The 54,449-nt window shown below is 52.5% G+C and carries 64 protein-coding genes and 1 pseudogene (1 of these 65 running past the window's edge); 21 read left to right on the top strand and 44 right to left on the bottom strand.

What is annotated here, in order from left to right; all coding sequences use genetic code 11:
• Both ACTG3Z_RS08655 and sciP read right to left on the bottom strand, forming a co-directional pair.
• The coding region (locus ACTG3Z_RS08655) for a response regulator (RefSeq protein WP_439142580.1) at nt 1-463 on the bottom strand (463 nt) is incomplete at its 3' end.
• 95 nt (nt 464-558) lie between these two features.
• Complete coding sequence (sciP, locus tag ACTG3Z_RS08660) at nt 559-837, bottom strand: CtrA inhibitor SciP (RefSeq protein WP_439142582.1); 279 nt, start codon at nt 835-837, stop codon at nt 559-561.
• Nucleotides 838-961: 124 nt separating this feature from the next.
• On the opposite strand from sciP, the gene mnmA reads away from it, so the two are divergent.
• The 6 genes from mnmA to ACTG3Z_RS08690 all read left to right on the top strand — a co-directional run bounded on the left by mnmA (nt 962) and on the right by ACTG3Z_RS08690 (nt 7,309).
• A complete protein-coding gene (mnmA, locus tag ACTG3Z_RS08665; protein ID WP_439142584.1) occupies nt 962-2,107 on the top strand; it encodes a tRNA 2-thiouridine(34) synthase MnmA in 1,146 nt (381 codons plus the stop codon).
• Between the two features lies 1 nt (nt 2,108).
• Nucleotides 2,109-3,095, top strand: a complete 987-nt coding sequence (locus ACTG3Z_RS08670; protein WP_439142782.1) for an LLM class flavin-dependent oxidoreductase — start codon at nt 2,109-2,111, stop codon at nt 3,093-3,095.
• A 144-nt stretch (nt 3,096-3,239) separates the two neighbouring features.
• On the top strand, nt 3,240-3,542 hold the full coding sequence (locus ACTG3Z_RS08675) for an FtsB family cell division protein (RefSeq protein WP_439142585.1): 303 nt from the start codon (nt 3,240-3,242) through the stop codon (nt 3,540-3,542).
• 104 nt (nt 3,543-3,646) lie between these two features.
• Nucleotides 3,647-4,648: a pyruvate dehydrogenase (acetyl-transferring) E1 component subunit alpha gene (pdhA, locus tag ACTG3Z_RS08680; protein ID WP_439142587.1), complete on the top strand. Its 1,002-nt coding sequence runs from the start codon at nt 3,647-3,649 to the stop codon at nt 4,646-4,648.
• A gap of 3 nt (nt 4,649-4,651) precedes the next feature.
• Entirely contained in the window at nt 4,652-6,016 is a 1,365-nt protein-coding gene (locus ACTG3Z_RS08685) for a pyruvate dehydrogenase complex E1 component subunit beta (RefSeq protein ID WP_439142589.1), read from the top strand.
• Between the two features lie 12 nt (nt 6,017-6,028).
• Nucleotides 6,029-7,309 carry a pyruvate dehydrogenase complex dihydrolipoamide acetyltransferase gene (locus tag ACTG3Z_RS08690; RefSeq protein ID WP_439142591.1) on the top strand — a complete coding sequence of 427 codons (1,281 nt, stop codon included), beginning with the start codon at nt 6,029-6,031 and terminating at the stop codon, nt 7,307-7,309.
• Between the two features lie 113 nt (nt 7,310-7,422).
• Here ACTG3Z_RS08690 and cysE read toward each other — a convergent pair whose 3' ends face one another.
• From cysE to ACTG3Z_RS08805, 23 genes and pseudogenes are all read right to left on the bottom strand, one after another.
• Nucleotides 7,423-8,235: a serine O-acetyltransferase gene (gene cysE / locus ACTG3Z_RS08695; RefSeq protein ID WP_439142784.1), complete on the bottom strand. Its 813-nt coding sequence runs from the start codon at nt 8,233-8,235 to the stop codon at nt 7,423-7,425.
• 103 nt (nt 8,236-8,338) lie between these two features.
• Nucleotides 8,339-8,635: a DUF7742 family protein gene (locus tag ACTG3Z_RS08700; RefSeq protein ID WP_439142593.1), complete on the bottom strand. Its 297-nt coding sequence runs from the start codon at nt 8,633-8,635 to the stop codon at nt 8,339-8,341.
• Nucleotides 8,632-12,648: pseudogene (locus tag ACTG3Z_RS08705) on the bottom strand (baseplate multidomain protein megatron). Before ACTG3Z_RS08705 ends, ACTG3Z_RS08700 begins: the two are co-directional and overlap by 4 nt.
• 2 nt (nt 12,649-12,650) lie before the next feature.
• Nucleotides 12,651-13,100: an NlpC/P60 family protein gene (locus tag ACTG3Z_RS08710; RefSeq protein WP_439142594.1), complete on the bottom strand. Its 450-nt coding sequence runs from the start codon at nt 13,098-13,100 to the stop codon at nt 12,651-12,653.
• On the bottom strand, nt 13,097-13,984 hold the full coding sequence (locus ACTG3Z_RS08715) for a DUF2163 domain-containing protein (RefSeq protein WP_439142595.1): 888 nt from the start codon (nt 13,982-13,984) through the stop codon (nt 13,097-13,099). The genes ACTG3Z_RS08710 and ACTG3Z_RS08715 overlap by 4 nt, the downstream gene beginning before the upstream one ends.
• Nucleotides 13,981-14,613: a phage distal tail protein, Rcc01695 family gene (locus ACTG3Z_RS08720; protein WP_439142786.1), complete on the bottom strand. Its 633-nt coding sequence runs from the start codon at nt 14,611-14,613 to the stop codon at nt 13,981-13,983. The genes ACTG3Z_RS08715 and ACTG3Z_RS08720 overlap by 4 nt, the downstream gene beginning before the upstream one ends.
• A 23-nt stretch (nt 14,614-14,636) precedes the next feature.
• Nucleotides 14,637-15,302 (bottom strand): phage tail tape measure protein, encoded by a 666-nt coding sequence (locus ACTG3Z_RS08725; protein ID WP_439142597.1) that lies wholly within the window; start codon nt 15,300-15,302, stop codon nt 14,637-14,639.
• Nucleotides 15,299-15,514, bottom strand: a complete 216-nt coding sequence (locus ACTG3Z_RS08730) for a rcc01693 family protein (protein WP_439142599.1) — start codon at nt 15,512-15,514, stop codon at nt 15,299-15,301. The genes ACTG3Z_RS08725 and ACTG3Z_RS08730 overlap by 4 nt, the downstream gene beginning before the upstream one ends.
• Nucleotides 15,511-15,837, bottom strand: coding sequence for a gene transfer agent family protein (locus ACTG3Z_RS08735; RefSeq protein ID WP_439142600.1), 327 nt, complete (start codon nt 15,835-15,837; stop codon nt 15,511-15,513). The genes ACTG3Z_RS08730 and ACTG3Z_RS08735 overlap by 4 nt, the downstream gene beginning before the upstream one ends.
• Entirely contained in the window at nt 15,837-16,253 is a 417-nt protein-coding gene (locus ACTG3Z_RS08740; protein ID WP_439142601.1) for a phage major tail protein, TP901-1 family, read from the bottom strand. Before ACTG3Z_RS08740 ends, ACTG3Z_RS08735 begins: the two co-directional genes overlap by 1 nt.
• A 42-nt stretch (nt 16,254-16,295) precedes the next feature.
• The gene (locus ACTG3Z_RS08745; RefSeq protein ID WP_439142602.1) at nt 16,296-16,700 is read right to left on the bottom strand and encodes a DUF3168 domain-containing protein; all 405 of its coding nucleotides are present in this window, start codon (nt 16,698-16,700) and stop codon (nt 16,296-16,298) included.
• Nucleotides 16,697-17,035 carry a head-tail adaptor protein gene (locus ACTG3Z_RS08750; RefSeq protein ID WP_439142603.1) on the bottom strand — a complete coding sequence of 113 codons (339 nt, stop codon included), beginning with the start codon at nt 17,033-17,035 and terminating at the stop codon, nt 16,697-16,699. Before ACTG3Z_RS08750 ends, ACTG3Z_RS08745 begins: the two co-directional genes overlap by 4 nt.
• Entirely contained in the window at nt 17,032-17,631 is a 600-nt protein-coding gene (locus ACTG3Z_RS08755) for a head-tail connector protein (protein ID WP_439142788.1), read from the bottom strand. Before ACTG3Z_RS08755 ends, ACTG3Z_RS08750 begins: the two co-directional genes overlap by 4 nt.
• 169 nt (nt 17,632-17,800) lie before the next feature.
• Nucleotides 17,801-18,994: a phage major capsid protein gene (locus tag ACTG3Z_RS08760; RefSeq protein WP_439142605.1), complete on the bottom strand. Its 1,194-nt coding sequence runs from the start codon at nt 18,992-18,994 to the stop codon at nt 17,801-17,803.
• 27 nt (nt 18,995-19,021) lie between these two features.
• Nucleotides 19,022-19,600, bottom strand: a complete 579-nt coding sequence (locus ACTG3Z_RS08765; protein WP_439142606.1) for an HK97 family phage prohead protease — start codon at nt 19,598-19,600, stop codon at nt 19,022-19,024.
• Between the two features lie 11 nt (nt 19,601-19,611).
• Nucleotides 19,612-19,833 (bottom strand): GTA head formation protein, RCAP_rcc01685 family, encoded by a 222-nt coding sequence (locus ACTG3Z_RS08770; RefSeq protein WP_439142607.1) that lies wholly within the window; start codon nt 19,831-19,833, stop codon nt 19,612-19,614.
• Nucleotides 19,830-21,017 carry a phage portal protein gene (locus tag ACTG3Z_RS08775; RefSeq protein ID WP_439142608.1) on the bottom strand — a complete coding sequence of 396 codons (1,188 nt, stop codon included), beginning with the start codon at nt 21,015-21,017 and terminating at the stop codon, nt 19,830-19,832. The genes ACTG3Z_RS08770 and ACTG3Z_RS08775 overlap by 4 nt, the downstream gene beginning before the upstream one ends.
• An 87-nt stretch (nt 21,018-21,104) precedes the next feature.
• On the bottom strand, nt 21,105-22,481 hold the full coding sequence (locus ACTG3Z_RS08780; RefSeq protein ID WP_439142790.1) for a DNA-packaging protein: 1,377 nt from the start codon (nt 22,479-22,481) through the stop codon (nt 21,105-21,107).
• 460 nt (nt 22,482-22,941) lie between these two features.
• On the bottom strand, nt 22,942-24,096 hold the full coding sequence (gene mltG, locus ACTG3Z_RS08785; RefSeq protein ID WP_439142610.1) for an endolytic transglycosylase MltG: 1,155 nt from the start codon (nt 24,094-24,096) through the stop codon (nt 22,942-22,944).
• Nucleotides 24,097-25,356, bottom strand: coding sequence for a beta-ketoacyl-ACP synthase II (fabF, locus tag ACTG3Z_RS08790; protein ID WP_439142612.1), 1,260 nt, complete (start codon nt 25,354-25,356; stop codon nt 24,097-24,099).
• Nucleotides 25,357-25,572: 216 nt separating this feature from the next.
• A complete protein-coding gene (locus ACTG3Z_RS08795; protein WP_293447849.1) occupies nt 25,573-25,806 on the bottom strand; it encodes an acyl carrier protein in 234 nt (77 codons plus the stop codon).
• Nucleotides 25,807-25,954: 148 nt separating this feature from the next.
• Nucleotides 25,955-26,692: a 3-oxoacyl-[acyl-carrier-protein] reductase gene (gene fabG, locus ACTG3Z_RS08800; RefSeq protein WP_439142614.1), complete on the bottom strand. Its 738-nt coding sequence runs from the start codon at nt 26,690-26,692 to the stop codon at nt 25,955-25,957.
• Between the two features lie 46 nt (nt 26,693-26,738).
• The gene (locus ACTG3Z_RS08805) at nt 26,739-27,350 is read right to left on the bottom strand and encodes a hypothetical protein (RefSeq protein ID WP_439142616.1); all 612 of its coding nucleotides are present in this window, start codon (nt 27,348-27,350) and stop codon (nt 26,739-26,741) included.
• A gap of 289 nt (nt 27,351-27,639) precedes the next feature.
• Here ACTG3Z_RS08805 and ACTG3Z_RS08810 point away from each other — a divergent pair, with 289 nt between their 5' ends.
• Complete coding sequence (locus ACTG3Z_RS08810; protein WP_439142617.1) at nt 27,640-28,602, top strand: hypothetical protein; 963 nt, start codon at nt 27,640-27,642, stop codon at nt 28,600-28,602.
• A gap of 13 nt (nt 28,603-28,615) precedes the next feature.
• Here ACTG3Z_RS08810 and fabD read toward each other — a convergent pair whose 3' ends face one another.
• The gene (gene fabD / locus ACTG3Z_RS08815; protein WP_439142619.1) at nt 28,616-29,545 is read right to left on the bottom strand and encodes an ACP S-malonyltransferase; all 930 of its coding nucleotides are present in this window, start codon (nt 29,543-29,545) and stop codon (nt 28,616-28,618) included.
• 187 nt (nt 29,546-29,732) lie between these two features.
• On the opposite strand from fabD, the gene ACTG3Z_RS08820 reads away from it, so the two are divergent.
• Nucleotides 29,733-30,929, top strand: coding sequence for a cytochrome b/b6 domain-containing protein (locus ACTG3Z_RS08820; protein WP_439142621.1), 1,197 nt, complete (start codon nt 29,733-29,735; stop codon nt 30,927-30,929).
• Nucleotides 30,930-31,007: 78 nt separating this feature from the next.
• Here ACTG3Z_RS08820 and ACTG3Z_RS08825 read toward each other — a convergent pair whose 3' ends face one another.
• Both ACTG3Z_RS08825 and ACTG3Z_RS08830 read right to left on the bottom strand, forming a co-directional pair.
• A complete protein-coding gene (locus ACTG3Z_RS08825) occupies nt 31,008-31,580 on the bottom strand; it encodes a YceI family protein (protein ID WP_439142623.1) in 573 nt (190 codons plus the stop codon).
• 122 nt (nt 31,581-31,702) lie between these two features.
• A complete protein-coding gene (locus tag ACTG3Z_RS08830) occupies nt 31,703-31,954 on the bottom strand; it encodes a hypothetical protein (RefSeq protein WP_439142624.1) in 252 nt (83 codons plus the stop codon).
• A gap of 242 nt (nt 31,955-32,196) precedes the next feature.
• Between ACTG3Z_RS08830 and rpsF the strand changes: the two genes are divergently transcribed.
• The 6 genes from rpsF to ACTG3Z_RS08860 all read left to right on the top strand — a co-directional run bounded on the left by rpsF (nt 32,197) and on the right by ACTG3Z_RS08860 (nt 35,814).
• Nucleotides 32,197-32,550: a 30S ribosomal protein S6 gene (rpsF, locus tag ACTG3Z_RS08835; protein WP_439142625.1), complete on the top strand. Its 354-nt coding sequence runs from the start codon at nt 32,197-32,199 to the stop codon at nt 32,548-32,550.
• 27 nt (nt 32,551-32,577) lie between these two features.
• Nucleotides 32,578-32,805: a 30S ribosomal protein S18 gene (rpsR, locus tag ACTG3Z_RS08840; RefSeq protein ID WP_005608650.1), complete on the top strand. Its 228-nt coding sequence runs from the start codon at nt 32,578-32,580 to the stop codon at nt 32,803-32,805.
• 13 nt (nt 32,806-32,818) lie between these two features.
• Nucleotides 32,819-33,442: a 50S ribosomal protein L9 gene (gene rplI / locus ACTG3Z_RS08845; protein ID WP_439142626.1), complete on the top strand. Its 624-nt coding sequence runs from the start codon at nt 32,819-32,821 to the stop codon at nt 33,440-33,442.
• A 248-nt stretch (nt 33,443-33,690) separates the two neighbouring features.
• Nucleotides 33,691-34,092 carry a helix-turn-helix domain-containing protein gene (locus tag ACTG3Z_RS08850; protein ID WP_439142627.1) on the top strand — a complete coding sequence of 134 codons (402 nt, stop codon included), beginning with the start codon at nt 33,691-33,693 and terminating at the stop codon, nt 34,090-34,092.
• A 79-nt stretch (nt 34,093-34,171) separates the two neighbouring features.
• Nucleotides 34,172-34,885 (top strand): autoinducer binding domain-containing protein, encoded by a 714-nt coding sequence (locus ACTG3Z_RS08855; RefSeq protein ID WP_439142629.1) that lies wholly within the window; start codon nt 34,172-34,174, stop codon nt 34,883-34,885.
• 149 nt (nt 34,886-35,034) lie between these two features.
• Nucleotides 35,035-35,814: an acyl-homoserine-lactone synthase gene (locus ACTG3Z_RS08860; RefSeq protein ID WP_439142631.1), complete on the top strand. Its 780-nt coding sequence runs from the start codon at nt 35,035-35,037 to the stop codon at nt 35,812-35,814.
• A gap of 99 nt (nt 35,815-35,913) precedes the next feature.
• Here ACTG3Z_RS08860 and ACTG3Z_RS08865 read toward each other — a convergent pair whose 3' ends face one another.
• Nucleotides 35,914-36,123: a helix-turn-helix domain-containing protein gene (locus ACTG3Z_RS08865; protein WP_439142632.1), complete on the bottom strand. Its 210-nt coding sequence runs from the start codon at nt 36,121-36,123 to the stop codon at nt 35,914-35,916.
• Nucleotides 36,124-36,159: 36 nt separating this feature from the next.
• The gene (locus tag ACTG3Z_RS08870; protein ID WP_439142633.1) at nt 36,160-36,717 is read right to left on the bottom strand and encodes a DUF2975 domain-containing protein; all 558 of its coding nucleotides are present in this window, start codon (nt 36,715-36,717) and stop codon (nt 36,160-36,162) included.
• 119 nt (nt 36,718-36,836) lie between these two features.
• On the opposite strand from ACTG3Z_RS08870, the gene ACTG3Z_RS08875 reads away from it, so the two are divergent.
• Nucleotides 36,837-37,445, top strand: coding sequence for an outer membrane beta-barrel protein (locus ACTG3Z_RS08875; protein WP_439142635.1), 609 nt, complete (start codon nt 36,837-36,839; stop codon nt 37,443-37,445).
• A 13-nt stretch (nt 37,446-37,458) separates the two neighbouring features.
• Nucleotides 37,459-38,034 carry a hypothetical protein gene (locus ACTG3Z_RS08880; protein ID WP_439142637.1) on the top strand — a complete coding sequence of 192 codons (576 nt, stop codon included), beginning with the start codon at nt 37,459-37,461 and terminating at the stop codon, nt 38,032-38,034.
• A gap of 60 nt (nt 38,035-38,094) precedes the next feature.
• Here the strand turns inward: ACTG3Z_RS08880 and tig are convergent, their stop codons facing one another.
• On the bottom strand, nt 38,095-39,435 hold the full coding sequence (gene tig / locus ACTG3Z_RS08885; RefSeq protein WP_439142791.1) for a trigger factor: 1,341 nt from the start codon (nt 39,433-39,435) through the stop codon (nt 38,095-38,097).
• A 219-nt stretch (nt 39,436-39,654) separates the two neighbouring features.
• Here tig and ACTG3Z_RS08890 point away from each other — a divergent pair, with 219 nt between their 5' ends.
• Together ACTG3Z_RS08890 and ACTG3Z_RS08895 are read left to right on the top strand one after the other, a co-directional pair.
• Nucleotides 39,655-40,569: an MBL fold metallo-hydrolase gene (locus ACTG3Z_RS08890; protein WP_439142638.1), complete on the top strand. Its 915-nt coding sequence runs from the start codon at nt 39,655-39,657 to the stop codon at nt 40,567-40,569.
• Nucleotides 40,569-41,516: an MBL fold metallo-hydrolase gene (locus ACTG3Z_RS08895; protein WP_439142640.1), complete on the top strand. Its 948-nt coding sequence runs from the start codon at nt 40,569-40,571 to the stop codon at nt 41,514-41,516. Before ACTG3Z_RS08890 ends, ACTG3Z_RS08895 begins: the two co-directional genes overlap by 1 nt.
• Nucleotides 41,517-41,523: 7 nt before the next feature.
• On the opposite strand, the gene ACTG3Z_RS08900 is transcribed toward ACTG3Z_RS08895, so the two are convergent.
• From ACTG3Z_RS08900 to ACTG3Z_RS08960, 13 genes are all read right to left on the bottom strand, one after another.
• Nucleotides 41,524-42,567: a YeeE/YedE family protein gene (locus tag ACTG3Z_RS08900; protein WP_439142642.1), complete on the bottom strand. Its 1,044-nt coding sequence runs from the start codon at nt 42,565-42,567 to the stop codon at nt 41,524-41,526.
• A 210-nt stretch (nt 42,568-42,777) separates the two neighbouring features.
• Complete coding sequence (locus ACTG3Z_RS08905; RefSeq protein ID WP_439142792.1) at nt 42,778-43,185, bottom strand: DUF302 domain-containing protein; 408 nt, start codon at nt 43,183-43,185, stop codon at nt 42,778-42,780.
• Nucleotides 43,186-43,265: 80 nt separating this feature from the next.
• Entirely contained in the window at nt 43,266-44,531 is a 1,266-nt protein-coding gene (locus ACTG3Z_RS08910) for an NAD(P)/FAD-dependent oxidoreductase (protein ID WP_439142644.1), read from the bottom strand.
• Between the two features lie 25 nt (nt 44,532-44,556).
• Complete coding sequence (locus ACTG3Z_RS08915; protein WP_439142645.1) at nt 44,557-45,270, bottom strand: c-type cytochrome; 714 nt, start codon at nt 45,268-45,270, stop codon at nt 44,557-44,559.
• The gene (locus ACTG3Z_RS08920) at nt 45,267-46,580 is read right to left on the bottom strand and encodes a c-type cytochrome (protein WP_439142647.1); all 1,314 of its coding nucleotides are present in this window, start codon (nt 46,578-46,580) and stop codon (nt 45,267-45,269) included. Before ACTG3Z_RS08920 ends, ACTG3Z_RS08915 begins: the two co-directional genes overlap by 4 nt.
• A complete protein-coding gene (soxC, locus tag ACTG3Z_RS08925) occupies nt 46,564-47,835 on the bottom strand; it encodes a sulfite dehydrogenase (RefSeq protein WP_439142649.1) in 1,272 nt (423 codons plus the stop codon). Before soxC ends, ACTG3Z_RS08920 begins: the two co-directional genes overlap by 17 nt.
• A 27-nt stretch (nt 47,836-47,862) precedes the next feature.
• A complete protein-coding gene (gene soxB / locus ACTG3Z_RS08930; RefSeq protein ID WP_439142650.1) occupies nt 47,863-49,560 on the bottom strand; it encodes a thiosulfohydrolase SoxB in 1,698 nt (565 codons plus the stop codon).
• A 90-nt stretch (nt 49,561-49,650) separates the two neighbouring features.
• Nucleotides 49,651-50,508, bottom strand: a complete 858-nt coding sequence (soxA, locus tag ACTG3Z_RS08935; protein WP_375267102.1) for a sulfur oxidation c-type cytochrome SoxA — start codon at nt 50,506-50,508, stop codon at nt 49,651-49,653.
• 23 nt (nt 50,509-50,531) lie between these two features.
• Nucleotides 50,532-50,861: a thiosulfate oxidation carrier complex protein SoxZ gene (soxZ, locus tag ACTG3Z_RS08940; RefSeq protein WP_375267101.1), complete on the bottom strand. Its 330-nt coding sequence runs from the start codon at nt 50,859-50,861 to the stop codon at nt 50,532-50,534.
• Nucleotides 50,862-50,884: 23 nt separating this feature from the next.
• Nucleotides 50,885-51,307 (bottom strand): thiosulfate oxidation carrier protein SoxY, encoded by a 423-nt coding sequence (gene soxY, locus ACTG3Z_RS08945; protein WP_375267100.1) that lies wholly within the window; start codon nt 51,305-51,307, stop codon nt 50,885-50,887.
• Nucleotides 51,308-51,332: 25 nt separating this feature from the next.
• Complete coding sequence (gene soxX / locus ACTG3Z_RS08950) at nt 51,333-51,803, bottom strand: sulfur oxidation c-type cytochrome SoxX (RefSeq protein WP_375267099.1); 471 nt, start codon at nt 51,801-51,803, stop codon at nt 51,333-51,335.
• 111 nt (nt 51,804-51,914) lie between these two features.
• Complete coding sequence (locus tag ACTG3Z_RS08955; protein WP_439142651.1) at nt 51,915-52,475, bottom strand: SoxW family protein; 561 nt, start codon at nt 52,473-52,475, stop codon at nt 51,915-51,917.
• A 15-nt stretch (nt 52,476-52,490) separates the two neighbouring features.
• A complete protein-coding gene (locus ACTG3Z_RS08960; protein ID WP_439142652.1) occupies nt 52,491-53,231 on the bottom strand; it encodes a cytochrome c biogenesis CcdA family protein in 741 nt (246 codons plus the stop codon).
• Nucleotides 53,232-53,346: 115 nt separating this feature from the next.
• On the opposite strand from ACTG3Z_RS08960, the gene ACTG3Z_RS08965 reads away from it, so the two are divergent.
• The 3 genes in view from ACTG3Z_RS08965 to ACTG3Z_RS08975 are tightly spaced (at most 39 nt apart) and all read left to right on the top strand, a layout consistent with a single transcriptional unit that may run on beyond the window.
• Complete coding sequence (locus ACTG3Z_RS08965) at nt 53,347-53,676, top strand: hypothetical protein (protein WP_439142653.1); 330 nt, start codon at nt 53,347-53,349, stop codon at nt 53,674-53,676.
• 18 nt (nt 53,677-53,694) lie between these two features.
• Nucleotides 53,695-54,060, top strand: a complete 366-nt coding sequence (locus ACTG3Z_RS08970) for an ArsR/SmtB family transcription factor (RefSeq protein ID WP_375265831.1) — start codon at nt 53,695-53,697, stop codon at nt 54,058-54,060.
• A 39-nt stretch (nt 54,061-54,099) separates the two neighbouring features.
• A protein-coding gene (locus tag ACTG3Z_RS08975; RefSeq protein WP_375265830.1) for a YeeE/YedE family protein crosses the window boundary here: on the top strand, nt 54,100-54,449 show its start. The gene runs 703 nt beyond the window's last position; 350 of the gene's 1,053 nt are visible here — the first part of the coding sequence; it begins with the start codon at nt 54,100-54,102; the stop codon falls past the right edge of the window.

Here is a 54,449-nt window from a genome sequence, read left to right on the forward strand (position 1 = left end):
AAGTACCGTGGCTGTAGGCTAAATCCGTCTGGGGTAAGGGGGAGATCGGCCTCAGACCGATTTGTGCAACAAAGCCTGTGTGAATAATTGACTGAGAGTGGCCTTTGGAGCGTCGAATAATCGCGTGAATGCGCGCAATAAGCTCATCACGGTGAAATGGTTTGGTGAGATAGTCATCCGCGCCAAAACCGAAGCCTTTGATCTTGCTCTCTGTGTCATCAGAGCCGGACAGTATCAAAATTGGGGTGTCAATACGCGCAAGTCGCAATTGGCGGAGCACTTCATGCCCGTTCATATCCGGCAAATTTAAATCCAAAAGGATCAAATCGTAATCATAGAGTTTTGCCAGATCTATCCCTTCTTCACCAAAGGACGTTGTATATACGTTCAGGTTTGCATGGGTCAGCATCATATCGATGCTTTTGGAAGTTGTAGGATCGTCCTCGACCAAGAGTACGCGCATTGGGTTCACTCCGTTTAGCTTCTCGTCAAATGCAAATTGGGCGAAAATAGTTAACCTATCGTTACTCAAGTTAATGTTTTTATATCACAATCAACCTAAAGTTGTCTATACACCTGGGTATTCGTGGTCTTAAGTGCTTTTTCCCCATGCTTTGCAACGGCTTTGACCCATTGCGCGAATTCTTCCTCGCTCAATGAATACCGCTCCAGCGCTTCGTCTTGCGTGATCAATCCGTAACTTACGCCGCGCACCACCGCCGCTTTGCGGGAGGCCACCCACCGCCGCGTTGTTTCGGCGGGAAGGTCAGCGCGGCTCATCACATCGCCGTTTGGAAGGGTAACCGCACGCGGCCCATCGATTTTCTTGAGATACATTTGATCGCCTCTTCTCTACTTCTGGCCTTTCTGCCCCCAATCTCTTAAAGCGACGTGAACCCGCCTCTTGAGAATAGATAGGATTTGCCTATCTTTCCTTAGATTTTGGTAAGGAGTTGCCGTCATGGCGCTGGACACGTCTGAAAAATTGAACAGCCTTGGTTTCGCAAAGCCGCCCTCAGAAACGCGGGTTGTTGTGGCGATGTCCGGTGGTGTCGACAGTTCTGTTGTCGCCGCGCAGCTGGCTTCTGAGGGCTATGATGTCGTTGGCGTGACCCTACAGCTTTATGACCATGGTGCTGCTTTGGCCAAAAAAGGGGCCTGTTGTGCCGGGCTTGATATCCACGATGCACGCAGGGTTGCGGAAGAGATGGGGTTTCCGCATTACGTCCTTGATTATGAAAACGTGTTTAAAGATGCGGTGATTGATGAGTTCGCAGACAGCTATTTAGCAGGTGCAACACCAGTACCGTGCATTCGTTGCAATGAACGTGTGAAATTCAAAGACCTGTTGGAAACTGCTAAGGATCTTGAGGCTGATTGCATGGCCACCGGACATTATATCCAGCGCAAAATGGGTCCGCAAAAAGCAGAGTTGCATGCCGCCGCAGATGGCGCGCGCGATCAGAGCTATTTTCTGTTCTCGACCAAACAAGATCAGCTTGATTTTCTGCGCTTTCCGCTGGGCCACCTGCCCTCAAAAGATGCGACGCGTGAATTGGCGAGCAAATTCGGGCTAAGCGTGGCTGACAAGCCCGACAGTCAGGACATTTGTTTTGTGCCAAATGGCAACTACGCAGCTGTGATCGAAAAATTGCGCCCCGGTGCTGCGGAGCCCGGTGAGATTGTCGATGTCGAGGGCACTGTGTTGGGTCAGCACAACGGTGTTATTCACTATACCATAGGGCAACGTCGCGGACTTGGTATCGGTGGATTGGCCGATCCGCTTTACGTTGTGCGCCTTGATGTGGACACCAAACAGGTGATCGTTGGTCCCAAAGAGCTATTGAGCACGCGAACTATTCCGGTACGTGAAATCAATTGGCTTGGGGATGCGCCGCTGATGTCACAAGAAGAATGGCATGTTCTGGTACGTGTGCGCTCCACCCGCCCGCCAAAGCCAGCGATTATTCGCCCAATGTCCGAAACGGAAGCGAGCGTTGAACTGCTCACACCCGAAGATGGTGTGTCCCCCGGTCAAGCCTGTGTGTTTTATGACACCGACAGCACCCGCATCTTTGGTGGTGGCTGGATTTGGCGTGGGTACTAAAATGCCGACCTATTCGCTGCTAGACCTTTCCCCCATTCCACAAGGCCAGACTGCGCGCGATGCGATAGAAAATACCGTAGCGCTTGCAAAAGCCGCTGAAAAAGCGGGCTACCATCGATATTGGCTTGCTGAACATCACAACATGCCAGGCATCGCAAGCGCTGCGACGTCCATCGTTATTGCACAAGTTGCAGCGGCTACAGAAACGATGCGTGTGGGCGCTGGCGGCATTATGCTGCCCAATCACGCGCCTTTGGTCATTGCAGAACAATTTGGCACGCTCGCGACACTCTACCCTGATCGCATTGATCTTGGCCTTGGACGCGCGCCGGGCAGTGATATGGCGACGGCCCGTGCGTTACGCCGTCACATGGCACCCGAAGACAGCTTTCCCCAAGATGTGCAGGAGTTGATCGCTTATCTCTCAGTAGATGGTGGCGGATTGTCTGTGCGCGCAGTTCCGGGCGTTGGCACACAAGTCCCAGTCTGGATCTTGGGGTCTAGCCTGTATGGCGCGCAACTGGCGGCCTATCTGGGCTTGCCATATGCGTTTGCGTCCCACTTTGCACCCGATGCGCTAGAACAGGCCTTGCACATATATCGTACGACATTTCAGCCATCTGAACATCTTGAGAAACCACATGCTACGCTTGCCGCTGGGGTCTGCGTCGCGCAAAGCGATGAAGAAGCAAAGATCTTGCGATCATCGCAAATACTCGCCTTTGCGCGCTTGCGAACGGGAGCCCCCGGTCCGCTGCCCCTGCCCGTTGAGCGTGTCGAAGATCATGTGGCACCAACGGTATTGAATCAGGTTAATCATGCATTGTCTTGCTCAGCGACAGGATCGCCAGACACAGTGCGCCAGAAACTCCAAGAAATTATTGCGCGTTATCAACCAGATGAGATCATACTGACGGGTGCCATTCATGATAACAGCGCGCGCATTCGCTCGTTTGAGATGGCCGCAGACGTGCTTAACTCTCTTTAGATAGCGCCCTCAGCGGCAATTGTGCCTTCAAGCACACACCTTCCTTACCAGTTTCCCCACTAAGGGGAAAAAAGGCTGACCCGCATCAAAACTTCATGGCACTAAGTCCCCACAGTGACCGTAAGAGTCGCTACCGAGGGCAGTATGAAACCAAAAACCGCAAAACCAGCGCTTGGCGCTTTGATCTATTTCGCGACGGCGTTCAGCCTTGCGACGTATTTCACATTTGCGGCTGTGCAAGGTGACTATGGCGTGTTTCGGCGCGCGGAAATCACGGTTGCTGCAAAAGATCTCGAGGTTCAACTGAGCCAACTCAAAGGCGAAGTAAAAGAGATGGAAAACCTCACCAAGCGTTTGTCGGACACTTACCTGGACCTTGATCTATTGGATCAACAAGCCCGTGATGTCTTGGGCCTTCTGCGCTCGGATGAGATTGTTGTACGTTAACCAATTCGTTACCAACATTATTGCACTCTGGTCAGCATCGCTTTCCTGCGCTAGACTATTGTTTAACGCTAAACCACTGTTGTTTCTGGGAGGACACACCTCATATGGCCGCGCGAAAATCGACCGCAAAATCGAATGTTTCTGCTGACGAATTGCTGAAACATTACAAAGACATGCTTCTCATCAGACGCTTTGAAGAAAAAGCCGGACAGCTTTATGGCATGGGCCTGATTGGCGGGTTTTGCCATCTCTACATCGGACAAGAAGCCGTCGTCGTCGGCCTCGAGGCAGCGGCAGAAGAAGGCGATAAGCGTATCACCTCCTATCGTGACCATGGGCATATGCTTGCTTGCGGGATGGATCCAAACGGCGTCATGGCTGAGCTGACAGGTCGTATCGACGGCTATTCCAAAGGCAAAGGCGGCTCGATGCATATGTTTAGCAAAGAGAAGCATTTCTATGGTGGTCACGGCATTGTCGCAGCGCAAGTTCCGCTTGGTGCAGGACTGGCTTTTGCGGATAAATACCAAGACAATGGACGCGTGACCTTTACTTATTTTGGTGATGGTGCCGCAAACCAAGGTCAAGTTTACGAGACCTTCAATATGGCCGCGATTTGGGACCTCCCTTGCATTTTTGTAATCGAAAACAATCAGTATGCGATGGGCACCTCTCAGAACCGCTCCACCTCCACGCCTGATCTGCATACACGCGGTGAAGCCTTTGGCATTCCTGGTGAAATTGTAGATGGCATGGATGTGATGGCCGTTAAGGAAGCTGGTGAGAGGGCCGTTAAACACTGCCGCTCTGGCAAAGGCCCCTATATTTTGGAAATCAAAACCTATCGCTATCGTGGCCACTCCATGTCGGACCCTGCGAAGTACCGCACCCGCGAAGAAGTGCAGAAAATGCGCGACGAACGTGACCCGATCGAACAAGTACGCGAGGTGTTGCTGACAGGCAAACACGCGAGCGAGGACGATCTTAAAGCGATCGACAAAGAGATCAAAAAAGTGGTGAACGCATCCGCAGAATTTGCCAAAGACAGCCCGCTTCCAGATGTGTCGGAACTCTGGACAGACATTTATGCAGAAGTGGAGGCTTAAATCATGGCTATTGAAATCCTAATGCCCGCACTTTCGCCAACGATGGAAGAAGGCACACTTGCCAAGTGGATGGTCAAAGAAGGCGACACAGTTTCGTCGGGCGACATCATTGCTGAAATCGAGACAGACAAAGCGACAATGGAGTTTGAAGCTGTCGACGAAGGTGTCATTGGCTCGATCCTCGTTCCAGAGGGCAGTGCAGGTGTTGCCGTAAACACCGCGATTGCGTTGCTGTTGGAAGACGGTGAGAGCGCGGATGATGTGGCGGCACCTGCCCCAGTCGCCGCGAGCGCGCCCAGCGTTCCAGCCGCGCCTGTTCAACACAATGACATTGACGACGAACCGCAATGGAGCGCACCTCAGCCTGATTGGCCTGAAGGCACTCAGATGAAGCAGCAAACCGTGCGCGAAGCCTTGCGTGACGCCATGTCCGAAGAAATGCGCAGCGACGACAGCGTATTTTTGATGGGTGAAGAAGTTGGCGAATACCAAGGTGCTTACAAGATATCGCAAGGTATGTTGGATGAATTTGGCACAAAGCGTATCATTGATACTCCAATCACAGAGCATGGTTTTGCAGGCATTGCTGTTGGTGCTGCCTTTGGCGGCTTGAAGCCAATCGTCGAGTTCATGACATTTAACTTCGCCATGCAAGCCATTGATCACATTATTAATTCTGCCGCAAAAACACTATACATGTCGGGCGGACAGATGGGTGCCCCTATGGTGTTCCGCGGCCCCAATGGCGCGGCTGCGCGTGTCGGCGCTCAGCATTCGCAAGACTATGCGGCGTGGTATGCACATATTCCCGGCCTAAAGGTCGTCATGCCCTACACTGCAGCGGATGCGAAAGGCTTGATGAAGTCAGCGATCCGCGATCCTAACCCAGTGATATTTTTAGAGAATGAAATTCTATATGGGCGCAGTTTTGACGTGCCTGTGCTCGATGACTTCACCGTGCCAATCGGCAAAGCACGCATTGCACGCGAGGGCGCCGATGTAACCCTTGTGAGCTTCGGGATTGGCATGAGCTACGCAATGGAAGCCGCTGAAAAACTTTCTGAAAGCGGGATTGATGCAGAGGTGATAGATCTACGATCTTTGCGGCCTATGGACACCCAAACAGTCATCGAAAGCGTCAAGAAAACCAACCGATGTGTCACAGTCGAAGAAGGGTTTCCAGTCGGAGCGATCGGCAATCACATCTCAGCAGTTTTGATGCAAGAAGCGTTCGATTATCTCGATGCCCCCGTGATCAACTGCACAGGCAAAGATGTTCCGATGCCCTACGCCGCCAATCTAGAAAAACTCGCGCTGACCACGACACAAGAAGTGATCGATGCAGTGAAAAAAGTAACATATCGTTAAGGGAGATCTAAAATGGCAATAGAAATTCTCATGCCCGCGCTGTCCCCCACGATGGAAGACGGCACACTCGCGAAATGGTTGGTGAAAGAGGGCGATACCATATCCTCAGGTGACCTTCTTGCTGAAATCGAAACCGACAAAGCCACGATGGAGTTTGAAGCCGTTGATGAAGGTGTAATCGGCAAGATCTTAGTCGAAGAAGGCACTGCAGGCGTGTTGGTGAACAGCCCTATCGCGGTGTTGCTCGAAGATGGTGAAGATGCAGCCGATGCAACGCCGTCGGCCTCCGCGCCCGCGGCAGCGCAAACACCCTCTGAACCTGCGCCGGTTGATGAGCCTGCACCTGTGCAAGCGACCAAGCATACGTCAGGTGGTAACCGCGTCTTTGCTTCACCGCTCGCTCGTCGTATCGCGGCAGATAAAGGGATTGATCTGAACACCATCGACGGAAGCGGTCCGAAAGGCCGTATCGTCAAAGCAGACGTCGAAAACGTATCTTCTGTTCCAGTTCAGAAAGCCGCATCATCAGATGCGACACCAGCACCTAAAGTTGAAACAGCAGACGTGAACCCAAGCCAGGTTGCGAAGATGTATGAAGGGCGCGAATTTACCGAAGTCCCTCTCGACGGCATGCGCAAAACGATTGCGGCACGGCTTACTGAAGCAAAACAAACGATCCCACATTTCTATCTACGACGGGATATCCATCTTGACGCCCTACTCAAGTTCCGCAGTCAGCTTAACGGCCAACTCTCTGAACGCGGCGTCAAGCTCTCCGTCAATGACTTCATCATCAAAGCATGCGCGCTTGCCCTACAAGACGTGCCAGCAGCCAACGCCGTCTGGGCTGGCGATCGCGTGTTGCAAATGAAAGCCTCTGACGTTGCTGTTGCGGTCGCGATTGAGGGTGGTCTCTTTACACCTGTCTTGCAAGATGCTGATACGAAAACACTTTCCGCTTTGTCAGCGCAGATGAAAGATCTCGCAAGCCGCGCGCGTGACCGCAAGCTGGCACCGCATGAATACATGGGCGGAAGTTTTGCAGTATCAAACCTTGGTATGATGGGTATTGAAAACTTTGATGCCGTCATCAACCCGCCACACGGTGCAATTCTTGCTGTGGGCGCTGGCGCCAAGAAACCTGTTGTGAATGCAGAGGGTGAGCTCGACGTTGCGACAGTGATGTCTGTCACACTTTCTGTGGATCACAGGGTTATTGATGGCGCGCTTGGTGCGCAATTACTCGCTGCAATCAAAGATAACCTGGAGAACCCAATTGCAATGCTCGCTTAAGCGCTCAGCATCGCATTTCATTTTTCCTATAAACTCCCGCCGCAGGCTCCGTCTGACCCTAAGAGTCAGGCGGGGTAACCCGTCATATTAACAACAAGCCTAAATCCTAAAAATTAGTTAGGCGCTGAATTTATCAATTGATGCATGGAGACGGACGGTTGATCACAGCCAGCCTCGCCAACGATCTTAGCAGGGACACCCGCGACCGTTTTACATGGCGGTACTTCCGCAAGAACTACCGATCCTGCCGCAACGCGGCTGCAGTGACCGATCTTGATGTTCCCCAGCACTTTTGCGCCAGCACCGATGAGGACGCCATCGCCAATCTTCGGATGACGATCTTCCTCTTCCTTACCCGTTCCGCCAAGCGTTACGGAATGAAGCATAGAGACGTTGTCACCAACAACGGCCGTCTCACCAATGACAATCGAATGTGCGTGGTCAATCATGATCCCTTTGCCGATACCCGCAGCAGGATGAATATCCACACCAAATATCTCAGACACACGCATTTGCACAAAATAAGCCAAGTCTTTGCGGCCTGTCCGCCACAGCCAATTCGCAATTCTGTAAGCTTGAATAGCCTGAAAGCCTTTGAAAAACACCAAAGGCTGTAGCAAGCGGTGGCACGCGGGATCACGATCAAAAATTGCCATCAAATCAGCGCGCGCAGATTCGACGATTTTTGGATCCTTGGCATAAGCTTCGTCTGCAACATCGCGCAAAATGATCTGGCTCATTTCGTTCGAATGAAGCTTCGCTGAGAAGCGATAGGACAATGCTTTTTCAAGGCTGCTATGATGCAAAACACAAGCATGCAACAACCCACCCATAAGCGGCTCATTTTGTACCGCTGTCTGAGCTTCGTGCGAAATGCGATCCCAGACCGGATCAATACTGCGAAGGGGGCCGTCAACTTGCGCCATCATGAACGCTCCTCTTAATTTGCACTATCTCTACATCAACAAACCCTCATGTCACAAATGCAAATAGGTGATACTTCACAAACATATGAGTGATAGTTTGGCGCTATGGGGTCTCTTGGCGCGCTTCCAAAAGCCCCTGAACGGCGATGCCCGCGGCAGATAACACATTGTTATCAAGATAATAGGGTATTTTTATTGCCCTGTGCCTTAAGAGCAAACTGGACATAGACCCGTCTCCATAAAACGGGTGCGCTTTGCCCGTAATCTCTACAAAGCACGCAGCGTCATAAACGCATCTTAACGCCAAGCGACACTTTTTCGCACGTTCCTTAGGTTCAAATCCAGCGCAATACTGCGCGAGATTGATCAGATCTTGAACTGTCGGTGTCAACGATTTCACCCGTTCACAGACAAGCGTGCAAACAATCCTGGACCAAAGCGTTCAGACACTTGCGCCACGCGAATTTCAAAACCGCCTATCACACCATCTTCGCTCCGCTGACTTAAAGAATAGGAGTAGCTCGCATTCTCCACCAATTCAGTACTTAAGATGCTTCCGTTGGCAACAACCTGCACCACATATTGCTCGTGCTCTTCCCCCAAAGGCACATCGCCCCAACTCCAGTCATCGCCTTCAATTCGTGTACGCCTGACCCAAGTAAAATGCATGTCTGGACCATCATCAACAACTTTCAAATGAACTGGCGCAAAGGGCCGCAATCCCACCCCTTGAAAGCTCTCGACGCGATGTTCGTAAGCTGGGTCATCATAGCCACGCGTTGCAGGGCCGATACGGTAATGCCGCTCAACACCTCGGTCAGAACGACGCAAACCGATCTGGTTTGGCATCCCATTTAACAACACGAAAACCGATCCAGTTGGCCAAGCATCCGGCACTAAACCATCCGTACCAAATTGCCCTCTTAACCGCAGGCTCAGCTCGTACGTATCTGAAGCTACCAACTCCGCTTTTTGAAACTGAAACACTTCCCAATTTCCAGCAGACCCGTCTCCAATCGCAGCCAGGTTCCCACCTGCCAGCATCGTTTCACGCGCAATACTCTCCAATTGATCGCTCGCCAGTTTTACCCGCAGCGGTGCACCACGATCCACAACTCCAAACCCACCCGAATTCAGAGGCGTCAGAGTTTCACCAATGACAGACCGTCCTTGAGTATAGGTATTGAACCCGTAATCCGCATCAACTGACGCATCATATAGAGCCACGGCAACCGGCCAAGGCGTCGCCGTTGCAGCCACATGCGGAGCATGCGCAATTTCATTCCCCGTGATGAGCGGCAAATCAAGAAAATACGCAAGTACCGGCACAGCGGGCACAAAGGGTCGAGTCGCGACAATGTCGTCAGCAAAGGGCGATGGGCGATAGATATTTGGCTCAATGCGAACAGCTTCGAGCAGTTGGCTTTCGCCTTGCTCCACACGATCAACGCGGAACTGGGTATCGCCCTGCCCGCCTTTAAGACGAACTACATCACCCGCTTTGATCGCTAGCTTGGAAGGCGGCAACGCAAAGCGGATCGCCTCTCTTGAAACACGCGCCTCACTTAACCAACGCTCTAACATCTGCCGCGCTTCTGGCCGCGTCATTGCCAATGGTAGATCAGTTGACGAAATCGCATGATTATCATCATGTGGCAACACGGTCTCTTCTACGACCACATCAAAATCTGCATCTGCCTGCACAAAACTCGCCCGCAGGCGTCCTGCAAGATCGGCACCAGAGCCGCGCACAACCTCATAGTCGCCTTTGATTTCTGAATGATTGACCAAATCACTTTCATTGATTTCAACATCGCTTTGCCTGTCACGCATTACAAAATGCAAAACACCTTCACGCTCAATCGCGTCAAACCCAAAGCGCAGCATCAACGGCTGCAGCGCACTTCTCGCTTCCAATACATCTGCAATCTGGTACCCGCGCACAACGCCGTAAAGCTTACTGGCGTCAAAACGCACCTCACCAACCCGCGCACAAATCTCCGCGACAACAGACGCAAGTGAACGCGCGCTTGTACGTCCGTTTAACCAATGCCCGCGCGTATAGTTCTCCCCATCCGACCAAAGGTCCAAACGGTTCGGAAAATGTGGATAAGGACGCGTATCCCAAGCCCATGCAAACGCACGACCCATGTCAATCATCGCACCACCATAGACTTTAGAAACCGGATTATGGGTATTGTCCTCCCAGTATTCGGTTAGCGCATGCACATATTGCATCTGCATCAACTCATCGCGCTGACCGTTGGAATAATACGGCAAGTCAGACTCAGATGACTTGGGATCAAGAAACTTATTCGGTTGATTGGTGCCTTTATCGACAGAAGCACAACCGTATTCAGTAAACCAAATTGGTTTGGACTCTGGTACCCAAGGACTTGCTACGCTTTGACGTACGCCGGCGATCCGGTCGAAGTGCGGTTTGCTCCACCAGCTCTTCAAATCTTTATAACGAAATAACCAAGGCTCATCATGTGCCCCGTCCGTTATCGGTGTTCGTATCTGCGCCGCACGCGCCTCGTCCGAATGATAATACCAATCAAACCCTTCACCGCCTTCGATATTGCTCTTGAGATAATCCAATGCATAGATTGACCCCCAAGGCGCATCCAAATGCTCTTCCCCATCGCGCCAATCCGAAAGGGGCGTGTAGTTATCTATCCCAATGAAATCGATGTTCTCGTCCGCCCAAAGCGGATCAAGATTGAAATAATGATGGCCTTTGCCATCTTGCGGCGCATAGCCGAAATACTCCGACCAATCTGCAGCGTAGCCGATCTTACAATCAGGCCCCAAAATCGTGCGAACCTCTCTTGCCAAAGAAATCAACTCAAATACAGCAGGAAAGCTGTGTGCAGTGCCTCGAATTTGCGTCAATCCGCGCATTTCAGAACCAATGCAAAACGACTCTACCCCCCCAGCGGCGGCACAAAGCGCTGCATTGTGTAAAATAAACCGCCGCAAGCGCCACTCATCTGGTCCAGAATAGCTCACGGATCCGTTTGAAACATTAAAATCACTCGCGCTTGCTGAACCAAAAAATGCGGCGACCTGCCCGCTCGCAGTTGCGCTTTCATCAGGTGAACCGTGTCGCAGCGGAGCTACAGATATAGTGATCCTTCCACGCCAAGGCAGTTTTGGCTGACTATTTGCATCACTCCACGGATCTGCCAGGCCATTACCAGCCAACTGATCCATCAACACAAACGGATAAAACATTACCGCCTGACCGCGCGATTTCAGCTCTGCAATCGCCTCAAGTACCGAATTATCTGACGGCGTTCCCCCGTAAACTGGCCGCTCATCCGCCGTCGGAACCGCCTCCGCTGAAGAACGATCAAGCCCCGCGACAGACCATTGCTGCCGATCCCCTTCTAGCGCCTTTTGCTCAACTTTCGGCCTAATTTCACAAAAATTACAGCGCAGATCATTGCCGAACCAACTTACCACAAGCGACGCCGCTTTGCAGTTCGGCAACTCCTCTTCGAGCATCTTCAAAGACGTCGCAATATCGCTGCCATAGCTTGGTGAATTCACATTAACGCTTTGCTTCTTACCCAAGCCAAGATCGTAGTAAACCGGCGTCGTCGCCAACGCAAACTCGCCCGACCCGGGCATAAGCGCGACAGCTTTGATGTCTTGTGTCATATCACTTGCGCGCACGTCCGGCACTGCTTCTCCACCGCAAACAACTTCAAAAGTGAACTGGGGAACGCGGTTTCCAAAATCAGCCAACTGTAGGTTTTCAAAAACCACATAAGCAGTGCCGCGATAGGCAGGCGTTTGGCCGCTTCCCTCCACAGCTTCAATTTTAGGATCAGGTTGTTGGGTCTTTGAGCCCGTATAAACGCGCATGTTTAAATCTACTGAACTGATCTCCACGCCATCGGCCCAAACACGTCCAATCGAAGTGATCTCACCCTCACACAATGCCACAGCAATAGAAATTATGTAGGCATAGCTCTGGGTGACAGTCGTATCGCGCATCGTCGTTGTGACAGATCCAACCTCGGCTCGCGCCCCGCCTTTAGTCCCCGATTGTTACGCCGCTTGCGTTTGGGTGCTCACCTGTGTGCCCGTCGAGGTGTAGATCCGTTCTTCAAATTCACTTGACCAAATGACTTGGCCCGCAACCCGCATGCGCCCGAAAATTTGCCCAATAGGACGTCCTTCGCCTGCCCCTGTAAGCCGGAAACGGTTCATTTGCCCTGTCTGCACGGTCTCAGAACCACCGCCAATAATGTGTTGATCCGTGCGTACTGTACGTCGGTCAATCGCGCTTCCAACCATAGCCCCTGCGAACCGCCCAATCGCAGACATAGACAGACCAAGGATAGAGCCACCAATAGAAGACCCAAGCGACGCGCCGGCCGCAGACAAAAGAATTGTAGCCATGGTTAAACTCCCAAAGGAAATGCAAAACGCGCCGCAATGCGGCGTTGCCAAGGTTGACTGAGCGGACTCTCCGTTACCGAATGACCGCTATAAGCATGAATAAAAGTTGGCTCAGACCCGGCCGTCGCACATATCCCAATATGTTTCGCGATCGCCCCTTCGCGCATGCGAAACAGCAAAACGTCGCCTGCACTCAAGGCGGCTTGACATGGCAATAAATACTGCAACGCTGCGCGCAGCAAAACCTCATCACCCTGCGGCTCTGCCCAATCTTTCGAATAGGCAGGCACGATCTCAGGCTCGGCCCCGTAAAGCGCGCGCCACACACCACGCAAAAGCCCGAGACAATCGGTCCCCACATGCTGCAGTGACGCTTGATGACGATACGGCGTACCAATCCATGCGCGCGCAGAGTCCAGAACCTTAGAAGACGGCATCACATCACTTGTCATCGACGACTTCCGCCATCGCGCGCAGGTGCCTTACTAGGATGAACCATCATCCATTCTTCTTCAGGAATGTCCGGAAACCCTCGAAAATTCAGGATATTGGAAAACTTGCTGCCACAGGTTTCAAATCGCTTGTCACAACCAGCCACCAGTCGAACAAAGTCACCTTCTTGAATATCCGCACGCAAAGGCTCCCAAAGCGTGACTTCGCGAAACTCTCCGAAGAAGCGATCCACTTTGATCGCCCCGCCTAGTCCCTCGCCTTCACCACTCAAAATATCCAAACGCCCGCGTTCGAACCAGCTCGAAGCGTAGCTATTCAATCCGCTAAACCGAAACACCCGTTCATTTCCGATCTGTGCAACAGCGCGCTCAACGGAGTATTCATCGCTCTTAATATCAACGCCACATGCGCCGTCACCTAACACCGCGCCGCAAGGCTTTTGATAAACACGACCCACAGGGCGGTTCAGCAAATCCGTCAACCCCCTCAGCTCAGCTTGAAAGGCACCACCGGCGCGACGAATTTCACCTATGTTGCCACGAAATTGGATGATGCGCTGCTCGGGCGCGCTCCAATTCACCAACCACGACGTGACTTCCGCACCATCAAAGCGTCCTGCATCGATATCACTGCCTTTGATTGCAGCGTCACTTAACGCTCCAATCGCTTCGGTATTGTCAACTGATAAGCCCGTACTTTGCTGCAAAGCCAACGCTGATAACCCGCTGTCGGGTTTGAACACGACATCTTCAAACGTCAGCGCAAGATCGTGATCCGTAAATCCAAATTTCACCTTGTCACGGCGCGTAATCAACCACGCCCGACATAACGTCGTGACACCAGTGTCCAAATGCGCCTGAAACTCCGCAGGAAGCACGCTCATAAGCGCACCTCAACCATAGGAATACTTGGCACTTCACCCGCTTGAAAACTCGCAGCAGAGGTATGAATGCGATCAGCATCAAATCGCACAGGCACGTCATATTCATAGCCTGCTGTTATTTCACGATCTTCATCCGGCGCACGTTCAAAAATCAAAACGCCGCGCGCGAGATCAACCTCAAAATGTACCCCTTCACTCAAGGGATCACCGGCAAGGCTAACCAAAACCGAACCGCTCACAGGTTTCGTTATGTTGCGCGTGTAGCTTTCCTCGCCCGAACGATACGTTTTTGTAAGCTGAAATTCCGTCGTGATGCCATTACCAAAGCCAATCGTTTGATCCCCATGGGCGACCGTTTCAGAGGGTTTGCATGATTTGAAGTCCGACCAGTCCTTCCAACGAAAGGCAAACATCTGCCCTCGGCGCGCCTCAAAGAATTTGAGCACTTCATCAACATCATCCATTGCGCGCAGGCCGACGCCCGCGTCATAGCGACGTCGTGAATGCGCCCAAGGCGTGTTGCGTTCTTCATAACCATTGCTCAACGTGACAATATCTGTGCGCCGCTCTGGGCCACCCATAGAGCCAAAACTCAAAGCCGCAGGAAATCGTATCTCGTGAAACTGCATCATTAATCCTTCCAACAAATCGTCTAACGCGCGCGCTGGGAACGGCCCAAAGCACGGCTCATCTGCGCGGCAATCTGACTTTGTGAACGGCGAAAGCCTTCTACGTCAGGCGTTGAAATATTTACAACAATCGGCGCAGATCTTGCTGCGCCACCGCTCGACTGCACACCAAGCCGCCCATCTGCACCACGCGTCAGCGGCATGATCGCTTCAGGTCCCGCCTCACCCATTAAACCCATGCCACCGCGCATCGGGAACGTCGTCGGCTCATTCACAATTCCGCCGTTTGCAAACGCCGTGACCCGCCCCTGCGTAAAGCTGCCGCCTTTTTCAAATGGCATGAGCCCGTTCATCAACGTATCAACACCGCCAGTAATCAAACTTGAGAAATGGTTGGTCACAGGCTTGATCGCTGACGTCAGCGCAGCATTCGCCATAGAGCGCCCAACGTCTTTCAAGGCATCACTCAGCTTTTGTCCGTCAAACACGACGCCCTCTAATGCGCCCCGCAGCGAACGCGATAGCGATGCATCAAGGCTTTGCACCCCCCTGCCCGTCGTCTCAAACGTCCCTTGAATGCGTTTCATCTCCGCATCAAAGGTCGAAGCCATACCAGCCGCATTTGCAAAGCTTTCCTCAAGCGCTTCAAGCTGTGTTTCCACCGAACTAGAGCTATCAAAATCACTCATTCTGAGCCTTCCTTTCTATCGAGACCGCGTTTGTCGTCTGGATAAAGCCGCAACAAATCAGACAATCGCGCACGCCCCATCGGAGCATCACCACCGCCATGACCAAGCATCACCATCAATTCCGACGGTGTCAGCGACCAAAATGTTTCTGGGCGCAAACGAAGTGTGCTCATCCCCGCGCGTATCAATTGCGGCCAATTTACAGCGCTCATGCACGGCGCTCTTCGGGCAACAAAAACGCGCGCGCCAAAAGCTGTGCCGCCACTTTTGCAGCACCCATCGGCCCACCTTTGATGTCTGCTGAAAGCAACTCGCCGCGCGCCACACTCCAGCCTCCACCGCGCAAGCCAGCCACGATCAAAGACAAGACATCGCCGCTCGAAAAAGCACCTGTTTCAAAGCGTTCCACCAAAGCCACCAACGTGTCATCGCCTAAGGTTACTTCAAGTTCAGCCAAAGCCCCCAAGGTCAACGCCATCGGGCGCTCTACCCCGTCCACAACCAATGACACACGACCGCTCCATGGATTGTCCATCAGCTGTCCGCCGTAAAGACAAGCTCGCCCGCAGAGGCCATCGACATCTCGTAAGTTGCCTCTCCGTTATGCGCGCCAGCATATTCAATCGCACTGATTTGGAATGGCCCTTGGACAATTCCGAAATCAGGAATGATCACTTGAAAATTAGGAATCTCACCATCAAAGAATATCTGTCGCGCACGTTCATCCGTCGCTTCATCGCGAAACACGCCAGAGCCAGACAAAGCCGCCGTTTTCACACCCGCACCAGACAGCAATTCGCGCCAGCCACCGGCACTGCTCAGGTTTGTGACATCGACCGTTTCGGCATTGAAACTTACGCGCGTCGCACGCAGGCCCGCCATAGTTTCAAACATGCCCGTGCCATTCACATCCACTTTAATCAGCAGATCTTTACCGTTTTGTGCACCCATGATGCTTACTCCATTCGTTCAAGAATTTCAGGATTGCAGCGTTTACGCTTCCAAACGCGCACGAAATTTTAGATCAATCTTGCGTTGCCCGGCGCTGCTGCGCTTGGCCTGACTTGCGCGAAACCAAAGCCCGACGACGCGCCCCCTTGATGGGACCAAAGCGGTGGCATCAAGCGCAGCCCAAATCGTGGCAGCCGCCTGTTTAAGCACAAGAAAACTGTTTGCTGTGCTCATGACCGAGATCGACAAATCATGTACAGCACCTGCGCCGCTTATGTCCGACGCATCCTTCACGCTTTCCTCACCAATCAACACGTAGAGATCAGGCACAGGACCCGCGGGCACAGCGTCATACACATGTGCGCCGACGATCGATGCAAGCTCACTGTCTGCGGACAAACGATCATAAACAGCGGTTTGCAAAGCATCCGATAAAAGGTCGCTCATACCGCTCTCTCCTCGACCGCATAACACACCAGATACCGCCCCATTGGCTCTGCCTCTGCGACTGCTGTGATCTGATAAATACGTGCACCTTCGCGAAACCTTTGTTCCGGACGGGGCCGCATTTCAGACCCATGCGGCATCGCGCGCACTTTGATCTTCATTGCTAGTTTTGACTTGGCAACACCCAGTCCACCGCCCTCACGACCAGAAAAACTACGCACTTCGGTCCACAATGTCCCAAGCGCAGTCCAACCCGAATGCGCGCCGCCAGCACCATCGGGAAGTTGAACACGTTCCTCCAGAACCAAAGCCCGATTTAAACAGGGCGCGCTCATCCCCGCGCACCGGCAAATAAACGCATCGGTCGATAGCGTTCGATCAAAGTCTGCACACCAAAAGGCATACAGCCACGCGTCAACGAAGTCTCATCTCGATACTCATAATAATGAGCTGCGAGCAAAAACACCGCTTGAGCCAGATCATCAGGCAAATCACTCCACTCCGGTCCAAAACCGGCTTGGAAGCGAATGCTCGCCTTCCCCCCAGACGGGATCGCACCAAAGCCACCACCGCGTGCAACTATTTTGGGACGCTGTGAATCGATCTCCAACCCGTATCTCTCGGGCGATACAATCAAATCTGCACCGTCCGCATCGCTAATTTCCAACGCCTCAATCGCGCGCACAGGCGCAATCGGCAAACCTTCAGCGCAAGGATCCCGCCAGCGTGTCACTGACCATGAAAACACACGCGAAATCAGCGCCTTGCCAGTTCGTGCTTCGACTGCGGCCAAGGCCGCTTTTAGAAAACTCTTTAAGACGGGGTCTTGCACGTCTTCTTGCGCAAATCCTGTCCCGAGACGCAAATGCGCTTTAAAGGCAGCGAGAGGCAAAACCTCATCTGGCACCGAGGCCTCTTCGATCAACATCATCGATATCTCCAAAATAGTCATACCTCCCCTTTGGCATAGGTGGGCGCGCACAGCCTGAGTTGCTCGGACGGAGGGGAGCAGCTAGACAACTCAGGGTCTCTCTGCACACGCCCAGAGGGCAAAAGACCAAGCGAAAGCTTAGCCTTTCGCATTCGCAACTCAGCGCGTTTTAGCTGGCGGCGAATTTCAAAAGTTTGATGGCTTGGAAGTCCGTCACATCGCCGCCGACACGTTTGGTTGCATAGAACAACACGTTGGGCTTGGCTGAAAACGGGTCACGAAGAACACGCAAATCAGGGCGCTCGGCAATCGTGTACCCTGCCGTGAAATCACCAAAGGCAATCGCTGGCGACCAATTCGCAATATCAGGCATATCTTCACAAATGACGACTTTGTAGCCCATCAAAAGCGATGGTTCTCCAGCTGCATAACCGTCAGACCATAAGAACCGCCCGTCACCGTCTTTCAACTTGCGAACCGCGCCGGCCGTCTTTGAATTCATGACAAACGCAGCATTCGCGCGGTAGCGCGCAGGCAATGCATAAACCAGATCGACAATTGCATCCGCGGGTGCCGCTGGGTTGAAATCACCATCTGCGTCACTCAACACATGGCCCAACTCCCCCCAGACTTCGGAACCATTCGTTGCCGTTGCATAGGTCAAGAAACCTTTGGGCTTATCAACACCGTCACCGCTAATAAACGCGGCGCTCTCAGCACGCGCAAACTTGTCCGCGATCTTGCCAGCCAGCCAGCTCTCAATGTCAAACGCACTGTCATCGAGCAAACGCTGAGACACTTTTGGCAAAGCGCTCAATTCATGCAGGGGAATGGAAATCCGGTCCACTTGCGGAGAACCTGTTTCACTTGCATCCGCCGTTTCACTTGTCCAACCGGCACCCGCATCTGTGTGGTCAACCAACACATCGTATGATGTTGATTCAACATTCACGATACTCGCCACAGCCCGCAAAGATGCCGCTCCTTTCAGCACGCTTTGCACTGTCTCAGAGGTCTGGGGATCAACCAAATATCCACCATCTGCGGCAACAGACGTAGACATCGCTTTGCCTTCCATTTCAATTCCGCGCAGCTGGTCTTCATCGCCGCTACGCACATAGGCGCCAAACGCTTTTTCATGGGGGGCCGTTTCCAACACTGCGGAAGACAAGGCCGGACGCGCCGCGCGCGCTAGTGACTTACGTTCATACATAGTTAATCGCTCTTCTTGCTGTTGAATTCGTTGCTCTGTTGCAGCTCTATGGCTCTGAAAGCCGGCTACGAAATCCGTCAAAGCGGACTTCAGTTCCTGGGCAGGAGACAAATCTTCCCCGGCCCGAGACATCATCTCAGGATCGCTCATCTCTTCGTCCTCATTAGGTGTTAGAAGTTAGTGTCCAGCGCTGCTCATCTTTTGCATCTGCGGCAACATCCCACGCAAAACGCTTGCGATATCTCGTAAACCTGCGCTGTCTTCTTCATACAGATCTCCCGATTTAGAACCTACGCGCGCACTTGCCAGCATCGGAAATGTCACCAGTGACACCTCCCAAAGTTCCAGTTCTTCAAGTTGACGCAACCCGCCGGTATCGCGCTTTGCTTTCTTTGTACGATAACCGATCGACAGACCATCGAGCGCACCTGCCACGATCAATGCCGCCGCCTCACGCCCCCGCGCGACCCCCTCAAGCAAGCGGCCCTTTACATAAAGCCCTTTGTCGTCTTCATGCACCGCATCCCACACGCCAATTGGTTCACTTGCATCATGCTGCCAGAGCATTTTCACATGCTGCCCCTGCTCCTTTAGCTTTTCCAGTGACTTGGCATATGCGCCCTTCAAAACAACGTCGCCGCCTTGATCAGAAAGCCCAAACAAAGATGCATACCCTTCAATCTCAACCCCATCGGTCACTTTCAAAGTTTCGCCAAAACGGCTAAATTTACGCTCTAGATCGCTTTCAATCTGCATATATTTCCCTTTCAAACGTTAACCAAAAGCGGCTGAACAGCCTCCGCTAAAATCACTGCAACCACGCCGTATACCGTCAGCCAAAGTCGTTTTTCCAAGCGCTCAATCAGCGTCTCGATCCGGTCCAACCGCTTGCTAATGCCTTCAAATTGCAGCGTTGCGACACGTTCATGCGCCTCTAACCGCAGCGCTGGGGCACAATCAAAAGCCTCAAACCCATACCGCTCGCTCATGTGCTCGCCTCCGCACTTAAAGGCGGTAGTCCAAGTAGCGCGCGCTTCTCATCAACTGTGAGGAAATCCGCGCTTGAAACTCGCGCCCATTGCGCATCGCGCTCAACCGCCAATGCGGCGACTTGATCCAAGTCAGGTTTCAACTCCACAGCTTCACCAGTATGCTGCGCGAGCCAGTCACCAATCTTGCCCGCCACTTTGCTCGCCAAAGGCACCACCACTTGGCGATAAAACGCACGGTTCGCTTCTTGATAATTCGCATAAGTCGCATCGCCAGGAATTCCGAGCAACATCGGCGGCACACCAAAGGCGATTGCAATCTCACGCGCCGCTGACTCTTTGGTCTTCTGAAACTCCATATCAGAGGGCGAAAACCCCATGGGTTTCCAATCCAAACCACCCTCCAACAACATTGGACGCCCCGCGTTCTTGGCACCTTGGTGATAGGCTTCCATCTCGTCTTGCAAGCGTTGGAACTGCTCAGGCCCCAGCGTGGCGTTGCCATCCTTGCCATGCACCACAATCGCACCAGAGGGTCGCGCCGCATTATCCAAAAGCGCCTTGCTCCACCGCGATGCACTATTATGAACGTCTAACGCCGTTGCCGCCGCCTGCATTGGTGACAAACCATAGTGATCATCTTGCGGATGAAAGCTCTTGATATGACAGACAGAAGGAACGTCACCGCTCACATCAAACCGATGCTTTCGTGCGCCAACAGCGTACTCATATGCAACAGGCCAGCCATCAGTACCGGGAACAACTTTCATCCGATCAGAGCGCAACACATGCATCTCAAAGGGCGCCCCGCCTTCACTCGTGACCGCTTCCACATATGCGTCGCCAGACAGCAAAAGCTGCCCAAACAAAGCTTCAAAAAACTCAGCCCGCCCTTGTGATCCATTCGGCGTAGCGACAAGCTGCAAAAACGCATGTTTCTCATAACGTTGCTGATGATTTTGCAAGACTAACGGCACGGATGCGGCAGCCTCTGCAATCAGTTTCACAGCCCGAAATCCAACAGGATTGCCCGCAAAACCAGATCGTGTCAGCGACACCGTATCGCGCGCAGACCATGCAACACGCCCTGCGCCGTGATAGGCAATCACAGGTCCCGCAGCACTTGCTTTACTCTCAATCGCGCCAGCCTCTTCGCTGCGCCTTTTGAAAAAATCGAATGCCATTTGCTTTCCTCTTCGCACAGCTGTCTTGATCGTGGCCCATCACGTCAGGCCACGTCAGTCGCTTCATGTTCAGTAACGTCAAGCGCTCTAGAGCGAGCGTATCTGCGGCCTACGCCAGGACTGCGTTGGCTTAATCATCAAATCAAACAAGGCCCAAACCAGCGCATCCACGCGATCTGGTGATCCTTTTCCGTCATAGCCCTGCGCTGTCATCAAGCACATCTGATCTTCTAAAGCACCCAAACCACGCATATGCGTCACACGCCCTTGCTCATAAAGCGCGGCCACCGGCTCTGCCCGTGCAACCTTGCCCTTTGAGGCATGCACCGCAGTGATCGGCATGATCGGATCAACCTGACGAATTACTGAACTCACCATATCTCCACCTTGGTTCACTTCGACCACCAATCGCTCTGCCTCCCAGCGTTGCATTGCATCGGTCGCTGCTTGCGCCCAAGTATTTGGCGATGCGCCTTGTACGCTTGCATCTTCCAAAATCACCGCTTTCCAGTCTTGCGGCGGGCCTTTACAGATAACACCAGCAACAATAATTCCACACTCATCAGCCCCTGACTTCGATCCAGCCGGTGGATCAACCGCAACAACGATGCGATCAAGGTCTGGAGATATGTTTACCCTATTGGCCTCTAACAAAGCGCTACTCCACAGTGCGCCCTCTGCGTCTTCAAGCAACAGACCCTCTAACTCCTGCCGTCCTAACCGCGTTCCTGCATAACGGCGCTCGACCTCTTCCAAAAAACCGCTCGCCAAATTCGCTCTATTGGCTTGAGTGGCCGCATGGGTCACGACGGAACTCGGCGATGCGATCAAATCCTTCAACACGCCAACCGTGCGCGGTGTCGTCGTCACACAGACCCTCGGATCATCCCCGAGACGAAGCGCGAACTGCAACATATCCCATGCATCTTGGCCACGTTTCCACTTGGCCAATTCGTCAACCCAAGCTCCGTCGAATTGCGGACCACGCAAACCTTCAGGATCATGCGCCGAGAAAACTTGTGCCACCGCACCATTGGGCCAAAGCAACCGTTTCCGGCTCGCTTGCCACTCTGGTCTTCGGTCAGGCGGTGAACATGCGAGTATGCCGCTCTCGCCAAAAATCATGACATCGCGCGTCTGATCAATTGTCTCACCGATCAATGCAATGCGCGTACACTTGCCTTTATCCGTTGGAGCAGCGCCCTCCACTTGCGCACGCACCCACTCAGCGCCCGCAGGTGTCTTTCCCGCACCACGACCGCCCATAACGATCCAAGCGCGCCAATCACCATCAGGGGGCAACTGGTGCTCCATTGCCCAGAACTCGAATAAAAAAGGGAGAGCCAAAAGCTCCCCCTCTTCTAACTCATCTAGGAAGGCATCCCGGACAACCTTGCCGGCGGAGGCGATCCAATCTGCCCCCAATCGTGTTCCGTGCTTCGGCCAAATCAAGGGTGCTTCCATGTGCGCAATCTCTGCCACCTCTTTCTTGTTCGTACTTTTCAAGACGCAACTCCATTTCATGAGCAATTTTCAACCAGTCCCGAATGTCCCCAAGGGTTTTGTTCGCTTCGGATTTTGGTCCAATAGTCCCTGCATCAACCTTCGCTGTTAGCTGATTTAACGCCACAATGGCGCGCACCAGTTGCGCTTTGGCTGATGTTTGTAGCTCAGATAACTCCTGAGCTGACACGCGTGGAGGTGTGTGTGTCATACATATTTACTCCTCATGCGAGTTTCCTCCGCACGAGAAAAATGAAAAACGGCCCCGAGTTCTTCACTCAAGGCCGATTCGCCACTTCTCCTAGCATGTCACAACTTATAGGCGAGACCGTTCACAAAGTCAAGCAAAACCCGATTTGCCGTTTACCTTAACCGTCCGGTATCATTAACAAAAAGTTAATTTCCAGATGCCCGTGACACTCTAATTGTTCGCCCGCTCTGCTTCAATCTGACGCCACCTTGCGACATTAGTATTGTGCTCTGCCAATGTGACCGCAAACGCGTGACCACCCGTACCGTCCGCCACAAAGAAGATGTATGGGGTCTCATCAGGGTCCACTGCAGCACGTAAACTCGCCAGTCCCGGATTTGCAATCGGCGTTGGCGGCAAGCCGTCGATTACATAGGTGTTCCAAGGCGTTTCACGACGCAATTCACTTTGACGCAAGCCACGACCAAGCACGCCTTGGCCTCGCGTAACGCCGTAAATCACTGTCGGGTCCGTCTGCAGCTTCATGCCTTGGTTCAAACGATTGGTGAACACAGACGCTACTTGACGACGTTCCTCCGCAACGCCCGTTTCCTTTTCAATGATCGACGCAAGCGTCAACATCTCTTCAGGGCTGTTGAGCGGCACATCATCTCGTCGCTGCCCCCAAACTTCTGCAATCCGTCGTTGCTGCGCATCAAGCATCCGCTGGATCAATTGCGCGCGCGTATCATTCGCTGAAATCTCGTAACTGTCTGGCGCCAGCATTCCTTCAGCGGGCACCTCAGCCACATCACCACTTAGCAGATCCACCGACTTTAACTCTTCGACCACCTGCCAGCTTGTCACGCCTTCTGCCAAAGCAACACGATAACGCGTGTCTGCCTCGCCGCGCACGCGCGTGTATTCCTCTGGAGCCTCTTCCTCTTTTGGATTGAAGCTCGCCTTTTCAACAAACCGGTTCGAACTTGGATCAAGCTCACGCACCTGCACCGTTGCCCGTGTCACACCGATCCGGTAAACAACTTCTGTTCCACAAGAACTCGCACCACCACGCGTGATAATGCTTACGATCTCTTCCATCGACGCATTCTCAGGTACCAAGAAGCTGCCCGCTTTCAATTGGTTCGTCTTATCCTCATAATCCGCACCAATGCGAAACACAGAGGGGCTCGAAATAGCCCCTTGCTCAGCCAAATTGTCGCTGACACGACTCATCGTAGACCCACGATCGACTTTCAAACAGATTGCCTGCGCAAGTGGACCCTCGCCGCGATATTGTCCTTGGCCCCAGAGGATAGCACCCGCTAGCAAGAAAAGCGCTACGATAAGAAATGTCACCGCGTTAGACGCAATGTGCCGCCACATTTAGCTGACCTTTCCGAACAACACGCTTGCGTTCGTGCCGCCAAACCCAAAGGAATTGCTCAAAGCCACATTGATTTCGCGTTTCACGGGCGCGTTGGGTGCCAAATCAACCGCCGTCTCAACTGCTGGATTATCAAGGTTAATCGTCGGTGGTGCCACCTGATCGCGGATCGCAAGGATCGAGAAAATCGCCTCAATCGCGCCAGCTGCACCAAGCAAATGCCCAGTCATCGACTTGGTCGAGGACATCGTCACTTGGCTTGCATGTTCGCCCATCATCCGCTCAACCGCCCCAAGCTCGATAGTGTCGGCCATCGTCGACGTTCCGTGGGCGTTAATATAGTCGATGTCTTTGGGCTCAAGTCCCGCTTTCGCGAGTGCAGCGCGCATAGAGCGTTCGCCACCTTCCCCACTCTCACTTGGGGCTGTAATGTGATATGCATCACCAGACAAACCATAACCAATCACTTCCGCGTAAATCTTCGCACCGCGCGCTTTGGCGTGCTCGTACTCTTCCAGTACAACCACACCAGCACCTTCGCCCATGACAAACCCATCACGGTCATTGTCATATGGTCGGCTTGCTTTGGTCGGATCATCTCCGCACTTTGTGCTGAGTGCCTTACACGCGTTGAAACCGGCAATACCAATCTCTGAAATAGACGCTTCAGCACCACCCGCGATCATCACATCCGCATCGGACGTCATGATCAGACGCGCCGCATCACCAATGGCGTGCGCCCCCGTCGAACACGCAGTTACAACAGCATGGTTAGGACCTTTAAAGCCATAACGAATACCCACCTGTCCCGAAATCAAATTGATCAACGCACCTGGAATGAAGAACGGCGAAACCCGCCGAGGACCACGTTCGTGGATCAAAATAGCCGTTTCCGCGATGGAGTTGAGACCACCGATGCCAGAACCAATCATGACACCCGTACGTAATTTGTCTTCTTCATCCTCAGGCATCCAGCCCGCATCCTGAACCGCTTGCTCAGCCGCAGCGATACCATACAAAATGAAGTCATCGACCTTACGACGCTCTTTTGGTGCCATCCAGTCATCTGCGTTGAACGTCCCGTCTGTGCCATCACCAAGCGGCACTTCGCAGGCGTATTTGGTGGTCACTCGAGACGCATCAAACCGCGTGATCGGACCCGCGCCAGACTTGCCGTCTAAGATACGGCTCCAAGTTTCCTCGACACCGCTAGCCAGCGGCGTAACCAATCCAAGACCTGTGACAACTACTCGGCGCATAAGACTGCCCTCTTTATATAGCATTCGCGTTGCATACACTTACCTTGGGTAGGGGGATGGGGGCAAGAGGATGCGCAAAGCTCCGCTTGAAAATGAAAACCCTTTGCAAAGGGTTTTTCCAAGTCTTTTTGCAAAAAGACTTAAACCTGTACAAAAAACAAAAAACGCCCCCTGCTTTTCAGCAAGAGGCGCTTTCAATTCTAAATCTCAAATAGCTTACGCCGCTTCAGAGATGAACTTTACCGCGTCGCCAAAGGACTGGATGTTCTCAGCTGCGTCATCAGGGATCTCGATGCCGAACTCTTCTTCAAACGCCATGACCAGCTCAACTGTGTCGAGGCTGTCTGCGCCCAGATCGTCGATGAAGGATGCACCTTCAACAACTTTATCTTCTTCCACACCAAGGTGCTCAACTACGATCTTCTTAACACGATCTGATACGTCGCTCATCTCGAAATCCTTATATCTTGGGCCATCGACCCGTTGGTGCCTGTCCCCAGCGGGGCACTTGATATTGCCCCAAAGGGCCAACGATGCGCCGCCTATAACACACGCGACGCACAAGGCAAACACAATCGCTTGCCCTTAGGTAATCCGTTTATAGCATCGCCATGCCACCATTCACATGCAACGTTGCCCCCGTCATATAAGACGCCTCATTGCTTGCAAGATAGATCACAGCAGCGGCAATTTCATTCGGCGTGCCCATGCGCCCCGCAGGAACCTGCCCCAAGATAGCAGCCTTTTGGTCATCGTTAAGCTTGTCCGTCATCGCGGTTTCGATGAACCCCGGCGCAATCGCATTTACAGTGATTCCGCGAGTCGCTACTTCATAGGCCATCGATTTGCCCATCGCGATCATACCGGCTTTGGACGCCGCGTAGTTCGCTTGACCCGGATTGCCCGTCGCCCCGACAATGCTCGAAATATTCACGATCCGGCCCCAACGTGCCTTCATCATGCCGCGCATCACACCTTTGCAAAGCTTCATCGTCGCAGTCAGGTTCACATTGAGAACAGACTGCCATTCATCATCAGACATGCGCATGAAAAGATTGTCGCGTGTGATGCCAGCATTGTTAACCAAGATATCAACGCTGCCCATCGCCTCTGTTGCCTGTTTGGGCAATTCCGCAACGGCGTCCAGATCAGATAGGTTACAAGGCAGAACATAAGCACGCTTACCAAGCTCGGCCGCCAAGGCCTCTAACGGCTCAACGCGCGTACCCGACAAACCGACGCTCGCGCCCGCATCGTGCATAGCACGCGCAATATCAGCACCAATTCCGCCCGACGCACCTGTGATCAGCGCGTTCTTTCCTGTCAAATCGAACATAAGAGTGTCCTTCTTTCTGCGCACCTTCGCGAGAAAGAAGGCGGCGTTAGTTTGTCTCTAAAACGTTGCCAACATTGGCACTCACGATTCCCATAGCGCCAATCTCAGCAATTGTCATCGCCCGAGGACGGCGCCGTTGCCCAAATTCTTGCGCAAAGCGCGCATATCCATCACCGCCCACCATTTCAGTGGCGAACGCTTTATGTGCTTCAAAATCCTGACCTGATTTCACAGCAATGACGGCACCATCTTCCATAGTGCGCTGTGTGCCACCAATAAACGCATCCACTGCACCGCCGCTGATCACGCTATCATTGCGCAAATGCGTGCTAAATCCCGCTTCGCGCACCGCACGGCCAAAGGCGAGCGTTTCTGGGCTACCCGCAACACCATCTGCTTCAAGCATCACCAAACGGCGCGCATCAGGATTAGCCTCGCGCACCGATGCAAAACCAACTGCGGTGTCTTCATTGATGGAACCGGACAGAAAGATCGTGTCACCCTCAGGCAAAAACGCAGTCATATTGGTTTGCGGTACCGGTGCTTCACGCACAACAAAACCTTCGCGCGCCACAGGAACCGGTTCCGAGCGGCGAAACATGCCGCACCCAGACAAACTCACAGCTGACAATCCTAACAAAAATGCGCGCTTATTCATTATTACCACCCTTATAAAATTGCCTCACGCGCAGCGTGGCTGCACTTTGATTAATTCTCAACGTCAAAATTGGCGACACTGTGTTTCCATTGTGCAGCAATAATGAAGCTATACTGCTTTCGGTCAATCTATGCCGATCATGCAAAATTTTCGGCAAAACGCCGCCGAAACTATGCCGTTCCTTGTGCGACCAGAGTTTTCACACCCTCGCCCAGCTTTCGGCAAAATTCAATTATAGCGTGTTCGCAATACTTCATACGCGAATTTACTTTATGATTGAGGCCACCAGATGATTCAACAACAGATCGAAAGCTTCACACGCTCCCTGACCAATCTTGCCAGTGAGTATTCTGATCCCTCAATCGTGTTGCAACATATTCCTGTGTTGAAGAATAATCTGATGTTTCAACAGAATCCTGAATACATCTTTTATGGTGTAAGCGGAATTGTTGTCGCTCTTTTCGCGCTCAAGAAACTGAAACAACGCCGCAAAGCCGCGGTAAAGAACGTTGGCCTCTTTATGCCGACACCCTATGTTGGCGAAGCAGATCACGCGCATACCAATGAAACAGCGCCTGCAAGCTTCGAACAGAGCCCCCTACTGGATCAAGCGAGCGAGTTTACTTCGATGATCCCAGACCCAGTTGTAACACCAGATGTTCAGCAACAAAACGAAGCTTCAGAACAGCCTGCGACGCGCACGCCTGCACAACAACTTCAAGACGTCAGCGCTATTTCTTTCAGTTCACGCCCTGCCCTGACACCCGATGAAGCACGCACGCGCGTCCTCGTTCAATCTGTGCTTAATGAATTCGGCGCAGGCTATATGATCATGGCGCGCACTGCGCTGAGCGCCCTTTTACAACCAAGCGCAGATGCTGTCGGCGCAGAACGCGCACATGGACTACGCGCCATTCAGGATAAATTTGTAGATTTCGGCGTGTTTGATCGCACAGGCCGATGCCTTCTCGCACTGGACGTATCAAGCACAGTGTCGGCCCAAGCGGGCATCGGACAAGACAAAGCCATTGTGCAGCAAGCCATTGCAAAAGCCAACATCCCACTGGCGGTGATAAGCATGCAAGATACGCCATCGGACATTCGCAAAAAGATCGCGCCACATCTGTCAGCAACAGCACGCGTCCCTCAGAACGCCAGTTTAGATACGCCAAGAGTACCGCGAGCGGAGCGGCCAAAGCGCCCCGTGCGCCCTGTCAGGCCAGCACACGCGGCCGCAATCGCTGCAGAATGAATAGCTAAAGCGCTTAACGCTCTAGCTTTGCGATGTCCTCAGGCGTTCCGACAGCGCTGCAAGTAATGGAACGTTCGATCCGACGGATCATACCAGCAAGCGCTTTGCCTGCGCCGACTTCCCAAATGGTGTCGACCCCTTGTGCGGCCATGTAACCCACGCTTTCGCGCCAGCGCACAGAACCTGTCACTTGCTCAATCAACAACTTTCGGATCAAATCAGGATCGCTCACAGCTTCAGCGCGCACATTCGCCACGACTGGCACCGCAGGCGCATTAATCGTGACTGCATTCAATGCCTCTGACATTACACGCGCTGCTGGCTCCATCAAAGCACAGTGAAATGGTGCGCTGACAGGCAACATCACTGCGCGCTTGGCACCTTTTTCTTTCGCAATCACCAAAGCGCGCTCTACCGCACCAAGATGACCAGACACCACAACCTGCCCCGGATCATTGTCATTCGCTGCTTGGCAGACTTCGCCTTGCGCGGCTTCGCTCGCGACGGCTTGTGCCGCTTCAAAGTCTAAGCCAAGCAAGGCCGCCATTGCACCAACGCCTACGGGCACGGCTTCTTGCATTGCTTTGCCACGCGTACGCAACAATCGCGCTGTGTCCGAAATGCTCAGCGCACCAGACGCTGCAAGCGCGGAATACTCGCCAAGCGAATGGCCGGCCACAAAAGAGGCATCAGTGATCGCCACACCTTCTGCTTCCAGCGCGCGTAACGCGGCCAAAGACATCGCCATAAGCGCGGGCTGCGCGTTTTGCGTCAGCGTCAGCTCATCCTGCTCGCCTTCCCAGATCAACGCACTCAGCTTTTCACCCAAAGCATCGTCAACTTCATCAAACACGGCCTTCGCGGCGGGATACGTCTCTGCCAGCGCTTTGCCCATACCGATGGATTGCGCCCCTTGACCCGGGAATACAAAGGCTTTGATCATCTTACGTCTCCTGAAATTAGCTTCTTGCGCTCTAAACCCACAGTGCTTGCACCGCAAGTCTGCCTGCATTTTTGCACATCAATTGTTTTATTAAAAAGACTGCGGCCCTAGGTTGTTCACTGTAAAGTCGAATAAAGCGCGCGCGCTGCGCGTTATGTATTTGTATTATATGACATTGGAGCCCCATATGTCCGCCTCAAACACTGCCCGCAGCTATGGCTCGGTCACTAAAACCTTTCATTGGCTTACCGTCCTTTTGATCCTGACAGCCATCCCTTTGGGCATCATCGCGAATGGTCTACCATATGACACGAGCGAAGCCCTGGCTTTCAAAGCTTTCTTGTTCTCAATGCACAAAACTGTCGGGATCACTGCCTTTTTCTTAGCACTTGCGCGCATCGTTTGGGCGCTGAGCCAACCCAAACCCGCAGGATTGCATCCTGAGCGTCGCGCAGAGAGTTTTCTAGCAGAACTCGTTCATTGGCTCCTTTATGGATCGTTGCTGTTGGTTCCAATCACCGGTTGGATTCATCATGCCTCCACAGCTGGTTTCGCGCCAATCTGGTGGCCCTTTGGCCAAAACCTACCGCTTGTCCCAAAAAGCGAAACACTCGCGGCTCTTACTGCAGGCCTGCACATCGTCTTTGAACGCGTCCTAGTCGTGTCGATCCTTTTGCATGTTATTGGCGCACTCAAGCATCACTTCATTGATAAAGACGACACGCTGCGCCGGATGCTGCCTGGCAAAACCGAAGCAGGCACCCCGCATGCCTCGAACAAAACAGTGCCACTCGTTGCCGCAGTTGTTGTTTGGTTCGGTGCGATGGGCATTGGCTCTGCTCTCGGTATATACAACAGCCACAGCGAAATCGCCCCCGTAGCGGAGCTTGAAGAGGTCCAAAGCGATTGGACCGTGAATAGCGGCACCTTGGCCTTGAGCATCACACAATTCGGCTCAGAAGTGAGCGGCAGCTTTGAAGATTGGACTGCTGATATCACCTACGCAGAGCAAGAAGGTCCCGGATCACATGGGTCTGTCACTGCGATTATCTCGATCGGTTCTTTGACCCTGGGGTCTGTCACTGGGCAAGCCTTAGGCCCTGACTTCTTCAATGCCGAAGCGCATCCAACCGCAGAGTTTAACGCGGAGCTCATGTTCCAAGCAGATGGATACACCGCTGAGGGCACGCTGAGCATTCGTGGCAATGCAGTGCCTGTTGTGATGCCCTTTGATCTGAGCGTCGATGGTAACGAAGCGACGATGAGCGGTCGTCTGACACTTGATCGTCGCGACTTTAAGATAGGCGACAACATGCCTGACGAAAGCTCGCTCGCCTTTGGAGTGGCGGTGAACATCGATCTTACGGCGACGCGTAGTCCATAATCCAAAGACCCCAACGCAAATACAAAAAGGCCGCTGATCTTCTCAGCGGCCTTTGTCTTTTAATAAAGCTTTGAAAACTTACTCAGCTTTTGCAGCTTCAATAGAAATCATGACTTTGACTTCGTCGCTTACTGCTGGTGCAAATGCTCCCAAGCCATAGTCAGAGCGCAGCAATGTTGTTGTTGCATCGAAACCTGCCCAAGCTTTACCCGCCATCGGGTGCTGGCCGACTTTGTTCAAAACCGCGTCAAGCACGACTGATTTTGTAACGTCGTTCAACGTAAGATCACCCGTGATTTTGGCCGTGCTGTCGCCAGTGACTTCGATACCTGTGGATGTGAAGGAAATCATTTCATCGTCGGATGCGTCGAAAAAGTCTGGTGACATGAAGTGACCAAGGCGCTGTTCCCAGCCAGTGATCATCGACTTTGCTGGCATAGATACTGTCACAGACGATGCGGACGGATCTTCTTGATCGAACATGATCTCGCCTTCAAAACCGGAGAACATGCCGTATGTCGTGGAAAAGCCGATGTGATCATATGTGAACACGATCTGGCTGTGGCTCGCGTCGAGCATATATTTTTCAGGTGCGGCGTAAGCGCTTGTACCAGCAAGGGCGACTGCGGCGGCAAATAGAACTGATTTCATGAGACAACTCCTTATTTGAAAGATGTCCCACTATGTAGCCCGCCGCCATAGGCGCGCAACTCATCGCCGATCAACAGATCGTGTGCGCAAATGAACACAAAGCGCGCGAATAAAATCCCGTGTTAGTCCGTTGAACGTGGCATTAACGCGACAATACAGCAGAAACATAGGATCGCTGTGAAGCCAGTTTTCAGCAAAAGCACTTCAGCAATCTCATTTGCGCTGGGCAAAAGCCATAGGCCAATCGCAGCAAATCCAAAAACAAGTCCAAAGAAACGGCGCACCAAACGTTCCGACAAAAGCGGACCTACTTCGCGTTGCTTTGGGTCTTTGACCAGCGGTTTGATCATTGTGTGTTCAGAAATATAAGTCATGGGTTAATCCCTTGGTTTTTAAACTGCTCCCGTTCAACTTCGATGGTTAATGCGTTTGAAATACGGCACACCAAAGACAGTTTCATGACTCGTGTCACCAACCCTTGCGCCCTTCCCCCATCCCAGCTAAACGAGCCAAAGCTTTCCGCAGGACGTTTTCACTGCGCAGTCTCTCGTGACCGGGGCGCGGAAAGTTTAATGCTCTGGTCTTTGAAATGCGCCGATACATGAATGGAGCACACATGCCTTTATATGAGCATGTCATGATTGCGCGTCAGGACTTGTCCAACACGCAAGCAGAAGGCCTTATCGAACACTTTGGCACAGTCCTCGCGGACAACGGCGGCAAGCTGGTTGATCACGAGTATTGGGGCGTCAAAACGATGGCTTACAAAATCAACAAGAACCGGAAAGGCCACTATGCCTTTTTGCGCTCTGACGCGCCTGCACCAGCTGTGCAGGAAATGGAGCGTCTGATGCGTTTGCATGAAGATGTCATGCGCGTTCTGACGATCAAAGTGGATGAGCATGCTGAATTGCCATCCGTCCAGATGCAAAAACGCGAAGAGCGCGGCGAACGCCGTGAGCGTCGCTAATTTAACCTGAAGAAAGGATCCTAAACCATGGCTGCAAAACCATTTTTCCGCCGTCGTAAAGTGTGCCCCTTCTCAGGCGAGAATGCACCAAAGATCGACTACAAAGACACACGTTTGCTTCAGCGCTACATCTCTGAGCGTGGCAAAATCGTGCCGTCCCGTATCACCGCAGTATCTGCGAAAAAGCAGCGTGAATTGGCTCGTGCCATCAAACGCGCCCGCTTCCTCGCGCTTCTGCCATACGCTGTGAAATAAGAGGAGAACGAACATGAAAGTTATCCTTCTTGAGCGCGTCGCAAAACTCGGCCAAATGGGCGATGTTGTAGACGTTAAAGCAGGTTACGCACGTAACTTCTTGCTGCCACAGAACAAAGGCCTGTCCGCATCCCAAGCGAACATTGCAAGCTTCGAAGCGCGCAAAGCGCAGCTTGAAGCGAACAATCTGGAAACCAAAAAAGAAGCCGAAGAAATGGCATCTCGCTTGGATGGTCAGAAGTTCGTTGTGATTCGCCAAGCGTCTGATGCTGGCTACCTCTACGGCTCTGTCACAACACGTGACGCAGCTGATGCTGCAACAGATGGCGGCTTCTCAGTTGATCGCAAGCAGGTCATCCTGCAAGCGCCCATCAAAGAGCTTGGCCTTCACGCAGTTACAGTACGTCTGCACCCAGAGGTTGATGCCGAAATCGTCATGAACGTTGCACGTTCTACCGAAGAAGCAGAGCTTCAGGCCTCCGGTAAATCCATCCAAGAACTCGCGGCAGAGGAAGAAGCAGCAGCTGATTTCGAAATCGCAGAACTCTTCGACGATATCGGTTCCGCAGCAATGGACGACGATGACGCAGCGCCAGCGGCGCCCGAAGCCGCGGCTGATCAAGCTGACGAAACGTAAACCGTATCATCAACAATGTTTTGACAGGGCCGCGATTTTTTTTCGCGGCCTTGTTTTTGTTTGAAATAATTAAATAATTATCTGCACGCATGAGCCTTATTCCGCCTAAATCGAGCGTAAATCGGATCACAGCCTTAACCACATAACTCACAAGAGCTTGCAACTAGGAGCTTTTTCGGTCCATATGACGTTAAGGTAACTTACGTCAACGCTTTGGGCAAAAGAACCAAGCAAGCAAGGTGAATAGAATGAGTAACGTGGATGTGTTAATTGGGGCCAGAATTAAGGGTCGCCGCATCGCATTAAAAATTTCACAGACAAGACTTGCGGAGGCCGTGGGCGTTCGGTTTCAACAGGTTCAGAAGTATGAATCAGGAGCCAACCGCGTGAGCGCGTCCCGGCTTTTGCTCATTGCAGAAACGCTCGGCGTTCCAATCGCATACTTCTTCCAAGGCCTCGATAGTACGACGACCAGAGATGATACCCCGTCCTCAGAAGGCGCTCGTTCAACTACGCCGATGAATGCATTAAGCGACGCGCGTGTATCGGAGATACTCGCTCTAGTTGAGACACTTCCGACTGAACAACAGATGGCCGTTCTGGCCTTCTTGCGTACTCTTTCTAAGACGTCTGAAACAGAGACGGCGTAATCTTCCAGAACATCGCCACAGCGATTGCTTTGGAACGTATAACGTGAGACCATCCAAAGGCTTGGTAAAAAGCTTTTGGATGAGTAATTCTTTGGAAATTCTAGATTTAGCGACTTTGGAAAAGACGGAGGCAGGATTCACATCCTTCCTGCACGATTTGTGCGAAAAATTGGAATTGGACTACGCCACCTATTGCTCAGTCAACACAGTGTCAGATCAAGTTATTGGCTTCACGACATATGACGATGAGTGGAAAAGACACTACGCTGAGCAACGATTTCAAAACATAGATCCGACATTGCATTTATCGATGCGCTCCATCGCGCCGGTAGACTGGCAACGTCTTAGCGCGCACAAAGATTTTGGCCGTGTCTTTGAACATGCGCGCGATTTCAAGATCAAGGATCAAGGTTTAAGCATCCCAATCCACGGCCCGTATGGTGAAATCGGACTAATAAGTGTGACGCGCGATTGCTCATTAAGCACTTGGGAAAAACTACGCAAAAACGTGATTGCAGAGCTTCAAGCAACCGCAGTGTCCCTTCATGATACTGTGATGCAATCCGATACGCTTGGATACGTTCTTAGGCGGCCGCAGCTTTCATCGCGCGAGTGTGAAATTTTACAATGGACCGCTGCGGGGAAAAGCCAAATGGATATTGGTGACATCCTGTCCATCTCCTCACGTACTGTGGAGGTCCACCTAAGATCCGCGCGTTCGAAGCTTTTTGCGCTCAGCACCGCGCAAGCTGTTGGGCGTGCTATCGGAATGGGCTTTATTCACCCCAAATAAAGTCAGTCCGCTCTAGGTATCTTTGACGTCTTCCCCCCGTTCACAACCTAGCAAAATCAGCCTCTCGCATGACGGCTACGGGATTCCCCTAATAGCGCCTTATGCTGCAATGGTTAATAAGTTGTTAGGAATTAGGGGAATTCAAAAACATGATCATATCTATCGATGGTATCAACGCGCACCATTTTCAAAACATTCTGAGCCAAACCTACAAATTGCGCGCGCGCGTCTTTCAAGACCGGCTCGGCTGGGACGTGAATGTTGAAGACGGCATGGAAACCGACATGTTTGATACGCTCAACCCAACGACCTTGGTCAGCATCGACGCGTCGGGTAACGTTGTAGGCTCTATGCGCATTTTGCAGACGACTGGCCCAAATATGCTTGCGGACGTCTTTTATGCGATCCTTCAGGGTGAACCTGCGCCGCGTAGCCCACTTATTTGGGAAGCAACGCGTTTATGCGTTGATACTGATCGCTTGAGTGCAACGGGCAGTCCGCGCGCGCAGAATTCTATCAGCTATGTCACGTCTGAAATCATGGTGGCTGCGTGTGAGTACGCAATGGAAGCTGGTGTCACTGATGCAGTCGCCGTGATTGACCCGTTGATGAACCGTGTCTTAAAACGTTCTGGCAATGCGCCATATGACTATCTTGGCAAGCCGACACCGATGGGCAAAGTCACTGCGATGGCTGGACTTTTGGATTGCAACAAAGAGCGCGTAGATCGCCTGCGTGATCGGTCCGGCATGTATGACGATGTCTTTCTTAACGAGAAAGACGCCATTGCACGGTTTGGCGACAGCGCTGCTCAGAGCCTGCTGTCGGCCGCTCCAGTCATGAGTTACTTAAGCGAACAATTGCACGCAGCTAGTACTATGGATGAGCTGCAAGCGACGCTGAAGCTCATCGCAACAATGGATGATTAAGGGTTAAGCTGACGAAGGGTGCCGCCACTCACACAACTCCCCTAAAGGTGCCCCAAGCCAGTTTCGCGGACCTCGGTGACAGCCCGAGGTCCGCCTTGTTTACGGGTCTGCCTCGTAGGTCAGGATGTCGCCTGGTTGACAGTCAAGCGCATCGCAAATCGCTTCAAGCGTCTCAAAACGCACGCCTTTTACTTTTCCTGACTTCAAAAGCGAAACGTTTTGCACAGTAATGCCTACGCGCTCAGCCAACTCTTTTGAACGCATCTTTCGCCGTGCCAACATGACATCAAGGGTGACTATGATCGCCATATCAAACCCTTCTGTCCCAGATGCTGCACCGCTGTCTCACACGAAAGCCTCGTTTTCTTCGGATAAACGGACCGCTTCGACAAAGATATGTCCAACGGCCACAATCAATAGTCCTATCACGATTGCATAAACGTTCGTGTCATCCAAAGACACGCTCAAGCGCACATTGTCCTCGATCGAATCGTTGCAGTTGTAAAGACAACTCACCGCCATCGTACCAAAGGCATTGCTCAAGATAATTACTGGTGAAAACGCAAAAATGATCCATCCGATTTTGCGAAGCCGCTTAGCGGCTTCAAGCGTGAACACACCAAAGTCGCGAAACCCTTTGAACAATGTAAATGCCACGCAGCACAACCACAGCCCTAAAACATCTGTCATCAACCAAAAAAACGCTGCCACCGCGCGTCCTTTGAAATCCAACGACGCAACAATGTCGCTTATACCGAACGCCTTTAGCAAATCGAATCCCTCTATCAACCCAAAAAGATAAAGCAGCATTGATGCGAAAAGCACGCAGAGCGCAGCAATGCCAAAGCCACTTGCCAGCATTCCAAAGCCTGCGAGACGGATAATTTTATCATTCTGTTTCATCGACTTACCTAGCTCCCACATCCCTAAGTCAAAATCTTGTTTGCTTTAATTATCGTTTTACGATAATTTTTTCAAGCAGATCGGACATTTCAGTCGATCTTACATCAATGAGGAATGACATGCAGTACTCTAAAATTCTCGCCGCCGCGCTCTGCGTTTCGGTGCACGGGAGCGCCTTGCTTGCGGACAGCTCTTGGGATGGTTTTTACATGGGCCTGAGCCTTGACGGCACGCGTACAAATGCATCTGTTGGGGGCAACGGTTCGCAATCGCGCAAAATTCAAGCCGCGAGCCTAGGCGCTTATGCGGGCTTCAATCGCAGCACCAAAAGTGGCCTTATATGGGGTGGTGAAATCGGCCTTTCAGCGGCTGAGAGCACTCCAAATTTGACCACTGGCGCACTCGGCACGACAGAGTTTAACGGCAAGTTTGTGGTCAACCCGCGCCTGCGCGCTGGTTTTGCCACGGGAAATCTGTTTCTCTATGGCACAGCGGGTGTCGCTATCTCTGACGCGGTTGTGCGCAGTGCCGGAGCAACCACGAAAGACTACACAATGGGTGTGAGCTATGGCATCGGCGCTGAAATGAAAATGGGCAACGGCTGGTCGACGCGACTGGATCTTACGCGTACAGATCTTGGGCAAAAGAACCAGATTTTCAACGGCTTAACGCGTAACACGTCGGTTAAAATGGACAAGATCACGCTTGGTCTCACCAAGAGCTTCTAAGGCAAAGCAAGACATGACACCACCACTCACCAAGGCGCTTCTTGCGCTGTTTCTCGCAGGCGGCCTTGCTGCCTGCGATATGACTCCAGTGCGCACCATGTGGGCGCTGCGCAATGTGGACCCGATGACGACCGCGCCCGAGGGCATTCGCGTCGCTGTGCGCATTCCGCAAGGGTTTCGCCCAAGCCCCGATGGCATAGCGTTGATTGGTAAGCTGAAAGCGAGCGATTCAGAACCGGCAGAAACAGTGCGCTTTAACATTGAACGGCAAGAGAATCCGGACCTGCCGTCTTGGATGCGCCGCGCCGGTGCGCCGCTCTATGGTTATAAAATTGCAGATGAGGATCTGGATAGGTTCCGCACGTATCAACGCAAAGCTGCACTTGCAAAGGCAAGCAAACGCGGCGGATCTATTTCTGTGGGCACTGAAGTATGCCGATTGGCAGAGGAAATTCCGTCAGAAGTTTTGGTAAGCGTTTTCATCAAAACGCTTGAGTTGGATGAATACGTCCCCTTCTTTGAGGATCAAGACATCACCGAACATGCGACCCCACAAGAGATCGCTGAATTGACAACACTATGCCCCTAAGCCAACAAAAAACCCCGCCTGAAACAAGCGGGGTTTTCTAAATCTCGCAAAGAGTAAAGCTTACTCTTCTTCAAGCGCCTCAACGGCTTTTTGAAGATCGTCTTTGCTGATCTCTTTTTCAGTGACTTGCGCCAACTCAACGATGTAATCCACGACTTTGTCTTCAAACAAAGGTGCGCGCATTTGCTGCTGCATCTGCTGGTTTTGCTGAACGAACTCAAAGAACTCACGCTCTTGACCAGGATACTGACGCGCTTGGTTCATCATCGCTTGTGTCATCTCAGCGTCGGTCACTTGTACCTCTGCCTTTTGACCCAACTCAGCCAACAAAAGACCCAGACGCACACGACGCTCAGCCAATGAGTTGTGCTCATCTGTTGGCTCGATCTTGTCGTGGCTGTGATCGTTCGGATCCATGTCCTTGTTTTCTTCGTGGAACAACTGATGCGCAATCTGATCCGCTTCCGCTGTCACCAACGATGGCGGCAGATCGAAGGACACAACATCATCGAGCTTGTCGAGCAAGCTGCGCTTCATGACAGCGCGTGCTGCACCAACGTATTCCGCTTCAAGACGCTCTTTGATCTGCTCTTTCAAAGCATTCAAATCTTCTGCGCCAAACTTTGTCGCCAACTCGTCGTTCACTTCCGCCGCAACCGGCTCTTTCACTGCTTTGATTGTGCAGGTGAAAACCGCTTCTTTGCCTGCGAGGTGCTCGGCTTGATACGGGTCAGGGAACGTCACAGTGACGTCCTTCACTTCGTCCGCCTTTACGCCAACAAGCTGCTCTTCAAAGCCAGGGATGAACTGGTTGGAGCCCAACACGAGTGGGAAATCTTCGCCGGCACCGCCTTCAAACGCTTCGCCATCAACTTTGCCAAGGAAATCCATTGTAACCTGGTCGCCGTCTTTGGCTTTAGAGCCTTTCTTGCGATCATTGAAATCTTGCGCTGTCTCTGCAAGGTTCGCCAATGCTTCATCGATAGATGCGTCGTCCGCTTTTGCGACCAAACGCTCCAGCTCGATCTTGCCTAAATCAACTTCAGGGATCTCTGGGAGCGCTTCGTAGGACATTGTGACGTTAACGTCGTCGCCCTCTTTCCACGTTTCCCCGTCAACCATTGTGACCTCAGGTTGAAGTGCTGGACGATCACCAGATGTCTCAAAGTGCTCAGACATCGCGCCGTCGACGGCTTCTTGCATCGCTTCGCCAAGAATGCGCTGGCCAAACTGCTTTTTCAGCAATGGCATCGGCACTTTGCCTTTACGGAAGCCTTTCATTTCGACTTCTGGGCGTGCTTCTTCAAGCTTTTCGTTAACTTTCGCGTCTAGCTCTGCAGCTGCGATCGTGATGGAGTAGCCCCGCTTTAGGCCTTCATTAAGCGTTTCGGTGACCTGCATGTCGTCCTTATCCATGTCGTAGGGGCCGCAGAGGCGTCTGCGGCGGTCAAAATCTGGGACTTACTATGGCTGGATCGCATTGGTGGCAAGCAGATTCGCGCGTTTCTTTGCAGCTAAGCGCAGTCGTCTAAAAGCACCCTTCGCTTACACCAATTCCAGCCTTGCTTTGCACAGGCTTATCCCTCACATTCAAGTAATAGAATTTATTGGGAGCAAATCATGTCATTTACCCGTCGCACCTTCATTCAGGGCGCAGCCGCCTTGCCTGTGCTTAACGCACTCCCTACCCTCGCCAAGGCCGAACTGTCGCTTGGCTCCGCGACATTGACCACCGTAAGCGATGGTAATCTCGTCCTCCCAGCAAATTTCATTTTCGAAACGATGCCACAGGATCAACTTGCACCATTGATCGAAGAATTCGGCCTCTCAAGCGAACGCTTTACCCCAGAATGCAATCTCGCCCTTTATCAGGACGGAACGAACACAGTGCTCTTTGACGTTGGCTCTGGCCCCGATTTTATGCCAAGCGCGGGGAGTGTCGTTGACAGCCTTGATGCGATCGGTGTCGCGCCCGAAGACGTCACTCATGTTCTTTTCACCCACGCCCATCCAGACCATATTTGGGGCCTTCTCGATGATTTCGATGAGCCTGTGTTTTACGAAGCAGAATATATGATGGGTCGAGCAGAATGGGATTATTGGTGGAACCCTGAGACCGTCAACACCATCGGCGATGCACGCGCTGCATTCGCAGTGGGTGCAAAACGGCGTATGGAAATGATCGAAGATGCGGTCACTTTATTTGATGACGGGCAAGAGGTTCTGCCGGGCATCGCTGCAGTGTCCAGCCCAGGTCATACGCCCGGACACATGTCCTTTGAGGTGAGAAATGGCAGCAACGCCGCGATGGTTTTAGGCGATGCCATTGGCAATCATCACGTAGCGTTTCGCAAGCCGGATTGGCGCAGCGGCTCCGATCAGGATGCAGACCTCGCGATCAAGACGCGCAATATGTTGCTTGACCGTATGAGCACGGAACAAATGGACGTCATCGGGTTTCACCTGCCTAATGGTGGAATTGGCCGAGCAGAGAAAACAACCGACGCCTACACATTCATCTCGGAAACGCTGTGATGTTTAGAGTTGCATGTTGTCTAACCGCCGTCCTTGCTGCACCGATTCTCGCGGATGAAAATATCGCGGATCAATATCCAGCATCTGCGCTTTATTCCAAGCCCGTAGAAGTCATTCCGCATGTTTGGTCTGCAATTGGCGCAACGGCCCCGCCAACCTATGAAAACTCAGGCCACAACAACAACCTGAGCTTCATCGTGACGGGCGATGGTGTCATCGTTATCAACGGCGGCGCAGCCTATATCCTTGCCAAAGCGCTCCATGATGAAATCAAAGCGATCACCGATCAGCCTGTTAAGCTGGTGATTGATGAGAACGGCCAAGGCCATGCAATGCTTGGCAATTCCTATTGGTCCGAACAAGGCGTGCCTATTCTTGCCCACGTTGATGCAGCGCATGAGTTTGAAGAGCGTGGCAGTAGCATTCTTGCCAACATGAAACGCTATAATCGGGACAAGGCGGAGGGCACCTTTGTAGCCCTACCCACCGAAACGTTTGACGAACCACGCACAATTACGATGGGCGATTTCACGATTGAAGTGATGCACCTTGGTCCATCGCATGGCCCCGGTGACACGCAGGTCTGGCTACCAGAGCAAAGCTTGGTCATTGCAGGCGATATGGCCTTTCACGAACGTATGCTGCCAATCTTTGAAGATACGATTGTGTATGATTGGATCGAGACTTGGGACACTGGTTTTGAAGCCTTGAACGCCACCTATGTTATCCCTGGTCACGGACATCCGACCAACATGGCGCAAGTGCGTCGCTATACCCGTGATTACCTTGTCCATCTTCGCACCGTGATCGGCGCTCACCTCGAGGACGGCGGTGATCTGGCAGAGGCGTATTATGTCGATCAAAGCGCCTATGCCAGACTTCATACGTTTGAAGAGCTCGCGACGCGCAACGCTGGGCGCGTCTACGAGCAGATGGAGTTTGAGTAACCCCGTTTTAAGCCGTCAAAGCGTTCGTGCGTGGCTGCAAGATGACACGCGCGAGCAAAGCACCTGAAACGATTGCGCCAAGCGCGAGCAGCGACGCTATGCTAAGCGTTGCACTTCCAGAGAGACCGGCACCAATCGTGCACCCACCTGCAAGAACACCGCCGACACCCATCAAAGCGCCGCCGAGCGAATAGCGCAATGTTTGCTCTGGGCTTTCAAAGCTTTGCAATTGAAGTTCCTTCCGCATCGCAGCGCTTAGGAACGCACCGACAAATACACCGCCCAGCAGACCAGTACCAAAACCCGCAGGGATCGCACTGGATGCGATGCTCCAGAACAACGTATCGGCCCAGGGCAAAGTGAAGGCAGCCGATTGTACCGGCAGCGGGTCAAACTCATCCATCAATAGGACCGACGTGCCGACCCAACCTGCAACAGCAACCAAGCCAATGACCGCACCAAGCGCAAGCTGAATCGACGAGGTTTGCGAGCGACGCGCCAGAAGTGCAGCCCCCAAAACCAACGTCAATGCGATCACAGGGGCAATGCCACCAATCTCAGCCAGCGATGCGATGCCAAAGTCCTGTTGAACAGACCCAAGCGCGACGCGTACGGGCGCCAAAACCCCTTTCAGGGTCGCATGGGCCACAACGGCGAAAACCAAAATAACCGTAAGCGCACGAAGGTTGCCCGATGCCGACAAAACAGTCAGACGCGACATGCAGCCCCGTGTCAGCACCATACCAACGCCAAACGCCAGGCCGCCAAGGACGATAGCAAGAACCGGCACCGACGAAGCGAGCAAGCGGTGATCCTCCAGTGCAACAAGGCCAAAGTTCTGCGCCAAAGCAAACCCGCCAATTGCTGCTGCAAGTGCCATCAACCAAACTGCCGCTGCTGAACTATTTGCACCGTCTTCGCCCGCAACTGCGCGACGTAAACAGAACTTAGTGATTTGCGCCGCAATACCAAAGACAAGGCCCAAGATTAGGCCAAAAATGACGTGGACCGTTTGAACCGGAAGGTCGAATGGGAGAAATTCTAAAAACATGGGTCATACCTCTTTTGCAGCGCCTGCGCGCGTGAGTAGGTAGATAATCCCGAATTTCAAAAACAAAAGCGCGCCAAATGGGACGAAAGCCAAGTATGTTAGGACATTCCAGAATATAATTCCAAAGCAACAGAATATGCAGAATGAAGGACCTAGACGCTGCCCTTCAATCAAAGGTTTCGGTCTTTTAAAGCAGCTTTTGGAAAAACTTTAAAAATCGACCGCTTCTGCGACGATCCCCTCAAGCAAGCTTTGCACTTTTTGCATCGCACCGTCTGGATACTGGCGATACCCGATCATGACATCCTCGTCGCGCTGCGCCACAAAAATACTGTAAGGGCAGTGCTGAAGGTTCATGGGATCTTCCTCCATAACCTCGCGCGACACCACGGCAGAGCAGAACAAAAATATGTCCAACGCGTCGAAAATGGTCACATCGCTGCCAACGTCTCTACCCGTACGTGCAAGCATGTCTCCTGTGTGACTGACGTAATCAATGACCAAGCCTTGCCCGACAATAGCGCTTTCGACTGCGAAGGTCGCATCATCGAAACTGCCGTCATACGCTTTTAGGATTGGTTCTTGGGCGGCACCCATTTGCGCAAAGCTGATAAACATCGCTGTAATAACGGCAAAGCGCATAGTATTTCCCCAAAAGGTTGGTCCGGCCCCTTTTTGAGGAGCCGGACCAGTATTGTTTAGCCGAACATGTCAGACGTAATGCCTGTGTACCAGCCTTCAGACTCTTCATAGGTTGCCTTGCGCAGTTCTGCGCTTTCACCTGTTGCAGAGATAAAGCCGTCGACCTTTGCAATCTTTTCGTCCGTCGCTTCATATGTCGCGCCGACTTTGACACCGTTGTTTGTGTCGATCAGTGACCAGCATGTGTTTGAGAACTTCGCAGGGAACACTTTGGAACCTGTCAAAGCACCGCGCACTGCGTTCGCACAAACCTTCGCTTGGCTGTTCGCAGAATAGCCGGACTTTGGCATATCGCCCTGTTGGGACGCATCGCCGAGAACATAGACATCTGGGTCCGCTTTCGTGGACATGTCGATCGCGTTGACTGGTGCCCAGTTGCCATCTGTAACGCCCGCAAGCTCCGCAATGCGGCCTGCTTTCATCGCAGGGATCACGTTACATACATCAACGTTGGTGATTTCGCCGTCGATTGTCACTGTCATCGCGTTTGGATCAACAGAAACGTTGTCACCACCGAAGTCAGATCCGATCCAGTCAACCATGCCATCATAGTTGTCTGCCCAACCCTCTTGGAAGAGCGCCATTTTGGAGAACTTCGGCTTAGGGTCAGCAACGATGATTTTCGCCGTTGGATTGTTGTTCTTGAGGAAGTGCGCAACCATCGACACCCGCTCGTATGGGCCAGGAGGGCAACGGTATGGGTTTGGTGGCGCAACCATTGCAAATGTACCGCCTTCCGGCATCGCCATCAGCTGTGCTTTCAACAGTTCAGACTGTGAACCAGCTTTGTAAGCGTGGGGCATCGCGTTTTGCGCGCTCAGATCCCAGCCCTCTACGGCACCTTCAACAAAGTCGATACCTGGGCTCAGGATCAATTTGTCATATGCAACGGAACCACCACCCGCGAGAGCGACTGTTTTTGCATCGCGATCAACGCCAATGGCCCAATCATGCACAACATTCACACCGCCAGATGCGAGCGTGCCATAGGAATGGCCGATATCTTCGATCTCTTTAAATCCACCGAGGTAGAGGTTCGAGAAGAAGCAAGTGTAATACATGCGGGACGGTTCGATCAGCGTTACGTCAATCTCGCCTTTGCTGTCCTTGGCAATGTAGCGTGCCGCTGTTGCGCCGCCTGCACCACCACCGACAACAACAACCCGAGGCTTGCCGTGACCGTCCGCTTTCACCATCGGTGCCGCAAGAACGGCTGCCGCAGCTGCGGATGTTCCAAGGAACATTCTTCTGTTGATAGACATAATATTTCTCTCCCAGTTTTATGCCCTATTCTTCGAGGGTCTTAAAATACGCAGCCAAAGCTGCGATCTCTTCGTCGTTCAGACGGCCTGCGAGCATTTGCATCACAGGATGTGGTCTGATCTTACGTTTATATGCGTGCATTGCGACTACGAAATCTTCGGTTTCCCAAAGTGTGATCGACGGGATGCCATCGGATGTTCCATCAGATTGGTGACACGTCAGACATTCGCTCGCGAGGTATTCACCGTAATCAGGGTCTCCCTCCAGCGCTAAGATAGCTGGATCAAGATCGTGATCTGTTCCGATCGCTGTAGGCTCTGCTTCTGGAATATCCGCGGGATTGTCCGAGAACGTGCGCAAATATGCCAATAGGTTTGCACGGTCCTCAGGCTTTTTCAGCCCGCGAAAACTCATTCTTGTTTTAGGGACGACAGACTTGGGTTTCTCAAGGAACGCGTCAAGCGTTTCTGCGGTCCAAATCAGCCCATCTTCACCTGCGCTGACCATGGACTTGGAGTATCGATACCCCTCATGCCCGCCCGCAGCACTGCCAAAGACACCGTTCAAATGTGGACCAACTTTATCAACTGCACCACTGCCAACCTGATGACAGGCCGCGCACTTCTTGAAGACCTTCGCACCCGCTTCTGCATCTCCAATAACTTCCGCGCCAACTGCTCCGGCCGCACAAAGTGCGAACAGAGCAGCAGGTAGAAAGGTTACAAGCTTATGCGTCATTCCGAAAAGCTCGCTAGATAAGCAGTGATCGCCTCCAGATCTTTCTCTTTCTTCAATCCAGAGAAGCTCATCTTGGTGCCCTTCATGTAAGCTTTTGGCTTAGCAAGAAATTCACTCAATGACGCTTCATCCCAAACACGGCCTTCTTCGGCAGCCGCGTTGAAGGCGTTGGAGTACTTAAACCCGTCGATGCCTCCGATTGTGCGGCCCATAAGCGCATTAAGCTGTGGTCCAGACTTGTTTTTCGCGTTGTTGCCGACTTCGTGGCAGGCCTTGCACTTCTTAAAGACCTTCTCACCTGCCTTGATCAATGCAGCACCCTCATCAACAGGCGCTTCAACAGCAGCCACTTGAACCTCTGCCTCCGGCTTTGCTTCAGGCTCTGGAATAAACGCCGCACCAGATGCGCTAAAGCTTGGTAGCCCGTCAACAGTTGCGTTGTTCATCACAGATTCAGAACCACCATCTTCAGGTGTGTTCACCAAAAAGACCGAACGCATTGTAACGGTCACTTCTTCCTTACAATTGCTCATGCAAGGCTCGGTGCTCCAGGCTGCGTATTCCGTTTCAGGACGATCATCGATTACGAAACCATCTTTGTTTGGCATCTCAAACGCACCAAGGTTTTCGTTGGTAAGCTCGAACTCATCATCGATCAGATCGTTGGAATAGAGAATGTAGGCAACGATGGCATAGGTCTCATCCGGGCTAAGCGTACCCGCTTCGCCAAATGGCATGGAGCGATAGACATAGTCATAAACCGTTGAAAGATGCGGCCAGTAAGATCCAACTGTTTTGACAGGATCTTCATCGCCAAGCGTATCGAAACCACCTGCCAAAACAGGCCAGTTATCCACACCTTCTGCGAAGTCACCATGACAAGCCGCGCATTTATCGGCAAACAGTTCTTCGCCGTCATAGGCATTCCCTGTTCCCACAGGCAAGCCGCGCCCATCTGGAAGAACGTCAACGTCCCACGCTGCGATTTCTTCTGGCAAAGCCACACGACCAAGACCAAAAGCACCGTCGCGCTCAGGCGCAGGCGCGGTCAAAGATGCGCTTACCGCTGGACGCGCTTCAAGCTCTGCAATCTTGGCTTTCGCCGTGTCTTGCACCAAAGCAATCTGCGTTTTGAGATCACTTGCCATCGCTTGTTGCTCAACCAACTGCGCTTGGGCAGCTTGCGCTTGTGCACGCGCCAGTTCGGCCTCATCCGCTTTGTAGCCGCGTGTCATCACACCGTAGGCACCGCCAAGGACAATGCCTGTTACGCCAAGGGCTGGGAGTAAAATATTAGGAGACTTCGACATTCTCAGCGATCCCTTCTGCGTTCACGTACCAAGTTTGGATACAGTTGTTGTGATATACGGAGTTTTCGCCACGCGTGTCGCGCAGCTGTTCTTTTGTCGGCTGGACATAGCCGGTTTCATCCATTGCACGGGCTTGCAACAGCATTGGCGCGCCGTCCCAATCCACGTCATGGTAGAAACGCGTCAGCGCTTTGGTGTCGCCCTGCTTGCCAAGTCGTGCAGTTTCCCAAGTGATGCCGCCATCTTTAGACACATCAACGCGGGTAATCTGGCCATGACCGGACCATGCGAGACCGGAGATCACCAAAGGACCTTTGCCATGCGTAATCGGCATCTGCGGGCTTGGTGATGTAATGACAGATTTGGCATCCATCACCCATGTCCACTTGCGCGCGGTTCCGTCCTCAAGCACGTCAGTGTATTTTGACGTCTCTTCGCGGCTTTCAGTCGGGCTGTCAGACACTTCAACGCGGCGCAGCCACTTGACCCACATGTTGCCTTCCCAACCGGGCACAACAAGACGCACAGGGTAGCCGTGCTCCATGCGCAGCGCTTCGCCGTTGGCTTTGAACGCGACGAGCACGTCATCAAGCGCTTTTTCCATCGGAATGGAACGTCCGTTGGACGATGCATCTGCACCCTCGACATAGACCCATTTGTCTTTGAGATCACCAGCAGCGCCAAGACCCGCTTCATTCAGCAATGTCCGCAGCGGAACGCCTGTGTATTCCATGTTGTGGATCATGCCGTGCGTGAACTGCACGCCATTGAGCTGGGCACCGGCCCATTCCATACCTGTATTCGCTGCACATTCGCAGAAATACACATGGTTCTCGCGCGGCAAACGCTCAAGATCAGCGTAGGTAAACACAAGAGGTTTGTCCACCAAGCCATTGATCATCAAACGATAATCTTCTTTTCGCATTTCGATCGCACCAGAGTGGTGACGCTCAAAAGCACAGCCTTGTGGTGTGATCGTGCCCTCAAGCGCGTGGATTGGTGTGAAGTTGATCGACGAAATTGGTGAGGCCGTTAGCCACTCCACATTGCGGCGCACCACGTGGGATTCAAACTCAATCGGCATGCCGTAGGGTGTTTCATCAACGCCTACGCCCGTGATCGAAGCCCATTCTTGTACATCTGTGATCAGTGGGTCTGCGCTTTGTGCAGAAGCACCTCCCGCAACGGTACCCGCCGCGATCGCAGCACCTCCGCGTAAAAACGCGCGACGTGAGGGTTTATGCATCTCGTCCATGTCTCAAACTCTCTCTTTTTGTTTCGATTATACGCCGACGACTTCGACGCTGTTATTTTCTTCAACTGTGACCGTACCAAGCTTTGCGATATGGCTTTCCACCACGTCCCAAATTTGCGGCCCTTCAGTGCCCTCGTTGACAGACGCCCAACCCGCGACCACGTAAGAGCGCGCAGGATCAATCAACTCACCCGTGCTGAGCAGCGTCATATTCGAGATGCGCTCCCCTTGCGGCTTGGACACATCAATGCGGTAGCCAAGGCCACCCGTACGCACCATGTCTCCACCCTGTTGGTAATAGGGGTCTGGGTTAAAGATATTGTCGGCCACATCCTCGAGAATGACTTGAAGGAATTCACCTGTCATTTCAGTGCGGTATGCCTCGCCGTAGCTCATGGAGGTTACACCAAAGATGTCCTCGCGTGTGATGTCCTGACCGGGCACCATAGATGGCCCCCAACGCACACCCGGGCTCAGCGCGATCTCTGCGTCACGCTCAGACAGCAAAGCGTCACAAATCACATCGTCCCATGTGCCATTGAAATTACCACGTCGATACAAAAGGCTATCGGTTTTGCCGATGACTTCTGACATTTCAGCCTCATAAGGCGCGCGTTGCTCATCGATAAGCGCTGCGACCTCTTTGTCTGGCTCGATCACGTCAGAGAAGATCGGGATGAGCTTTGTGCGGTAGCCCATCATGCGACCATCGCGAATATCAAGATCAACGCGGCTGACAAACTTACCGTTTGAGCCTGATGGCAGGATGATCGTCTCACCCACAACAACTGGCTCAGGCAAAGCATCATGCGTGTGGCCAGACAAAATCACATCAATGCCCGGTACAACGCTTGCCATCTTCTTGTCGACGTCAAAACCATTGTGGCTGAGTACGACAACACATTCAGCACCTGCGGCACGGACTTCTTGCACCATCGCGTTCATGTTCTCGTCGCGAATACCAAAGGAGTACTCAGGGAACATCCATCCGGGATTCGCAATCGGCATATAAGGGAACGCCTGACCGATCACGGCGATCTTGGTGCCACCGCGCTCAAACATTTGGTAGGGTTTGAACATCTCAGCAGGTTCATCCCACTCTGCATCAAAGATGTTCTGACCAAGGGCTGCAAATGGCAGGCCTTCAACAATTTCGTTAACGCGCTCGCTGCCCAGCGTGAATTCCCAGTGGAATGTCATCGCATCTGGCTTCAGCGCGTTCATGACGTTGACCATGTCCTGACCGGCTGTCTTATGGCACGTGTAAGACCCATGCCATGTATCACCACCGTCAAGCAGAATCGCGTCAGGACGATCAGCGCGGATTGCATTGATAACAGTCGCGACGCGATCTAGCCCGCCAACCCGACCATAGGCCTGCGCCAGCGCGGAAAAATCGCCAGAGCTGAGTGCATAGTGGCTCGGAGAGCCATCAGCGATACCGTAGGCTTTACGGAAATCCGCACCTGTGATGTGAGGGACAACACCTTTGTTACCACCAACGCCGATATTGATTGAAGGTTCGCGGAAGTGAATAGGCTTAAGCTGGCCATGAATATCCGTGACGTGGATCAGGGAGACGTTTCCAAAGGTTTCAAACTCAAGAAGCTGATCTTGGCTAAGGCTTTGCTGCGCGCCCAAACGCGCCCAGTTACCAAAACCAGACGCACCGACAAGCGCGGAAGCTGCCATGCTGACCTGAAGAAAATCGCGACGATTTATCATGGTTTACTTAGTCCTTAATACATATGCGCATAATTGAATGCGATAAAGAAAGAAAACCCCGCACCATTAAGGCGCGGGGTTCACTATGATTTAGTTTCGGACAGAGGGTCCTTCGACGCTCAAACCGTTGCCGCGGGACGCGACATAAAGCTCAAGTGCGACGAACTCATCTGAACCCGGCTTGTACGTCTCGGCGCGTGTATCACGTACACACCCTTTGAAACGCGCGTGCACAGAGTTCAGCTTGGTGTTTTTCAAACGGTATGTTGGAAAACCGTTGATCTGACCTTGGCTGAGGTGATCCGCACGGATCATCATGCCATAGCTGTCTTCGTGGCAGTTTGCGCAAGACAGCTCAAGCTGACCCGTACGCTCGTAGTAGAGCTCTTTGCCCTGCTCCCACGTAGACTGTGCAGGACCGTCGATCGCAACGTTCACAGGCATGCCGCGAGATACAGAAGAGATCAACGCCATCATGTCCGTCATAGCGCCGCCAGTGTATTTCCACTTTTCAGCACCCATACGTTCTGTACGGCAGTTGTTAACTTCCATCGCGAGCGTGGTAACTTTGCCCATCTCTTCGTTGTACTTTGGATAGACCGGACGCACGCCCGCCATGTCCTCAGCAGCACCGTGACAGCTTGCGCAAGACTTACCTTCGGATCCGTCAACGGCATCCCAGTTTGCGCTCGCCTTTTCAACGCCGATCATGCCGGGGTTGTCAAAGTCGTCCATTTGAAACGCTTGTGTTTCATCAGACCGAAAACGCCAGCCAGAATAGATCGTGTCAACATTTTCCAAATGCGCAGGCGCACTGGCTTCTGTGACCATTTCTATTTCACCATTGACAGTAAGCTTATCGTCATCTGCGTCCGCAAACGCAGTAGACGCTATCCCTGCCGCAACGACGCACGCGAAAGCTGTTTTTAGGTTAAACGTATTTTTCATTTTTCCTCCCTGACGCTGACGCGTTAGCCCACTGTGATAGATTTCATCTCTTCGTAGACAGAGCCATCGTCGTCATACCAAGTGAACTTGAAGTCGCCACTTTCTGGTACAACAGAATCGAACTGAAAATACGGATTGGTCGAGATCGCTGGCTCTAGCGTCACGTCAATGACGTTTTCGCCGTTAAAATCAGCTGTGAAACGGTTGATGATGGAACGTGGGATCACGTTACCGTCGCCGTCTTTGCGCTGACCGCTTTCCATCTTGTGGCTGATCAAAGTTTTGATCGTGATCGTTTCCCCGGCAGACGCCTTTTTTGGGACTTTGACGCGGGGTTTTACACCTGATGCCATCTTATTTCTCCTCGTCTATTCGCTTAGCCGCCGCAGCCGCCGATTGTTACTTTTACGTTCGCTTGCGCCTTCTGGAAGGAACCGTCTTCCATTTTAGCAACCGCGATGACATCCTGTGTGCCCGCAAGGCGGATACGCGTGGACGCGCTGTGGGATGGGTTAAGCTTACCAAAGTTGAAGCTCGCGACCTTTGGTGTTGGGTTGCCAGCAGCAAGCAGCATCACAGATACCGCACCAGGCGCGTCAAACGAGACTGGAACTGTGTTGCCGTTCTCCGCGATTTCCGGCGCTGTCAGGGACAAAGCACCCTCGCCCACGTCTGCGCCGCCAGTAAACTCAGCAATCGCGTCGTCTGTAAGCGAAGCAAACGCTGGCATCGCGCCAAAGCTTGCCGCAACCGCAGCACCCGAACTGATCGCAATCATATTACGTCGTGTGAGTTTCATCATTCTCTCCTAAGTCGTAGCGCGCTTATTCTTTAAGCGTCGTCAAATATGCCACCACGTCTTCGACCTGCTGTGCAGTGAGAAGTGGCTCAGGGTTTCCAGGATGCGCTTTGCCTGTGTAGGCATCGCCAAGGCGTGTGAAGCCTTCTGTTTTATAGAACGATGGCATCATTGTGCCTTCGAACATGATTTTCGCATTCGCGACGATCCCGCGCAGCTCTGCCTCTGTCCAGCGATCAGCAGCACCATCTAGTGCTGGCCCGATCTCACCTTGAAAGGACAGGTAGTCGAGCGATGAGATCTGATGACACGCGATGCAGTTACCCGCACCTTTGTTCATGATCTTTTCGCCTTCAGCAGCGTCACCAGCTTTTCCGCTCAGCGACATCGCAACAGATCCGTCTTCATACTTGACGTCGGACGGCGCAATCATCTCCGCCGCAACACTCGTCGCTAGAACCGCAGCCAGCGCTGCGCTTGTTGCCAGAATTTTCATGTGGCCTCCCTTATTGTTCCTGTACACTAATGCACACAATTCCGAGATGGCAAGAACAAATTCAACTAATTGAATTTTTAGATTTGACTACTCTCGAAGCGCACTTACGCATTAACCCTTTTGCTCCGTAAATTTACGTGCGTGGTACTTCTGGAAAGGTTCGTCACTATTATAGCCTTCTTCGACCACCCAAGTGAGCATGTTGAGCGTTGTCCATTTCCCAAACGCACCGGGCATATTTGCAGCCGCCGCTTGCGTCGCCATGGCGTCTTCCGCAACTTCGGTCGGGAAGAAATAAATGCTTGGCGTAAACAATGCGCCCCAGCGCTTTACCATGTCTTTTTCAGCCATCGTGGTACCGTCAAAATCAGTTACTTCAACGTCACCGAACATATTGATTTGAACGACGAAAAAGTTCTCTTCGATGTAGTCACGGACTTCAGGAACTGAGAAGACTTCCTCGTGCATTTTCTTGCAGTAAATGCAGCCACGCTGCTCAACGATGATCATCAGCCGTTTGCCCTCAGCGTTGGCTTCCTCAAGATCCTCGCTCAAATCTTTGAAGGTATCTCGCATCCAAGGCGCTTTGTGCAGACCATCATCACCAATCTCCGCAGCCAGTGTCGTTGCCGCAAATAGTGCGCAAAATGCGAGTGTTAAAAATCTTAGCATCGTCGTATCTCCTCTTTAACCAATGGTGCTAAACCATGGGACATTTTCCAACATCCACTGGGCAATAATATTGATGGTATTGGTCGCAATAAGCAGACCAAACACGATTAACAACGCGCCCATGAGTTTTTCGATAAGCCCCAGGTGGCGGCGGAATCGCGCCATGAACTTCATGAACGGGCCGATAAAGAGCGCTGCGATGACGAACGGCAATGTCATCCCGGTTCCGTATGCAAATAGCAGGACCGCGCCCTGCCCGGCACTTTCCTGCCCAGCAGCCGTAAACAGAATCGCTGCAAGAACAGGCCCGACACAAGGCGTCCAGCCAAATGCAAACGCAAGTCCGATGACATACGCACCAACAAAGCCGACATTCGTTGTGCTTCCAGCATCAGCTCGGAATTGACGGTACAAAATGCCGATCTTGAGCACACCTAAGAAGTGTAAACCCATCGCAATAATAATCGCCGCCGCAATCCAGCGTAGAATATCGAAATACTCGCGCACCATCTGGCCAAAGACTGTCGCAGTCGCTCCGAGCCCCATAAAGACAGTGATCACACCTAGTGCGAAACAACACGCCGCAAGGAACGCGCGTAGACGCACCTGGGGCGACACTTCGGCATCTGCTGCAATCTGGTTCATTCCAACGCCCGCGAGATAACTCAAATAGAACGGAACGATTGGCAAGATGCAGGGTGACAAGAATGACAAAAGCCCTGCGAACGCCGCGCCAAAAAAAGAAACGTCAAACATCCGAAAAATAGCCTTTTACTTGAAATATTCAAAAATTAGATTATGTCTCACGTTCGTAGACGTCAATGAGCGGGTACAGGTTTTGATCAAAGCAGCTTTTACAAGCCTACTTCTTATGGTGCCCTCGTCGGCATTTGCAGACACATATTTGATGATGGCCGAAGAAGACGGCTGCTATTGGTGTGCGAAGTGGACCAAAGAGATTGGCCATATCTATCCTAAAACGGCAGAGGGTGCAGCAGCCCCGCTGAAGCGTTTTGATGTGCACAGTGTCGTTCCAGACGTTGAATTTGCGCGCCGCGTCCACTTTACCCCTACGTTTATTCTTGTCGACAACGGCAAAGAACTTGATCGGATCGAAGGCTATCCAGGCGAAGACTTTTTCTGGGGCCTGCTTACCATGATGCTTGAACGGTCCAAAATTGGCTTGGAAGATAGAAGTTAATAAAGTATGACACACCACATGACAGCCCAAGTTGACACATCACCGGTCTCGCCCCTACCCGTATTTGACAAGAATATGTGTGCGGCAGATCTGGATAAAATGATGACCAATGCGCAGGTTGCGTCTAATTTCCTGAAGGCCATTAGTCATGAAGGTCGACTGATGATCTTGTGCCATTTGGCGACAGGCGAAAAATCGGTGACCGAGCTGGAAGAACTTTTGTCCACCCGTCAAGCAGCCGTGTCCCAACAGTTGTCGCGTTTGCGCCTTGAAGGGCTTGTCACTCCACGTCGCGATGGCAAGACAATATACTATAGCTTGACAGATGAGCGCCCCAAACAGATCATGGAAGTTGTCTACGACCTGTTTTGTAGAGACGACTGATCAAACACCTCGCCAGTGTTTGGACAAAGGGAACGCCAAATGTTGGATTTTTTCGGAGAAGCAAATCTCGCCGCCCTGTTCGGTTTGTTCGGGGGCATCGCGCTTGGACTAGCCGCGCGTATTGGGCGTTTTTGCACGCTCGGGGCTATTGAAGACTGTCTCTACGGCGCAGATGACAAACGATTGCGGATGTGGGGCATTGCAATTGGTGTTGCTGTTATCAGCACGCACATCGCGATCTCGTTTGGAGGCTTCGAAGCCACATCCTCTGCTTATCTTGATCGTCACTGGAGCCCGCTAGCAACAATTATCGGCGGCTTGCTATTCGGCTATGGAATGGCGTTAAGCGGGAATTGCGGCTACGGCGCACTTGCACGGCTCGGCGGCGG

Source organism: Planktotalea sp. (genome assembly GCF_965659345.1).
Lineage (GTDB): Bacteria > Pseudomonadota > Alphaproteobacteria > Rhodobacterales > Rhodobacteraceae > Planktotalea.

Excerpts from the sequence above, each read along its gene's own strand:
- sciP (WP_439142582.1), bottom strand. The coding sequence starts at position 837 with ATGTATCTCAAGAAAATCGATGGGCCGCGTGCGGTTACCCTTCCAAAC.
- mnmA (WP_439142584.1), top strand. The coding sequence starts at position 962 with ATGGCGCTGGACACGTCTGAAAAATTGAACAGCCTTGGTTTCGCAAAG.
- ACTG3Z_RS08670 (WP_439142782.1), top strand. The coding sequence starts at position 2,109 with ATGCCGACCTATTCGCTGCTAGACCTTTCCCCCATTCCACAAGGCCAG.
- ACTG3Z_RS08675 (WP_439142585.1), top strand. The coding sequence starts at position 3,240 with ATGAAACCAAAAACCGCAAAACCAGCGCTTGGCGCTTTGATCTATTTC.
- pdhA (WP_439142587.1), top strand. The coding sequence starts at position 3,647 with ATGGCCGCGCGAAAATCGACCGCAAAATCGAATGTTTCTGCTGACGAA.
- ACTG3Z_RS08685 (WP_439142589.1), top strand. The coding sequence starts at position 4,652 with ATGGCTATTGAAATCCTAATGCCCGCACTTTCGCCAACGATGGAAGAA.
- ACTG3Z_RS08690 (WP_439142591.1), top strand. The coding sequence starts at position 6,029 with ATGGCAATAGAAATTCTCATGCCCGCGCTGTCCCCCACGATGGAAGAC.
- cysE (WP_439142784.1), bottom strand. The coding sequence starts at position 8,235 with ATGGCGCAAGTTGACGGCCCCCTTCGCAGTATTGATCCGGTCTGGGAT.
- ACTG3Z_RS08710 (WP_439142594.1), bottom strand. The coding sequence starts at position 13,100 with ATGACAAGTGATGTGATGCCGTCTTCTAAGGTTCTGGACTCTGCGCGC.
- ACTG3Z_RS08715 (WP_439142595.1), bottom strand. The coding sequence starts at position 13,984 with ATGAGCGTGCTTCCTGCGGAGTTTCAGGCGCATTTGGACACTGGTGTC.
- ACTG3Z_RS08720 (WP_439142786.1), bottom strand. The coding sequence starts at position 14,613 with ATGCAGTTTCACGAGATACGATTTCCTGCGGCTTTGAGTTTTGGCTCT.
- ACTG3Z_RS08725 (WP_439142597.1), bottom strand. The coding sequence starts at position 15,302 with ATGAGTGATTTTGATAGCTCTAGTTCGGTGGAAACACAGCTTGAAGCG.
- ACTG3Z_RS08730 (WP_439142599.1), bottom strand. The coding sequence starts at position 15,514 with ATGAGCGCTGTAAATTGGCCGCAATTGATACGCGCGGGGATGAGCACA.
- ACTG3Z_RS08735 (WP_439142600.1), bottom strand. The coding sequence starts at position 15,837 with ATGGACAATCCATGGAGCGGTCGTGTGTCATTGGTTGTGGACGGGGTA.
- ACTG3Z_RS08740 (WP_439142601.1), bottom strand. The coding sequence starts at position 16,253 with ATGGGTGCACAAAACGGTAAAGATCTGCTGATTAAAGTGGATGTGAAT.
- ACTG3Z_RS08745 (WP_439142602.1), bottom strand. The coding sequence starts at position 16,700 with ATGAGCGACCTTTTATCGGATGCTTTGCAAACCGCTGTTTATGATCGT.
- ACTG3Z_RS08750 (WP_439142603.1), bottom strand. The coding sequence starts at position 17,035 with ATGAGCGCGCCCTGTTTAAATCGGGCTTTGGTTCTGGAGGAACGTGTT.
- ACTG3Z_RS08755 (WP_439142788.1), bottom strand. The coding sequence starts at position 17,631 with ATGATGTTGATCGAAGAGGCCTCGGTGCCAGATGAGGTTTTGCCTCTC.
- ACTG3Z_RS08760 (WP_439142605.1), bottom strand. The coding sequence starts at position 18,994 with ATGAGCGATCCTGAGATGATGTCTCGGGCCGGGGAAGATTTGTCTCCT.
- ACTG3Z_RS08765 (WP_439142606.1), bottom strand. The coding sequence starts at position 19,600 with ATGCAGATTGAAAGCGATCTAGAGCGTAAATTTAGCCGTTTTGGCGAA.
- ACTG3Z_RS08770 (WP_439142607.1), bottom strand. The coding sequence starts at position 19,833 with ATGAGCGAGCGGTATGGGTTTGAGGCTTTTGATTGTGCCCCAGCGCTG.
- ACTG3Z_RS08775 (WP_439142608.1), bottom strand. The coding sequence starts at position 21,017 with ATGGCATTCGATTTTTTCAAAAGGCGCAGCGAAGAGGCTGGCGCGATT.
- ACTG3Z_RS08780 (WP_439142790.1), bottom strand. The coding sequence starts at position 22,481 with ATGGAAGCACCCTTGATTTGGCCGAAGCACGGAACACGATTGGGGGCA.
- mltG (WP_439142610.1), bottom strand. The coding sequence starts at position 24,096 with ATGTGGCGGCACATTGCGTCTAACGCGGTGACATTTCTTATCGTAGCG.
- fabF (WP_439142612.1), bottom strand. The coding sequence starts at position 25,356 with ATGCGCCGAGTAGTTGTCACAGGTCTTGGATTGGTTACGCCGCTGGCT.
- ACTG3Z_RS08795 (WP_293447849.1), bottom strand. The coding sequence starts at position 25,806 with ATGAGCGACGTATCAGATCGTGTTAAGAAGATCGTAGTTGAGCACCTT.
- fabG (WP_439142614.1), bottom strand. The coding sequence starts at position 26,692 with ATGTTCGATTTGACAGGAAAGAACGCGCTGATCACAGGTGCGTCGGGC.
- ACTG3Z_RS08805 (WP_439142616.1), bottom strand. The coding sequence starts at position 27,350 with ATGAATAAGCGCGCATTTTTGTTAGGATTGTCAGCTGTGAGTTTGTCT.
- ACTG3Z_RS08810 (WP_439142617.1), top strand. The coding sequence starts at position 27,640 with ATGATTCAACAACAGATCGAAAGCTTCACACGCTCCCTGACCAATCTT.
- fabD (WP_439142619.1), bottom strand. The coding sequence starts at position 29,545 with ATGATCAAAGCCTTTGTATTCCCGGGTCAAGGGGCGCAATCCATCGGT.
- ACTG3Z_RS08820 (WP_439142621.1), top strand. The coding sequence starts at position 29,733 with ATGTCCGCCTCAAACACTGCCCGCAGCTATGGCTCGGTCACTAAAACC.
- ACTG3Z_RS08825 (WP_439142623.1), bottom strand. The coding sequence starts at position 31,580 with ATGAAATCAGTTCTATTTGCCGCCGCAGTCGCCCTTGCTGGTACAAGC.
- ACTG3Z_RS08830 (WP_439142624.1), bottom strand. The coding sequence starts at position 31,954 with ATGACTTATATTTCTGAACACACAATGATCAAACCGCTGGTCAAAGAC.
- rpsF (WP_439142625.1), top strand. The coding sequence starts at position 32,197 with ATGCCTTTATATGAGCATGTCATGATTGCGCGTCAGGACTTGTCCAAC.
- rpsR (WP_005608650.1), top strand. The coding sequence starts at position 32,578 with ATGGCTGCAAAACCATTTTTCCGCCGTCGTAAAGTGTGCCCCTTCTCA.
- rplI (WP_439142626.1), top strand. The coding sequence starts at position 32,819 with ATGAAAGTTATCCTTCTTGAGCGCGTCGCAAAACTCGGCCAAATGGGC.
- ACTG3Z_RS08850 (WP_439142627.1), top strand. The coding sequence starts at position 33,691 with ATGAGTAACGTGGATGTGTTAATTGGGGCCAGAATTAAGGGTCGCCGC.
- ACTG3Z_RS08855 (WP_439142629.1), top strand. The coding sequence starts at position 34,172 with ATGAGTAATTCTTTGGAAATTCTAGATTTAGCGACTTTGGAAAAGACG.
- ACTG3Z_RS08860 (WP_439142631.1), top strand. The coding sequence starts at position 35,035 with ATGATCATATCTATCGATGGTATCAACGCGCACCATTTTCAAAACATT.
- ACTG3Z_RS08865 (WP_439142632.1), bottom strand. The coding sequence starts at position 36,123 with ATGGCGATCATAGTCACCCTTGATGTCATGTTGGCACGGCGAAAGATG.
- ACTG3Z_RS08870 (WP_439142633.1), bottom strand. The coding sequence starts at position 36,717 with ATGAAACAGAATGATAAAATTATCCGTCTCGCAGGCTTTGGAATGCTG.
- ACTG3Z_RS08875 (WP_439142635.1), top strand. The coding sequence starts at position 36,837 with ATGCAGTACTCTAAAATTCTCGCCGCCGCGCTCTGCGTTTCGGTGCAC.
- ACTG3Z_RS08880 (WP_439142637.1), top strand. The coding sequence starts at position 37,459 with ATGACACCACCACTCACCAAGGCGCTTCTTGCGCTGTTTCTCGCAGGC.
- tig (WP_439142791.1), bottom strand. The coding sequence starts at position 39,435 with ATGCAGGTCACCGAAACGCTTAATGAAGGCCTAAAGCGGGGCTACTCC.
- ACTG3Z_RS08890 (WP_439142638.1), top strand. The coding sequence starts at position 39,655 with ATGTCATTTACCCGTCGCACCTTCATTCAGGGCGCAGCCGCCTTGCCT.
- ACTG3Z_RS08895 (WP_439142640.1), top strand. The coding sequence starts at position 40,569 with ATGTTTAGAGTTGCATGTTGTCTAACCGCCGTCCTTGCTGCACCGATT.
- ACTG3Z_RS08900 (WP_439142642.1), bottom strand. The coding sequence starts at position 42,567 with ATGTTTTTAGAATTTCTCCCATTCGACCTTCCGGTTCAAACGGTCCAC.
- ACTG3Z_RS08905 (WP_439142792.1), bottom strand. The coding sequence starts at position 43,185 with ATGTTTATCAGCTTTGCGCAAATGGGTGCCGCCCAAGAACCAATCCTA.
- ACTG3Z_RS08910 (WP_439142644.1), bottom strand. The coding sequence starts at position 44,531 with ATGTCTATCAACAGAAGAATGTTCCTTGGAACATCCGCAGCTGCGGCA.
- ACTG3Z_RS08915 (WP_439142645.1), bottom strand. The coding sequence starts at position 45,270 with ATGACGCATAAGCTTGTAACCTTTCTACCTGCTGCTCTGTTCGCACTT.
- ACTG3Z_RS08920 (WP_439142647.1), bottom strand. The coding sequence starts at position 46,580 with ATGTCGAAGTCTCCTAATATTTTACTCCCAGCCCTTGGCGTAACAGGC.
- soxC (WP_439142649.1), bottom strand. The coding sequence starts at position 47,835 with ATGGACGAGATGCATAAACCCTCACGTCGCGCGTTTTTACGCGGAGGT.
- soxB (WP_439142650.1), bottom strand. The coding sequence starts at position 49,560 with ATGATAAATCGTCGCGATTTTCTTCAGGTCAGCATGGCAGCTTCCGCG.
- soxA (WP_375267102.1), bottom strand. The coding sequence starts at position 50,508 with ATGAAAAATACGTTTAACCTAAAAACAGCTTTCGCGTGCGTCGTTGCG.
- soxZ (WP_375267101.1), bottom strand. The coding sequence starts at position 50,861 with ATGGCATCAGGTGTAAAACCCCGCGTCAAAGTCCCAAAAAAGGCGTCT.
- soxY (WP_375267100.1), bottom strand. The coding sequence starts at position 51,307 with ATGAAACTCACACGACGTAATATGATTGCGATCAGTTCGGGTGCTGCG.
- soxX (WP_375267099.1), bottom strand. The coding sequence starts at position 51,803 with ATGAAAATTCTGGCAACAAGCGCAGCGCTGGCTGCGGTTCTAGCGACG.
- ACTG3Z_RS08955 (WP_439142651.1), bottom strand. The coding sequence starts at position 52,475 with ATGCTAAGATTTTTAACACTCGCATTTTGCGCACTATTTGCGGCAACG.
- ACTG3Z_RS08960 (WP_439142652.1), bottom strand. The coding sequence starts at position 53,231 with ATGTTTGACGTTTCTTTTTTTGGCGCGGCGTTCGCAGGGCTTTTGTCA.
- ACTG3Z_RS08965 (WP_439142653.1), top strand. The coding sequence starts at position 53,347 with ATGGTGCCCTCGTCGGCATTTGCAGACACATATTTGATGATGGCCGAA.
- ACTG3Z_RS08970 (WP_375265831.1), top strand. The coding sequence starts at position 53,695 with ATGACAGCCCAAGTTGACACATCACCGGTCTCGCCCCTACCCGTATTT.